This is a genomic window from Okeania sp. KiyG1 (genome assembly GCF_014132355.1).
Taxonomy (GTDB): domain Bacteria; phylum Cyanobacteriota; class Cyanobacteriia; order Cyanobacteriales; family Microcoleaceae; genus Okeania.
The window spans coordinates 57672-115342 of record NZ_BLZO01000091.1 but is presented as its reverse complement, the minus strand read 5'-3'; the positions used below and the strand labels follow the sequence as shown (position 1 = coordinate 115342).

Below are 57671 nucleotides of genomic sequence, written 5' to 3'. Positions count from 1 at the left end.
GCGAAAAATCTTTAATTTGCTCAAATGTAAAGCTGAAGATTTTCCCCACCCAGACCAAATGAAACCAGTACCATTTGATGATGCTATTTTTGAAGTTTTGGAAAAGGCAGTGGATAATTTACTTAAAGATTTTAAACGGCAGCAAACTAACAGTAAGTTGAAGCCTAAATTAAGTACATTATTGAAGAAAATTCACTATGTTTTGACACAACAAAATACTGATGTATTAGACTTAGAATCTCAAACAGTTAAAAAGCGGATTTTGCAAGTAATTACCACAGAAAACCTGCGCAATATTGAACGAGAGATTAAGCCTATTTGGCAGAAATATGTTGATAGTTATGACTTAAATAGGTTAGTCTCTGACTTAGATGAACTTTTTGTTGATTCAGACCTTTATTATCAACTTGAAGAAGAAGAAAAATCAAATCCTCTGGAAATGATAAAAGCAGAAGATATTCAGTTAATTTGTTATGAGTGGTTTAAACCTGGGTAGTTCACTGGGTGACAAGGGATTGGGGGAGTGGGGGAGTGGCTCACACGGATTATGGCACGGATACACGGATAGGTCAGTAGGGACGTTGCATGCAACGTCCGTACAGGGAGTGGGGGAGTGGGGGAGTGGGAATGTTCTCCTCTCAATGTTGAAGAAATATCCCAAATTTCTGTTCAGTTTCCAGTGTTCCCTCTTCAATTTACCGAATAATTAATAATTAATAATTATTAATTAAATAATTCAGCTTACTCTGCTGACCCTTGGCTGCGCCGCGAGCTGTCGCTCTACAAGGGAAAAAAAAGAAATAATATTTCCGGCGTTGCTGAATGGTAATGATTTTTAGATTAAGTATCAACGCAAAACATAAGTTTTTCAATTTTACCTTCAGCTACTTACCATTACATTTCAGCAACGCCATATTTCCTTATATTCAATTCCGTAACGGTTTTAACCAGAAGTAATTATCCATTATCCATTATCCATGATCCATTATCCATTAATGAAACCTACCATCTACTTCGCTAATTAAGCAAACAGGATATTACTATAGAATATCATCAAGAAAATTATGTTTTTTATTCCTGCTGCAATATTTATGAGCGATCGCCGTTACTTTTTAAAATTTCTAGGTCTAAGTTTATTGACAACTCAACTCGCTGCGATAAATAAGCGATCGCTCCGGGTTGCTTCAGCAGTATCCCCCCAACCTATCCTCAAACCACCCCGTCTCAAAGTAGGCGATACCGTAGCAGTAGTTAGTCCTGCCACTATGATTTATAAAAATCAACTCAAATACGTCAATTTGGTTTTAGGGCAACAAAAATTAAAAGTAAAAGTTGGCACCCACGTTCTCGATCGCTATGGATATTTAGCAGGTAAAGATATAGACCGCGCAGCAGATATTAATGCTATGTTTGCGGATGACGAAGTAAAAGCATTAGTAACAACTACAGGTGGTTGGGGTAGTAGTCGCATCTTGCCATTATTAGACTATGACTTAATTCGGAAAAATCCCAAAATTATCATTGGTTACAGTGATATTACTGCTCTGTTATTGGCAATATACGCACGCAGTGGTCTGGTGACATTTCACGGTCCCTTTGGTACATCTTACTGGAATAAATTTTCTGTGGGTTATCTCAAAAGTATACTGTTTGAAGGAAAGGCGATGACCTTGCAACCTCCCACGAATATTGTGGAAACTATTACGAGTGGAAAAGCACAGGGGCAACTTGTGGGGGGAAACTTGTCTGTATTAACAGCGATGGTGGGGTCTAATTTTTTGCCAGACTGGCGAGGGAAAATTTTGTTTGTGGAGGAAATAAGAGAAGATATTTATCGGGTAGACCGGATGTTGACTCATTTGAGTTTAGCTGGCATTTTGCAGCAGTTGGAGGGTTTTGTATTTGCGCAATGTACTAGATGTCTGGATGAGGAGGATAATTTTCCCACGTTAACTTTATGGCAAGTTTTGGTAGACCGTATTCGACCTCTAGGTATTCCTGCTTGGTATGGTACGGCGATCGGTCATATTCGGGATAAATTTACAGTACCATTGGGAGTAGAAGTGGAGATAGATAGCGATCGCGGTACGATTAAAATGTTAGAAACTGCGGTGGTTTAGGGAATGGAGATTGATAAATACAGGACTTATATTATGTCCGGATAATCTGTAGAGGGCAAATGCCATTTCCCCCTACTAGATATGCTAGTTCTGTGTAAGTCCTGTTGAAGTAATTTTAAAAATTCTCAACAGATATTATCATAACTTACTCAGTTACGCTGCCGCTAACACACCCTACTGGCGTGACACGCCTAAAATGGTGCAATAGTAGGGGCGGGTTCCGCGTTAAGTTAATGGTTTTACCCAGGACCTGGTAAACCCGCCCCCGCATCAATAATCTAATGTACAGTAGTAGGGGCGGGTTCCGCGTTAAGTTAATGGTTTTACCCAGGACCTGGTAAACCCGCCCCCGCACCAATAATCTAATGCATAGTTTTAGCTGTGTCAGTCCACTACCAAATCAAAATCAGAACTACCTATGATAAGTTTTATTGTATCTCCATCAGATGGATCGAAATTTTGAATTAACGCAAATCCTTCACCGTACGAACTAAACTGTAGAAAATCGATCTGAGCTTAATATCTTGATATTGGATTAACCAATACTGGCGCTCTCGGCGCAGCTCACTATTCCCTCGGCAGTAAATGCCTCTGGGAATTTCTTTCTAATTATCGCATATACTACCATTAACGTCGTCATTATTGAAGTCAGGACCTGGCAAACTTAAAAAACTGGGTCTGGGAGTTACACCAACGCCATAAATGTCTTTCTCTCCTTCCCCATATCCCAAAATTACATCGCTACCGGGAGTACCAGTAAAACGTGCAGAGCGTTGTTCAAATTGCCCATATTCTCTATAGTGAGCTTGACCTGTGGGAAAAACACCGTTATTAACTGCCTCAGCTACACCAGAATTTTGTCCCAAATAGAATGAATCTACAAAACTGGTAGTCTGCAAATTTTCTATACTACCAACTTGGATAAAATGAGAAAATCCACTTACATAAGTACCTGTTTATATCTGTGATGCTACATCATTATATTTTTGTAGGTAAAAAGTTTCATCATAGTCAGGACTTGTATTGTTGCGTCCCTCTTCATAACCATAATTAATGAAATGTTCTAGTCCTGACGCGAATATGTTTGTTTGTAGAATATTGGCTACATCAGGATTATTTTCTAAGTAGGTTGTTTCGTCATAGTAATGGGAAACTTTTGTGCGTCCTTCTGTTAAACCATAACGTTGAAAATGATCTAATCCTGATGTTACTAAACCTTGAGTAATTGCTGCATTAATACCTGGATATTGTTGTAGATAATATTCCTCCTCAAAAATATCAAAGTTCATTGAATTTATCCTCTGTAATGTATGTAGTGCGGGCATCTTGTCCGCGATGGGTTACCTAAAAATGGAATGTGCTGTATCTTAATTCTTATGTTGATTCACCAAATCCGGAAATGTTTTTACCGAATAATTAATAATTATTAATTAAATAATTCAGCTTTATCAAAATAACATGGGTCTAAAACCCCGCCTTTTAAGGTGTAATATTTTTGGAGCGGGGCTTAAATCCCCGTTACAAAAATAACTTCTGACTTCTGACTTCTAACTTCTGACTTCGTTAATAGCCTCCCCTTTCAAGGGGAAAAAAGCGGTCGAGGGATGGCAAGAAGACCTCGCCATATCCAATCAACCAATCGACCAAGAGAAGAAATAATACTTCCTTATATTCAATTCCGTAACGGTTTTAAGCAGAGGTAATTATCCATTATCCATTAATGAAAACTGTTCCCTATTCCCTAGCGCTACACACTATAAAATTTCATCATCAATTGAAAAATCTACTTCTTTTTTGTCACGACCAGAGGCGATAAAATCATTTTCAAATGAATCTTTTAACCCAGAAACTAAATCAAATTTTGGCTGCCAATTTAATTCTGTCATTGCCTTATTTATACTGGCAAAGAAATGTTGAGTTCGTAATGGAAAGGCTTTCTTTTTTCCAAAGTCAAATTGTTTCGGGTCGTAATGTACTAACTTAATAGAATCAGGAGATTTTCCCGCAGCTTCAGCACAAGCACGAGCTAAACCATCAAAAGTGACATAACGCTCTCCAGAAACATTATAAATTTGTCCAATTGCTTTGTCATTTCCTAATACATTTGCCATTGCCATTGCTAAATCTTTGACATGACCTAATTGAGTAATATGAAGTCCATTTCCCGGAATAGGAATCGGGCGATCGCGTACAATTCTGTCAAAAAACCATGCTTCTAGATCGTTATAGTTTTGTGGTCCATAAATATAAGTAGGGCGAATTGAAGTCCAGGGTAAACCTTGATTTGTTAATTCTGTTTCTGTTTCATATTTACCTAAATGACGACTTTTTGGGTCTATAGCATCTCCTTCAATATGAGGCATTTGGTCAGACTTTAAATAAACCCCCGCAGAACTCATATAAATGAAATGTTGTACCTGGTCTTTGAAGATTTCAGCTAAAGGTTTTGTATCAGTTAATTTTCGTCCGTTATTATCAAAAATAGCATCAAATTTTTCCGATGCTAATTTTTCTTTAAGTTGAGTAGCATCCGTGCGATCGCCATGAATTTCTTTAACTTCTGGCACTGGACTTGGTTTATTACCACGGTTAAATAGTACCACTTCATGTCCTTGTTCTACTAGAATTTTAGTTAAATAGACTCCAATAAATCGAGTCCCACCCATAATCAGTATTCGCATTTTTCCTCTTGTTCGCCAACAACTAAATTATTTCATCATACCCATTTACTAAACCAAAAGTCAAAAATTAAATTCCATGATTAGTTTTAGGGACATAAACAACCTTGATTTTTGATGTTTTAATATCATGTCCGCTGGGGCGCGTTTGTGTAAAATCAAGGGTGAATATCTACAGGAAATTTACGTTTTTTCACACTTTTAAGCCTTCTTCCCTCTTCCCTCTTCTTTCTTCTTTCTTCCTTGCTTCACTATACAATACCGATGCTACCGGACATGATATAACTTGATTAAATCCCTCAAAACGTTTAAGCCAAGAGACATCTCCAATAATAAAAAATCAAATCAATTATCCCACATAAATTATCAATTATTTCCCCTTACCCCCTACCCCCTTTTCCCCTCCTGGGAGTAGGGCTGTTTCATTCTTGATAGACACGGGGACACACCAGACACACCAGACACGGGGATGAAGGCTTTTAAGCGGCGTTGAACCAAATATTCTCTTAGAGCTTAAAGACGCTTATTGGCGCTCAAAATCGGCAAATTTTGGCAAATTTCACTGTTCCACTATCTCCATTACTCCCATTCTCCCGCTCATCCTTAATCTACAATACTTTGAAACAGTCCTGTCTCCTGGGAGGGGAGGGGCGAGGGTGGGTCCCTACTCTCTGTTTTGGAGGAGATGTCTAATAATACTGAAATTCCAGATAAATATAGCAATCAGGAATCAGATATGAGAATTGAGGTATTACTTTCAAGCATAGAATATAGCAGTTATCTTAATTCTTATGTATTCGTTTCTTCCCTGTTCTCTATTCCCTATTCCCTCCATACCTAAAACAACAGTATCCAATATCTCACAACTAAAATCATATTGCTATATTAAATTTTAAGGAATAGGGAGGATGGAAAATGGAAGAACCTATAACTAGAGTTATAAATTCATATTTATCTTTTTCTTTATGGGTTTAATACCCCACCGTCACTTGCGGTGCCTACAATTGGTTGGGGATAGTCAACGACCAGGCACTTCCTGTCTACAAACCCACCCCATCCACTTTTTTATTCTTCCTTCTTACTTGTTACCGAAAAATTCAGGTATAAAGCCTCTCCATTCATGGAGAAAAAGCGGTCGTTAGCGGAGCTTCCCGTAGGGTGGGATGGCGTTTGCTACCGCAAAGCTTTCCGTTCCGGAATGCTACCGCAAACGCTAACAGCGGAGCGGCTCTGATAAGAGCGGGTTTCCTCGCCATATCCAATCGACCAAGAGAAGAAAAAATCCTTTTATCCAATCCTCTTAAGTTTATAAGAAGAGGTAATTCTAAATTCTTAACTTTAAATTCTTAATTCTTGAATTCTTCCTTCTTCAAAATGATTAAAGGCAATTCAATGAAATTATCTATAAACGTATCAAATTAATTTAAAAATTGCTATTCTAAGTATAGCATTTTAATTTTTGTTTCGACAATTTAAAAGTCATAGCAATCTCAGGGTTAATTTACTTATGTCTACTCAATATTTAGATAATTCAAATAAAAATAAATATCGAAAAGCTTCCCTACGCAAAGTTTTTGTATTACCTATTGTGCTGCAAATAATGTTTGCTGTAGGTTTGACCGGATGGCTTTCATTACGCAACGGACAAAAAGCAGTCAATAATGTTGCTAGTCAATTACTAAATGGAGTGACAACTCGTGTTGATGAACATTTAGAAAACTACCTAGCAATTTCTCCTTTGATTAATCAAGTTAATAGAGATGCTATTCGTCTCAAGAATTTAGATGTAGAAAATCTCTGGGATTGGCAACCATATTTAGTCAAACAAATGCAACTATTTCCAAATATTAGTAGTATTAGTTTTGGCTCTACAAAAGGAGAAACAGTATGGTTATTTAGATTAGAAGATCGAAGCTTACAATTAGGAATTAGCGATTATTTAACAGCAGGAAATATAGAACAATATACTATCAATCAACAGGGAAATATTATCCAACCACCAATTAAAAGTTTTCCATACGACCCCAGAAATAGACCTTGGTATCAAGCTGTTATTGAAGCAGGAAATCCTACCTGGAGTAAAATTTATCCTTGGATAGATGGAAATGGTTCCACTGTAAATTTTGGTATTTCTAATGGGTTACCTTATTATGATGAAAAAGGTATTCGTCAAGGTATACTTAATGTACATTTAACTCTTGATAAAATCAGTCAATTTTTAAGCAAGCTAAAAATAGGTAAATCAGGAAAAGTATTTATTGTCGAACGCTCTGGATTAATAGTAGCCACATCCACTTCAGAAGAGCTATTTATGACTACAGATAATGAACAAAATTTACAACGACTGCCAGCATTAGAAAGTAGTGTACCTATAATTCAAGCTTCAGCTCAATACTTACAAAAAACCTTCTTTGGCCTGACTAAAATAAATCAAAGTCAACAGCTAAGTTTTGAATTTAATAATCAACGTCACTTCCTAGAAATCAAACCTGTAACATACGGTTTAGGTATTGACTGGATTATTGTAGTAGTAGTTCCAGAAGCAGATTTTATGGAGGAAATTAATATTCAAAGACGCAATACAATTTTATTATGGTTAGTAGCTTTAGGATTAGCAATACTTGGTGGAATTTTAACCTCTAGATGGGTAATTATACCAATTATTAGTTTAAACAAAGCAGCTAAGAATTTTGCTGAAGGAAATTGGCAACAAAAAGTAGATATTAAACACTCTGACGAACTAGGAGAATTAGCCAATTCATTTAATACAATGGCTGTGCAATTACAAGAATCATTTAGTACCTTAGAAGCTAAAAATTCTGATTTACAAAGATTAGATAAACTTAAAGATGAATTTTTGGCAAATACATCTCACGAACTTCGTACTCCTCTGAATGGAATGATTGGAATTGCTGAATCAATGTTAGATGGAGCAACAGGAAAATTATCAAAAACACAGCAAAAAAACTTATTAATGATTGCTCAAAGTGGTCATAGACTTACAGATTTGGTCAATGATATTCTTGATTTTTCTAAATTAAAACATCAAAATCTGGAGTTGCAGTTAAAACCTGTAGGCATCAGAGAAATAACAGAAGTAGTTGTCACTCTTTGTCAATCTTTAATAGGTTCTAAAAATTTAGAGTTAATTAATTCTATTCCTGTTGATTTACCTGCGGTTTATGCTGATGAAAATCGCCTGCATCAAATTTTATATAACCTGATTGGTAATGGGATTAAATTTACAGATACTGGAAAAGTAGAGATATCGGTAGAGATTATCGACCGACAACAAAATTCGCAGTTCAATAGTCAGCATCCAATCCTCCAAAACCAACAATTAGCAATTACTATTTCTGATACTGGTATTGGTATTGCAGAAGATAAACTAGACAGAATATTTGAATCATTTGAACAAGCTGATGGTTCTACAGCTCGTGAATATGGAGGTACTGGTTTAGGTTTAGCAGTTACTAAAAAACTGGTGGAATTACACGGAGGAAATATTTGGGTTAAATCTCAAATTGACATAGGTTCTCAATTTACTTTTACTCTGCCAATATCTACAGAAATTGCTATTAGTAATAATTCCTATATATCAAAATTTACAGATGCTAATAATCTAGCTATAACTGAAGAAACAGAAGAAGAAATTGTGATTCAAGAAGAGTCAAAAGATGATGCTATCAAATCACTAGAAACCGACAAAAAGTTTAAAATTATGATTGTCGATGATGAACCAGTAAATTTACAGGTACTCGTCAATATTTTATCCCTCGAAAATTATTCCATAGTTCAAGCAATAAATGGTATAGAGGCTTTGAAAATAATTGAACAAGGTTTTCAGCCCGATCTAGTTTTATTAGACGTAATGATGCCAAAAATGACTGGTTATGAAGTTACACAAAAATTACGACAAAATTTCTTGCCTAGTGAGCTACCAATTCTAATGTTAACTGCTAAAAATCAAGTTTACGATTTAGTAGAAGGATTAAATGTTGGTGCTAATGATTATCTGACTAAACCAATTTCTAAAAATGAACTAAATGCTAGACTAAAAACTCATTTGAGACTATCTCAAATCAACAGTTCTTATAGTAGATTTGTGCCTTACGAATTTCTCAAGTTCCTCAAAAAAGACTCTATAATTGACGTGGAATTAGGTAATCATGTCAGTAAAAAAATGGCAGTAATGTTTTCTGATATTCGCTCCTTTACCGCTCTTTCAGAAACAATGACACCCCAAGAAAACTTTAACTTTGTTAATTCATATTTAGGGCGTGTCAGTCCAAAAATTAGAGATAATTCTGGATTTATAGTTAAATATTTAGGAGATGGAATGATGGCTGTATTTCCCAATGGAGCAGATGATGGTGTCAAGGCAGGTATTGCTAAAATCAAAGAAGTTGCAGAATACAATATTATTAGGAAAAATCAAGGTTATAAACCCATTTCCATTGGCATCGGTATTCACTTTGGACAAATGATGGTAGGTATAGTAGGAGAAGAAGCAAGAATGCAAGGTGATGCTTTTTCAGATAGTGTAAACTTAGCTTCTCGTTTAGAAGGATTAACAAAAATTTATGGCGTTTCTATCATTATTAGTGAAGCAGTATTTGATAATTTAGTAGATGCAAATCAATATCAAATTAGATTTTTAGATCTAGTCCAGGTAAAAGGGCGGAATCATCCCATTAAAATTTATGAAGTTATGGATGGAGAAACCGAATATTTGCTAAACTTGAAAAGAAAAGTTCAACTCAATTTTTCCCAAGGAGTTTTACATTATCAACAACAAGAATTTACCATGGCAAAGGAATATTTCCAGAAAGTATTAACAGTAAATCCAAATGATAAAGTGGCGGAAATTTATTTAGAACGAGTTAATAATTTTTTATCAGAGGGTATACCTACAAACTGGCAAGGAGTTACAATCTGGAATCAAAAATAATCGGCGTTGCTCAATAGCGTGTATGATATTAATCGCGCATTACTTAGCAGTCAACCCACCCCTCGCCCCTCCCCCGACCGTGGAGGGGAAGGGAAGTCAACCCACCCCTAACCTCTCCCTGGAGGGAAGAAAGAAGAAAAAAGAGGAATAGTCAGGATAAATTTTTTGTTTAACTGGCGCACAACGCACGTTAACGCTGCGCCACAGGTCAAGCGCAGCATTCCGCACCTAAAACCTGTAAGCGGAACGGAGTTCTATCTCTCTCTAATCCAGACATGATATCATACCTCAAATCACCAACGCCCAATAATCAAAAACTTGAGCAAATTGTATCTGTATAATTGAAGAAATTAGCGATCGCTATCATGCCAAAGTTACCACTAAACCCTTTATTTTGCCAACCCTCACCAAAACTCCCCTTACGATTCATAGTAATTGTCCCATTTGTGCTGCAAATCATAGCAACAGTAGGATTAGTGGGATATCTTTCATTTACAAATGGTAAGCGCGCTATCAAGGACCTAGCTAATCAGTTACAAGACGAAATTACAGCTCGTATTCAGCAGAAACTGAATATTTTTCTAGATACTCCTCACTTGGTTAATCAACTGAATGTAAATGCTATTCGTCTTAATCAACTTAATCTTCAAGAAATTAATGATGTAGAGCGTCATTTATGGCAACAAATTCAATCTTTTGATTCCATTGGTGTCATTGGTATTACATCTACATCAGGATCTATGATCGCAGTCAGTCGCCAAGATAATAATAAATTTAATATCATCATTACAGACGAATCTACAGAAGGAGAACTACAGGAATATGCTACCAACGCTCAAGGGGTGCGGACTAATCTTACAAAAGTAGTTCCAGAATACGACTTTCGTCTGCGACCATGGTATCAAGATGGCATAGCTACAGGTAAAGCAGGTTGGGGTGAGATGTTTAAATCCCTCATTGATGAAAGAGTAGAAATTATGGCAACTCAACCTGTCGTTAATAATGATAATAATGCGATCGCCTTAGTCTCTGCTACTCTCACTCTTTCTCAACTTCATGACTTTCTCAAACAGCTGAAAATTAGTAAATCTGGGGAAGCTTTCATTTTAAATCGTTATGGACAATTAATAGCTAGTTCCGCCACTTCTGAATCTTTTATTAAAAACAATGGGAATCTAGAATTAATTGACGCTTTCAACAGTAACGATCCTTTAGTTAATTCCGCCAGCCAACATCTGAAAGACAGGTTTGAGGACCTCAATCAAATCTAAAGCAATTTATTACTGAACTTTGATATTAATGGTCAACAACAATTTTTACAAGTTGTACCTTTTAGCGATAAATATGGCTTAGATTGGTTGATTTTGGTAGTAATTCCCGAAGCAGATTTTACAGAACGTATTCATGCAAATACTCGAATTACTATTGCTCTATGTTCGATCGCATTAATAATAGCAATTATTTTTGGTTTATTCAGTTGTGAACTGATTATTAAACCAGTAAAAAAATTAAAGCAAGCAGCAACTTCTGTCTCTATTGGAAAATGGGAACAAAGAGTCAAAGAAGTTCCTATTGAAGAACTAGCAATATTAGCTCAGGCATTTAATCAAATGACCGAACAATTACAAAAATCATTTGTTGAATTGGAGAACAAAAATTCTGCTTTACAACAGGCAGATCGGTTTAAGGATGAATTTATGAAAAATATTTCCCATGAACTGAGGACTCCACTCAATAGTATCATTTGTTCTATAAAATTAATTCTTGATGGCTTTTGTGATAGTCAAGAAGAAGAAATAGAATTATTAAATCAAGCAGATAAATCTGCTATTCATTTACTAAATCTAATTAATGAACTTTTAGATTTGGTGCAAATTAAACAAGGCAAATTTCCGGTCAACAAAAAGTCAGTAAATTTGTCTGATTGTTTAAATGAAATCATTGATTCTCAGCAATCTATAATTCAACAAAAAAATCTGCAACTATATACATCCAATATCTCTAAATCCATATCTGTAGAAGCTGACCCCAATAAGCTGAAGCAAGTATTCTTAAATATTCTTGATAATGCAATTAAATTTACAGAAACTGGTAGTATTACTATTGACGCTAAGATTAAACCAAGTCTTAATACTTATGATATAGACCAAGTACCCATTGTAGTAGTAACTATTAAAGATACAGGAATTGGGGTAGAACCAAGCGAACAGTATAAACTATTTCAATCTTTTGTAATGGTAGATGGTTCGACTACTCGTTCCTATAATGGTTGTGGTTTGGGGTTATCAATTTCTCGTAGTTTGATGGAATTGATGGGAGGTAATATTACTTTAGAAAGTGCTGGAAAAAATCAAGGTACTAAAGTTTCTATCTCTGTACCCATGACTCTCAAAACTACGGAATAGGGGATACCGAAAGTGGCGATCGTAGCTAATACCATTTATCAAAAACTTTTCAACCCCTATCTTGAGCTGGGGAGTAGGGGAGCTGGGGAGTAGGGGAGTAGGGGAGTAGGGGAGTAGGGAGTAGGGGAGTAGGGGAGTAGGGAGTAGGGGAGTAGGGGAGTAGGGGAGTAGGGAGTAGGGGAGTAGGGGAGTAGATATGGTTTTTTTTTGGAAAAACTATATTCTTTCCTAATCCCTACTCTGTAGGGACCTTGCATGCAAGGTCCCTGCTTCCTACCGTACTTCATAAACCACCGAATACTCTGCAAGTTGTTGATATGTCCGTACTCTTTTCTTCCACTGCTATATAACTAATTACCAACTTGATATAATCTTATTCTAATTAGGCAAAACTAAAATCTAGAGTGAAAATATGCCATTTAATTCTGATAATTTACCAGAACAAGATTCAGGAGTACCTAATACCTCCGAATTACCTCCTTTAATCAAAAAATTATCAATCGCTGCCTTGGTAGGAATAATAGTTTTTGTTGGAGTAAGTTCTTTGATTATTGCTGCTAGTCAAAACAATGTTAATGATATTCAAACAACAGAAGGAAAAGAGAATGTTCCATACTCAAAAAGTTAAAAACAAAAAATAACATTCTCTCAGTTTTCAAATCCGAACTCAAGCTCCTCAGACCCATTTATCGAATAATCTTGCCAAACTGTAACGGTCGGAAATTGGGAATAAAGAATACTAATTTTTAGCCAAAATTGATTTCAATAGTATAATTAAATATAAAAATGAAGAATTTACTGAAAACTCTCAAGAATATTTTTCTTCCTGAAAAAGAAGAGATTTTTTTGACATTAATTGAAAGTATAGAAGTCATAGTATCTAAAATTTTATCTTTAGCATTGATAGGTGTAATTCTTTTTGCTGTCTTTGACGTAGTAGTTTTTATCTATCAACGACTTGTTTTTACATCTAATCCTTTATTTAAAGATACATTATTTGAAATATTTGGACTATTTTTAAATATTTTAATTGCCCTAGAAATTTTAGAAAATGTTACTGCTTATCTCCGCAAGCATACCTTTCAAGTAGAGTTAGTAATTGCTACTTCTTTAATTGCTGTAGCTAGGAAAATTATTATTTTTGATATTGATAAAAACAGGAGAAGATTTAATCGGATTAGGATTTGCTATTATTTCTCTATCCATTAGTTTCTGGATTATTCGATCGCAAAAAAATAGACCATCTAATCATTAATATAGCGCTACTTAAATCGGGAATAGGGAGCTTTCAACAATTAATAATTAATAATTAGGGTTTGCAGCAAAAAGTCTTATGGGTGAGGGTAGGAGACAACCCACCCCTCGCCCCTCCTCCCAGGAGGGGAAGAAATGGGAATGAGCGAAGAGGTAGGAGTAAGAATTGTAAGAATGATTTTTCTGCCATAATTGTCCCAAAATACTAGCATGCATGAGCTTTTTGAGCTGAAAAGCTGGCACTTTTTTAGACCAAAAAATGCGCTCAACCTTTATCTGCCAATACTTTTAGATTTAATCACCAAGCCCTAATTAGGGTTTGCGCTCAAAAGTCTTTTTGCTCTTCGTAGTAGTCAGTAGTCAGGAGAAATGGTGGATTACAGAAGATGTAGTTGGAACAATTGTCCCCCAATTGTTCCGCTGTTGTCTGCCAAAATCCTGACATGCATGAGCTATTGAGGGTAAAAAACTGGCACTGTTAGAACACATACAATGGCTTGACCTTTTATCAGTCAATACTTTCAGATTTAATCACCAAGCCCTAATTATTAATTATTAATTATTAGTTATTAATTATTGAAAATACCCCCAAGGGAATTCGAATCCCTGTCGCCTCCGTGAAAGGGAGGTGTCCTAGGCCTCTAGACGATGGGGGCTTGCTTGTCTCTTTTCACTCTTACTAACTTAGCGAATTCCTCAATAAATGTCAAGGGGTATGAAAAAAAATTTTCGGGGTTGCACATTATCGAATGATACTGCAAAAAATTGGTTTAGATTTTGACTAAAAAAAAACCTAATATTAATCATTCTAGCAATTCTCAAATCCAAAATCCTGTTCATCAAAAATCTCAAATCATTCGCCACTGTGCAACTTACCAAATTTAAGGTAAAGCCATCTGGGCCGATATCCCTTCTTTGGCATCTCCAAAATACCATAAAACAGCAGCAGCCTCAGCCCGACTCACTGTTTTATCTGGCCTAAATAACCTAGTATAACCAAAAACCCGCCTAATATTAGAAAAATCATTCTCAGCATCTGCCAATATAGCTCTCAAAGCAGCAGGATCAATCCTAGAAGCATCTTGAAAATCCCAAGCTTCTTTAACTTTCTCTACTGTAGCCTCTGGCAATGACTTGCGAAAATCTAGAGGTACTTTCCAAAGAATCAAATCCTCACGGGTTAAAAAATCATTTGGACGAAATTTAACTACATTAATATCTCCAGACAAAGGACTAGGAATTAAACCAGCTTCTGCCAAACCTTGAATTATCGCAAAGTCTGGGTCAGTTTTCGGGACATCTTCAAAAATTGGCACTTCATTGACCCCTGCTAATCGAATTTGTTTGGCAGAATTATTAGTAAAAATCTTATTATTAGTATTCACCAACCACCGAACATATTCCCGCCTAGTGACAATATTCTGAGGATCGACTAAAAGAGTAGTAGCATCTGGATTATCTTGATTTTGGGGCTGTGGCTGCTGAAATACTCCCAGTTTGGACAAATCTGCTATGTATTTGCGTAATCCTGAAGGCACATCTCTGAGAGCTTTTTTCAAGACAGGGGACTCTGGATAAGTTGGGGTGGGCACTGGGGGTATGCCACCGGGGGGGAATTGTGTGGGAGTCGGTAATGCGGCTACTCCGGGAGTGGGCAAAGGTGTCGGTAATGATGCAGTTGGAGATGGCTCAGAAATAGGTAATGCTTGGGGTGATGTTGGGAAATTGGGAGATGGCTGAGTTTCTAGCTGGGTAGTTGATGGATCGACTGGGATAACAGGGGGCGAGGGGACATTAGTCGTTTCTTCATTCTTGGGTTGATAGTCTATCTCATATTCTGTTGCTATTCCTGGTGCTTGGCTTGGTTTAAGGGATATCTCTACTTGCAAATCATTTTTTTCTGCTACCAGAGATCCACTACCCTCTTCGGTAGGTTTGCTAATAATTTCCCAATTCTTGTCTCGAAATTCTTTTTGATAAAAGTTTTGGACTACGTTAGTAGGGTCTGAGCTACTCCAAACTGTTTTTTGCTCTTGTTCGGATTTTTCAATTAATTGGGAGTTGGGATATGGAGATATTTCTGAGGGAAAATTAGCCGGAATTTGTGTTGGTTGTTGGGGTTGTTGGTTGTTTTGAGTGGGGGTTTGAATTAATTGGTTAAAAGGAGGGTTATTTTTTAACTGGGGGTCTGCTGCAAAAACTTTTTCTAGCTCTTTACTTGCGGGATTATTTGCACAAGCACTGACTGACATTAATAAACAAATAGTTAAGCTGGTAAATATAGAAGGTCTATTTAATAACATATTCATTAATATAAATTTAGTTGCTATTTTTCAGGGAGGTTTTTGTTTCCTCCCAAGATTTCTCAAAACTATATTTTTCAGGTATTCTTTAACAAGGATTTTGCCTGTTCAGCAGATAAGTTGTTTTTTTCTTCCTTTTTCTCTTCTTGTTGTGATGATTCCTGTCCTTCTACTTGTTTGAGATGAATAGTATTTACCTTGGTAATAAAATTAGCTATAGAATTTCTAGCTTTTTTGCCACGTTCAGTTGTATCTTCTACATCATAAATTCTATAAGATACATTTGCCCCTAAGATAAATTTCTCCTGTTCTGCTTCTAGGAGTTCCACAACTCGATTAGCAGAAATCCAATTTTCTTGGAAAGGAAATGAAGTTACAACACTAGCAACTATAGAAGCGATCGCTGGACAAATTACAGGTAACCATTTTAACCAAGCCTGACCAGTTTCTAATTTATCAACAAGGACTAAAATTGGGGTAACTCCCGAAAAAATTATTGTGCCTAACTGCAAAATATAGTAGATATTTCTAGCTTTTTGTCTGGTCTTTTTGTAATCGTCTATTAACTCTTGAGTATAACGTAAAGCTTTTTCTACTTCTTGAGTTATCTGAATATTTTCTGGAGAATTTTCTAGTTGTAAAACATTACCGTATAAGGTTGCTTTTTTAAGTAGATTAGAATCCTTTATTTTTTAGTGTAGTTGATTTGTAATTGCTGATTTAGGAGATACAAAAAAATAAACAGAGCAATAGAAACTACTAAAACTATCGGCAATTTTATCTGATCTGAAAATAAAAAAATACCAATTCCTGAGCCAATAGCCGTGGCAAAAGATAGATATTCAAGTATTCTCAAAAATGATAAGATGCCAGGACTGGATGGTGGAGATTTATAATTATCGGCCTTGATGTTTAACTGAGAATCTAGGGTTTCCGAACTTGTCATATTCTGTTTATTCCTTTGATTTGTGATTTGATAAGTGGACTAAAATATTCTCTGGCTAATGAGAAAGTAAGGACAGAATTACCTTAATCTATTCTTAATATATTACTTTACCAAGCAAATTACCGAAAAGCGACGTTGAAAGCATAGGTGTTTTAACCGGGGGATGAAAACAAGGGAGTCGTTTAAACTAGACAACTTTAGTTGTCCTGTGCTATTTTTATCAATAAAAAGTAAGCAGAACCCTAGGTATTGGCCTTAGCCGACTGTGTAGGGGCACCGCGGAAATTGTCCCCGAAGAATATATCTTTGGTCAGCGCTCGAATAAACGAAGCAACACGGATTTATCCTGTTGCGTAGTATCTACTTATAATCCCCGTGACTTGAGTCCGGGGGCAATTAATTATATTTATTTTTATATTTTGACTTGAGATATTTGATGCCAAATTTTTGCCATACCCCAAAAAATTACTTCCGGTGCATCAATGATAGTTGCACCTAACTCAGGAAAAAGTTTTGTGAAATGAGTTAATAATAAGGTGCGATCGCCTCCTGTCAACGCTATTTTTCCTTCAGGAAATTCTTCTTGCCAGGCGACAATATAATTTTGCATTCCTGCCAATACTGTATATATTACCCCACTTTGAATGGCTGTTGTTGTTTCTGTTGCCCACCGTGGAGGTAACTCTACTGGTATCTCAACCAAAGGTAACATAGCTGTTCCTGTTATCAAAGATGATAATTGCAACCTTAACCCTGGTAAAATAGACCCTCCCACTATTTTTTTTTGGACATCAGCACCAGTAAAAGTAATTGCTGTACCAACATCTATTACTAGCACAGGCCAACCAAACTTTGTGCCTGCACCTAAAACTGCTAAAGCTCTATCTATTCCCAAGGTAGGATAAAGTCCTTGCAGTGGCAGTTTTTCTAAAGTAATCATATCAGACCAAGGATAAGTTTGCCAAAGTGTTGTTTGTTGAGGAACTACTGATGCTATTAATAAAGGCATCTGATGATTTAATTTTATATTCTGAGTTTCTAATGTACTTTTGAGTAGTTTTATTACTTCTGTTTCTTCATTAATATTTCCCTGATTTTCCAATTCTTGAATACGGTCTATATCCCAGGTTTTCTGAAGTATTGCACCTACAAAATATCCCCAGTGTAACCGGGTATTTCCAATCATTAAACCGAGCCATTCTTGATTTTCAGACATATAGAAATCTATTCAACAATTAATAATTAAGTAAGCATTCAGCCATCAGCTATCAGCTAGCCTCCTATGGTCGGAACTTCGTTAACAGCTATGAGTTATGAACTTACTATTACACCGAAGGATAAATTAGTCTCCAAAGAGAATTAAAACTTATGTTTGCGTAGCATTCCGCAGGAAATAAAAAGGTCATTAGCTAACTTTAGTAAGTTATTAGGTTCAAAATCTGTTTGCGTAGCATTCCGCAGGAAAAGCTGTTTGCGGAGCATGACTTAGGAAATGCTAATAGCTGAATGCTTACAGAATTAATAATTAATAATTAATAATTAACAATTACCTATCCTTTAAAAGAAGAGGATTGACTAATCATGAAAATTTTTCTTTATTATCTCCTTAAAAGGGGGAGGCTTTAAACCACAATTTTTCGGTTAATTTTTCAGTATTAGACATCTCTAATTAATAAAGAATAAAATCAATTATCCCAAACAAATTATCAATTATTTCCCTGTACGGACGTTGCATGCAACGTCCCTACTCCCTCTTTTGCTGGAGATGTCTATTTGTAAGGAAGTCCTACATCTAAACCAGAAGTATATATGGCAACTGCTCGGTCTTGCATATTAAAGACTACTTTTATACCTGTATCATCAGGATTTTTCCATTCATAAGCACCCTTAATTTGATTTTCTGCTTGTGTCTCATCTGATGTAACTTCTTGTTCTCTACCAAGAGTATTATTAATTTGCATTTCCCTTGCTTCTCTTGATTGTACAAAAGCTTCTGAGTCAAATTCGGGGTCTATTTCTCCCTCTGCTCCAAGAATATTTCTTATTTCTCGGTATGTCATCCCTAACTGCAATCTTTCATATTTTTGTCGGGTAATTGAATAAACTGGTTTAGGTTGATTCCAGAAAGGATTACCAAAATTATAAGTATTCATATTTTTAGTCCGAATAGTAACCACTTTCTGATTAGAATCAAAAATTATATTCATGCTTGTACCATCTGGATTAACCCAATTATATGTAACAGTATTAGCATTAGTTAAAGGATTATCTCTTGTTGGTTGTTTTATTCCTTCATTACCAATAATTTCTCTCACTTCATCGTAAGTCATCCCAACTTTAATATTTTCAAAATCTGTACTGGTAACTACAGGAGGTTTTCGATTAACTCCGAAGTTAGTCGCGTTCAAATTTTGAGCAGATAGTTTAATCAGTTTATTCTCTGAATTAAATATGGCAACTATACCTGTATTATCATTATTTAGCCAGCGATATGCTACACCAAATTCTTCAATTGTCGGACTATTATATTCTGTATAAACTTCACCTCCTCTTCCCAATATTTGCTTAACTTCTTGATAGGTCATACCAATTTTTAAATTGTTATAATCAGCTCTGGTAATTCGATTAGCTAGAGCAGGCTGGAATTGTATATGAAAGACAGAGACAAAACTACTAATAAATACTGCTAAAACAAAGTTTTTCATAGTGATGATCTAAAATATTGGCTATATTAATGATTATTTTTCAGGTAAGCATTTCCTGCGGAATGCTGCGCAAACAGCAGTCAGCTAGCCTCCTATGGTCGGAACTTTCCTAGGTCATGCTACGCAAACGTTAACAGCTATCAGCTTTATTATCTTTATAAAAAATTGAAATGACGCTGCATAGAATAATATTTAAAGCATAATTGACCGCAGAAAGGAGTAGATAGAGATAGATCAATTTAATGAATTTCATAATTCTATGCAACCTCATATAAAACTGGTATTAGTGAACAATTTTAGCTCGTTGTTTTTGTGCTTCAATTCTTTGTTTAAAAATGTAGTATAAGTTAAGCAAATGCTTGCTTCATTCATTAAAAAGCTGTTTGCGCAGCATGACCTAGGAATAGCTGTTTGCGGAGCATGACCTAGGAAATGCTAATAGCTAAATGCTTACTTTTTCAGAATATCAAATTGTTCGGAATTAATCTTGTTAGACTCATATAAAGTTTGAGCAATTTCTGTCAAAGTCAATACTGAATAACTCTTATATCCATTTGCTTGTAACTTATCTTTCACACCCCGTTCATGGTCAATAAAAACAACAATATCTTCTACATTTAATCCCACTGATTTAAGTTTATCTGCTCCCTTCATTACACTATTACCGCTAATCATAATATCATCCACAACAACAATTTTTTCCCCTGGCTGAAAATGTCCCTCAATTAATCGACCAGTGCCATGAGCTTTCACCTCTTTCCGAGGAAATATCATCGGACGTTCTAGACGTAAAGCTAAACCTGTTGCAGTAGGTAATGAACCATAAGGAATACCTGCAATTCTATCAAATTCTAACTCTTTGAGAATCTCTGCATAAGCAGTGACAATTTTATGGAATATTTGAGGAATAGAAATGATTTTTCGTAAGTCTATATAATAAGGAAAAGTCGCCCCCGATGCTTGTACATGGTCGCCAAAAATAATACAGCCAATATCGTAAAGTTGTAAGATTAAATCCCGGTGTGGTTCATGCTTTAAAAAACAAACATCTGGCAACCACAATTCACAGGTCGGACTACCTTCAACTACCTGTAGACGTTGTTCATTAATCCTATCTCTTAAGGATTCAATTTCTTGATTAGGATGTACTGCGCCAAATAATTTTGGTGGGATTGGTAATAATAATCCTTCACCATTAATATTCAAACCAGCAGCTAAAAGTTGAGCTAATTCTTCAGGGTTAGCAATATCATTTTCTTCCGCTATATCTCCCTGAATTAGTATTAGTCTTTCTGGAGCAATTTTTCTGATTATAGCGAGAATATCCGGCATTACTCCTACTTCTAAACCTAGCTGTTCAATAGTTCCCCAACTTTGAGCTTCTTCTACTAATTTGAAATAAAGAGGTTCCTCTTGATTTGGGTATTCTTGTAATACTGCTGCTGAAGAATTTGCTGTAGCACAAAGTAGGAAAACTGTTTTGCCTGGATAAAGTAAAAAAGGTGTAACTAAATCGAGACCAGTGTAAGGTGAAATTGTACAAGCATCTACTTGTAAATCTTGAAAAATAGTCCTCGCAAATACCGTACTTGTATTGAGGTCGCCGTGTTTCGCATCTAAAATAATTGGAATTTCAGAAGGAATAGTTTTTATGGTTTGCTGAAGTAGTTCTAAACCTGGTATCCCTAAAGATTGATAATAGCCTAGAGAAAGTTTATAAGCACATACATATTTTTCTGTTTGAGTTATTAAAAAATAGAGCCATTCCCGCCAATATTGAATTAATTCTTGATTATCTTTTTCTGGAGGGTTAGCAAATAAAGATTTTACTGGAATATTGTGCTGGGCAGCTTCTTTAGGTAAACTTTCTGGGTCTGGGTCTAATTCTAGATAAAGTAAACTTTGATTACGTTCTATACTATTTAGCAGTTTGTCAAAAAAATTCATAATGGTTTCTTCTGATTCCAAGTGCTGTAATTATTTAAAATTATATGATAGTATGATAATTTATTACTTAATTTATACCTAAGCAAACAGCTATTAGCTGTCAGATCTCAGCTCTTATGAGAGGATTTTAATATATAGACTGTTTCAGTCAGCTTTTATAGTAAAATTTAATTCTCACTCAATTAGTAAAGCTTTTATCTAGAACTAAAAAGAAGTAATAGCTGTTAACGCAGTTCCTCCGTAGGAGGCTGACTGATAACTGACGGCTGTTTACGCAGCATGACCTAGGAAATGCTTACATTTATACTACCTATTATTAAAATTTAGGTACTTAGTGGGTAAGTTTCCTACTATTACCGAAAAATTGTGGTATAAAGCCTCCCCTTTCAAGGGGATAAAGCGGTCGTTAGCGCAGCTTCCCGAAGGGTGGGATGGCGAAGTTTCGTCGCTATATCCAATCGACCAAGAGAAAAAAAATTTTTTCCTTTGAGTCAATCCTCTTTTTTTCAAGGAGAGGTAATTATTAATTATTAATTATTAATTATTAATTGTTGAATTATACCTTAACAGTTAATCAATAATAATCTATGGAGGGAATCTCTATTTTGCAAGCTAAGGAGATAAAGGCACAATTAAAATCTTTGATTCAGGAAGCATCTTCAGTAGATTCAGATTTTGCAAAAAGATTAAATGAAGTAAATCAATGGATTAAACATTTAAAACCTGGTACTTTGACAGCTAAAAAGTTTGTGATGCTTTTTTTGAAACAGCTTATTCAAGATTCTAAAATTTTCCTAATTCTTAAATCTATCCCAAAGGAAATTGAGCGAGAATTTTACTATCAGAAAATGACCCCGACAGAACAATATTGGCATAAAGAATTATTCCCAAAATGGCTACAAGAAAAAGACCCTAAATTTTATATTTGGAAACAAAAACTAATGTCAGGAAAGTTTACTCAGGAAGATAGGGAAATAATTCAGGCGATCGCTAATCAAATTGAACTTAATCAAGGCACAGCTTTACAACGCTATATTGTTGATTTGTCAATGGCAACAGATATTATTGTTAGTGGTAGTCAAGAGAAACCCTTATGTATTCAACTTACAAGTTTATCTAAAAAATTTGCTAAAGATAAAGCAGAAGAGTGGCAAGATACTCTAGTATTTTGGGAAATTGACAGAGGACTTTTTTTAAGCTATAATCCAGGTAGAAAATATTTTCAAAATGAATTGGTCAAAACCATATTAGATAACAGCGACAATCTCCAGAAAGGTAATTATTTAAAGTGTAATTTGTAACTGAATGTAGATCGACTGAGGAAAAATATTAATAATATGACGACAAACCAAAAAAATTCTCCCGAAGAAAAATTAGCAGAGTTGACTAATCTATTAGAATCATCTCGAAAATTACAAGCTGATATTTTAAATTATGGCTTAGATGCAGCAGACTTTTATGTGGAAGATATTGATGGAGATTGGTTAGAAAATTGGGATGATAATACTTATGTTGACTCTATAATTATTCTTCTCGAAAGTGATGATTTAGTATCAGTAAGAGTGAGGGAAAGATTAAGAGAAAAATCAACATCAGAAATAGCTTCAGAATTAGAAAAAATGTGGCAAATTTCTGATGAGCATGAACGTATCTTTGCTGTAAAAAATTTATTAGCTGGTGGTTTTAGTGTGGGTAGTAATAACCGAGATATAAGCGATAAAAATGAAGATGATGGAATTGAACTTTTGGAGTTAGCTGAAGAATTGCTAGAGAAATTAGATAATATTTTTGAATAACAGGAATAATTGATAATGAATAATAAAAACTATCTCTAACTATCAATTATCCATTGGAAACTTGACCACATCTTTTATTGGTTCGGGTGCATCTCAATGCGTGAATAAAGCCAAAAATTTATCACTTTTAGGCAACAGGCAACAGGCAACAGAGAATATATAGGAAAAAAGTATTTTTGCAAATAAATATGAGATGCACCTATTGGTTCCTGCTACTCCTGCTATAATCGCAATTATACTTATTAATCAGTCCAGTAGTAGACTGACACAGCTAAAACTGCGCACTCTTATTTTTATTTCTAGTAGACTGACATAGCTAAAACTGTGCACTCTTATTTTTATTTCTAGGTGTCTTGATCTCCCCTACTCCCCCACTCCCCCACTCCCCTACTCCCTACTCCCTAATGCACCATTTAAGGTGTGTCAGTCCACTAGGTGTCTTGATCTCCCACACTTCCCTACTCCCCTACTCCCACACTTCCCTACTCCCCCACTTCTCCACTCCCCACTTCTCCACTCCCTACTCCCCCACTCCCCTACTCCCTAATGCACCATTTAAGGTGTGTCAGTCCAGTAGTGGATTGTTTCATCATGCACCATTAATAACGATAGTCAAACAATATTCTTCTCAAGGAATATTAAGCTTGACATTCCGTTAAAGGAATATTAGGATAGATATATGTTTGTAATTAAGTAGCTAAATGACGTGGAATTGGGAATTGTATCTAGATGAAACAGAAAAAATACCAAAAGATTTATTAGCTTTTTTTGTGAGACTGATACCAGAGGAAGAGAAATCTCCAGATTTACCAAAACCAAAGCTAACAGAAGCAGAAACTAAGCGACTTCAGGTTAATCTTAAATATCTCTGCGATAAAGGTCTAGCATCTTTGAGCAGGGATAATTTTGATAAACTGGAGGATGATTTGTATGAATTTAAGCTCACCAAAAGTAAACATAATCCTAGATTTATACTCACAACGTTAACTCCTCAAAGATTTGTGATTTTACACGCTTTTAAAAATAAAAATAATGGTGCAATTAAAGAAAAAGATAAACTAATTGCCAGACAAAGATTAGAGAATTTAAGAAATAGGTAAAAACAATGAAATATAACTTTCAAGAATGGTTAAAAACAGACATAAGCGATGAGCCAGAAGTAATATTAGCAGGTAAGTTAGAATACCTACGACTATATTTAACTGATGCCATGCGATCGCTACGAGAAAAAGCAGGATTAACTCAAGACCAACTAGCAGAAAAACTAGGAGTACAACAAGCTGCAGTTTCTAAACTAGAGTCATCATTAAAAGACCATAAACTAGAATCAGTGCTAGATTATTTGCATAAACTAAATGCTGATTTATTAGTAGCAGTTAAACAGGAGGATGAACTAATTCAGGTGAGCGATAATGATGGAATGATATTAATAGATTTGCCAGAGGAAATAGAAGATTTAGCAGAAGTGGAAAAAATGAGTTTGCGTGAGTATATCTTGGCAGCTATTCAGAATTTTTCACAAAAGAAAGTTTCCGTTAGAGAATTTATTGAAAGTGATGATGAAGTAGCAGTAAAAGTCAGAATTAAATTAGCCAATAAATCTTTATCTGAAATTGCTTCAGAGTTAGAAAAAATGTGGCAAATTTCTGACGAGGATGACCGTCGTTTTGCTGTAAAAAATTTATTAGCTGGTGGTGTTAGTGTGGCTAGTAGTAACCGAGATATAAGTAATAAGAATAAAGATGATGGAATTGAACTTTTGGAATTAGCTGAAGAATTGCTAGAGAAATTAGATAAGATTTTTGAGGAACAGGAATAACGAAGTCAGAAGTCAGAAGTCAGAAGTTAACCCACCCCTAACCCCTCCAAGGAGGGGAACTAGGGGATTTGAGCAAAGCTCCAAAAATATTTTGCCTATACTAGATATAATACATCTGATGAATATAAGGAGTATTCAATATGACCCAAACAAAACCCAGAAAAGTACCTAGAGGTACACCATTATTCAGCGATCGCCCCCTTCTTTCCCCAGAAGAAAGAGCCAGACGGAAAGCAGAACAGGAAGCCTTTGCCAGTCGGTGTCGGGAGATTTTTTGGCAAGTTTATCCAGACTTGGTGAAAGAACATTACGACTGATTTATTCATATCGAACCTGATAGTAGAGATTATTTTATTGATGTCGATGAAAATGTCAGTTTTCAAAAGGCTCGTCAACAACATCCCACCTCAGATATTATGGCAATGCGTTTGAATGAAACGGGAACTTGCGGTAGGATATGACTCAAGGATTTTTTGGTAGCAAGGGAGAACTGTTTTTTGAAATAGAGCTAATTACTGCTGATGGTTCAATAATAACAGTTGATGTGTTGTTAGATACTGGCTTTACTGACTGGTTAGCAATAGATATTCAAGATGTAGAAAGTTTGGGATAGCGGTATATCAAAAAATGAGAAATGAAAACAGCTAGAGGTGAATTTCAGTTCGATGTTTATGAGGGAAACGTAATTTTTGACGGTCAAGAAATGAATATTCCTGTTGTTGTTGGTGATGGAATACCAGAGATTTTAATTGGTTTGTCTTGGCTGGAAGATAGACGGTTAGTAGTAGATAAAAAGGCTGGTATTCTTACTTTAGAATAGGATAAAAAAAGGGCGAATGCCATTTCCTAAGGTCATGCTCCGCAAACGCCCCTACAGATGGTGCTTCAAAGGTCAATTTGCGTAAGTCCTGATACTAAAAAATTACTTGTAAACTTATGGCCAACCATACTATGATTCTGCCCGAAGAAACTTACAAAGTTCTCTTGGAGGTTGCTAGAGAACAAGGTTTAACTCCTGAAAATTGGATTGCTGCCCAATTATCTAAACAGCGAGTTCAGCCGAATGCTACGCCAACAGCAGAAACACTTTTGTCGGAGCTAACAGCAGATTTAATTGGTGCTATTGATAGTCAAGCGGAACCTCGTTATCAGTCTCAGAAAACTCATTTTGGAGAACAGCTTGCTAAAAAACTCTCTAAACTAAGGAATCCAAAATACAGCAGTTAAACCTAGTTTTCTATAGTCAACAACGAGCGATTTTTGTGCTATAAACTAACAATAATATCGTGCTATAATTCTAATCATACTTATTAGTTATAAGGTAAAGCACAATGGTTTTAACTGCCCAACAATTAGAGGCAATAATGCCTGATGCCACTCAATTAGAAAGCGACGAACCCGAAATGGAAAGTTCTCAACATTATATGCAACTGATGTTGCTAGTTTCTTGTCTGGAATGGTTGTGGCGCGATCAAGATGATTATTTTATTGGTGCTAATTTGACTATTTTTTATAGTCGCCAGTACCTAAAAACTAAGGATTTTCGTGGTCCTGACTTTTTCTTGGTTAAACAAACTGAAAAGCGACCTCGGAAGTCCTGGGTAGTTTGGGAAGAAAACGGTAAATATCCCAACTTAATTATCGAGTTATTATCTGATTCTACTGCTAGAGTCGATCGCAACTTTAAAAAAAATTTATATCAAGATAACTTCCGCACCCCAGAATATTTTTGGTTCGACCCCGAAACCATGGAATTTATGGGATTTCGTTTAGACAAAAATCGCTATCAAGAAATTCAACCGAATAACCAAGGTTGGCGTTGGAGTGAAGAATTAGAATTATACTTAGGAGTAGATGGAGGTCAATTGCGTTACTTCACTGCTAACGGCCAACGAGTGCCAACTCCCCAGGAAGCAGCGATAGAAGAACAATTGCTAGTTCAAGAGGCTCAATCACAAGTCCAAGAAGCTCAATCGCAAGTCCAAGAGGCTCAATCTCAAGCCCAAGAGGCTCAATCACAAGTGCAACAAGAACGAGAACGAGCGGAACGCTTGGCTCAACGTTTGCGAGAACTGGGTATTAACCCCGACGAGTAATATTAAGTCCTTATGTAGGGGCGAATGGCTATTCGCCCTCTATAGGGTTTTGGTTAGGACGTGAGACGATCGCTCTGAAAAGCACTGTTAATATCAATTTCTGTGTTAAAATGCTAAAAATTTACTATTTTATTCAACTATAAGTTTATCAAAAATTATGGCAAAAGGGTTTGGGGTGCCAAAGGGTAAAAAGGTATCTAAACGGCAAAAAGCTTATTTAAAGTTGATTGGAGAATTGCTTAGTTGTCCGAGCGGTAAAGAGCAAAAAGTTTTAATGGATAATCAACATTTAATAGATGCTGGTTTAGTTAAGACAATGACAATAATAGCTATGAAATTTGCTGAAGAAGGAGAGATAAAATCTGCCAATTTTTTAATGGGTATTGCTAAGTATTTATATGAAGAATTAGAATTATCAAAGGATTTTTTCAATTCCAGTAGCGCTACAAAAAATATCTCTGGTATGGCAGAAAAAGAGTATTTTAAGAAGTTTTTAGTTCAGATGTTGTCAATGACTGTAGCAAGCAATGCTGACCCCAAAGCTACACACCCAATTTTACAAACTTATCTAGAGCAAGACCAGGATTTTATTCCCAAGTTTTGCCGTTGGATAATGGAAAAAATGTCAGAGGCAACTCCGGAAGAAGCTATAGGTTATGCTAGTGTTTTTACTTTTTTGGGAAATGGAATCTCTGGATTTCCTTTGGGTAATATTGCCGATAATTTAGAAACAGCGATCGCTTGTTTTGAGGTGGCTTTGTCAATTGCAGAAGAATATGAATCGGCTGACTTCACAGGAGGATTAAAACCTACAACATTACATTTATTAGCCATTGCTTACTGTGAGAGAATTAGAGGAGATGAAGCTGAAAATATAGAGTTAGCAATAGGTAAATTTGAAGAAGCATTGCAGTTAATTACTCGTGAAACTGAAGCCGAACTTTGGGGGCAAATTCACAACAGTTTAGGTATTGCCTACACAGATAGAATTTGGGGAGATAAAACAGAAAATTTAGAGTTAGCAATAGCCTATTATAAAAATGCTTTACAAGTTCGCACTCGTGACGAAGAACCTAAAGAATGGGCACAGACTCAAGTCAATTTAGCAGTTGCTTATCGCCACCGTATAAAGGGCAATAAAGCAGAAAATTTAGAACTAGCAATAACAGCAAATCAAGCAGCTTTACAGATATATAATCCTCAAAAATTTGCTGTTAACTGGGGTGAAGTTCATCTCAATTTAGGTAATGTTTACCTTCACCGAATTGTAGGTGACAAATCAGAGAATTTAAACTTAGCTATTGCCTCCTATAAAAATGCTTTGCAAGTCATTACTAAAAATAGATTTCCCGAGAAGTGGGCAATGGCAAAAATGAATTTGGGTAATGCTTATAGAGAAAGCAAAATAAATGAAGCTTTTGCTTGTTATCGAGCAGCATTTGAAATATTTACCCCTACTAATTTTCCCCAAGACTGTTTTAGAAATGGCTGCAATATGGGTTACGCGGCCTTTGTTGCTGAATTATGGCCAGAGGCAATAGAAGGATTTGTTGCTGCTGTTGAAGCGATCGAACAAACTCTTGATTGGGCAGAGTCAGAAGCTCGCCGTCAGGAGATTCAAGCAGAAGCTATTGATGTATATGAAAAGTTAGTAACTGCTTGTGTTAAAAATGGTGAGCTAGATTTGGCAAAGGAATATGCAGCTCGTTCGGGTTCGGTTCGCCTGGTTAATAAATTTGCCAAGAATGACCAAGATTTAGAGTTGGATATAGAGACTGTAGATTTTTGTATTCAGGCATTAACAACAAGTTGTGAAGGCGATGAAGTATTGTATCCTTTCCTAGAAGCAAACTTAGACAAACTTGATGATAAATTTGCGATGGTTTTGTCAGAGCTAGGAAAGCGTATTAAATCTCAAATCAAACCAGAGCAAGTTGCTCAACTATCTAATTTTGGGAGAGTTTTGCGGGAGCTAGGAGAGCGCAACTGTTTGAAGACACCGGAATCTTTACTAGAAACAGAGCAAAAATTATTAATGGATTCCTCAATAAGGATATTGCTGGGTTTGCAGATTTTTAGTCTACTGATTTTGGAGTTTACCAAGGGTAACAGAAGTACAAACATTGAGATTGCTATTGTTGGTTATGAGGCATTGGAAAATATCTTTACCCGCGAAGTATCTTCCCTGCATTGGGCAGTATTTCAAGGAGACCTAAGTATTGCATACAACAATAGATTTCGTGGCGATCGCGAATATAACTTAGAAAAAGCCATTGCCTATTGTCAAAATGCCTTACAAATCCTGACCCCAGAATCAGACCTCAAAGGTTGGGGATTAGTGCAAACCAATCTAGCGACTTACTACTCCGACCGGATCAAAGGCGATCGCTCCGAAAACCAAGAAAAAGCCATTAGTTATTGCCAAGAAGTATTAAAAGTATGTTCCCGCGACAGATTTCCCCAACAGTGGGGGAATGCAATGAGAAATCTAGGTGTAATTTATCGAGAAAAAGTTAGCGGAAATCCAATCGAGAACATAGAGAAAGCTATTTCTTACTATAAACAAGCAGCTCAAGTCTTAACTTTTGAGGAATTTCCCACAGATTGGGGTGATATTCAAGAAAATTTAGCCATAGCTTACCACAATAGGATTAAAGGAGATAATTTAGATAACCTCAAACAAGCAATGAAATATTGCCAAGCTGCACTAAAAGTTCACACCAGGGAAGACTTTCCCAAAGAGTGGGCGAGAACTTTATCCCACCTTGGCATCGTCTACAAAACTATCAATTCTCCAGAAAGTATAGAGCTAGCTATTCAATGTCATCAAACTGCACTAGAAGTAGCTACTATAGAAGAAATGCCTATGGAATGGGCCATGCTTCATCTTAATTTAGGTGTAGTTTTTAGCGATCGCCGTCAAGGAGACGAAATATCTAACATCAAAAACGAAATCAACCACTATGAAACTGCCTTACAAGTTTATACTCCCAGAGCATATCCTCAACAGTGGGCAAGTTTGCAAAATAACATCGGTCTTTGCTACGCCAAACTATGGGAAACTGAAGCAGAAATTCGACACTTGCAACTATCCCTAGAAGTCTGGACTCGCGAGACATTTCCCCAAGATTGGGCAAAGACCCAATACAATCTCGGTCTTGCCTATATTAGATTGGGAGCTATGACAGAAGCAGTTAACTGTTTTAATTTGTCACTGGAAATTTTTACACCTAACGCCTTTCCAGAAGATTGCTTCTACTCTGGGGGTAATTTAGGAGATTTAGAATTTCACAGGATGCGGTGGGAAGAGGCAATGAAAGCTTATGAGGTTGCCATTGAAGCAGTAGAAATTGGTCGTAGTTGGACAGTTTCCGAATTTCGTCGCCAAAAAATAATGGAAAACGTCATTGATGTTTATTTTCAGATGGTGCAAGCTTGCATTAACACAGGCAACTTAGAAAAAGCCCTCGAATATGCTGAACGTTCTAAGTCAAAACGTCTGGTAGACTTGATGGCAAGTAACGACCTCAGTCAAGGTGGCGAAATTTCTCCAGAAGTTCAGGAGTTACTACAGCAGTATAACGACTTGCAACAACAAATCGACCAAGAATACCATCAAAAGAGTTCTGATAATCACCGAACCATAACAGAAGTGAGAAGTAGAAGTAATCAAAGAGCATCTCTCAACGCCTACAACGAAAAAGTTGCTTACCTAGAATTTAAAAAACAAGAAGTCTGGGAAAAACTCAGACGACCCGACCTAGACCCAGTTTTAGCAGGAGAAATTCAGGTGAGCGCTCCAGATATAACCGCCATGCAGAAACTTATCGACCAACCTACTACTGCCATTCTCAGTTTTTACAACACTGCCGATAATACCTATATATTTGTCTTGCGCCAAAACCAAATTTCTATTCATACCTGTCCCCAACAAGGTATGGAAATATTGCAACGTTGGATTTATGAAAGTTGGTTATTGCCTTACCTACCCGGCGAGAATGAAACTAAACAACAAAAAGAAGAAAGAGAGTCGAAATGGTATGAACAGATGAATTCTATATTGGCAGAACTGGGGGAAAGACTCCAACTCGATCGCCTCATTACCCAACATCTCAACGGTATCCAAGAACTAATTCTCATTCCCCATCTATTTCTACATCTAATTCCCTTTGCAGCTATTCCCATTTCCGCACGGACGTTGCATGCAACGTCCCTACAAACCATGTACATGGATGGCACATCCCCACAAACCCTGGATGGAACGTCTCTACTGGGAGATAAATTTCTCATTCGCTACGCCCCCAGTTGCCAAATTCTAGAATTTTGTCATCAACGAGGAGAAGTGGAAACCGCAACATGGCAATATGGCACCGTTGAAAATGCAGAAGATAATCTCCCCTTTGCAGGTTTTGAGGGAGAGCAAATTTCCCAACTTTTTAATATCCCCGAAACTAACCGCCTCCGAGGCAAAACTCAAGCAACTCGCTCCAATTACCAGCAGTTAGCAAGTACAGTTCAACTTCTCCATTCCTGTCATCATGCGGAATCTCGTCTAGATAACCCTCTGGAGTCAGTATTAAAGTTGAGCGACGGGAATATTACTTTGGGGCAGTTGATGAGTCCGGGGTGGCGTTTGCCAAATTTGTCTGATGTTTTTCTTTCTTGCTGCGAGACTGGTTTAGGTACTCCACAAATAACAGATGATATTCTCACCTTGGCAACTGGGTTTTTATGTGCGGGTGCGAGGAGTGTAATTAATACTTTGTGGTCTGTGGATGACTTGGCGACGGCGTTGGTTTCAATATTTTATTATGAGGAACGGAAACTTGGTAAAAGTCGCCCTCAAGCTTTATGGGAAGCGCAGATGAAGTTACGGGAAATGACAAAACAGGAAGTTAAAGAAAAACGAGAGCAAGCTAAGGTTAAGCGAAAGCAATATCAAGAAGATTCACCGAAGTATCAGGAATGGGATCGCGAGTATTATCGGTATACTTTAATCTATAGCGAAATAGTCGGTATCAAAAATGAACATCCTTTCTCTCATCCTCGTTACTGGGCTGCTTTTACTGTTGCTTGCTAACACCAAAAAATATAGACTATTCAAGACTTATATCTACAAAATATCGCTGGATATGACACAATAGACATCTGGTGAAAAAGATATAGGTTTTTTGCAGGAGTAGGCAACAGGCAACAGGCAACAGCTCATCTGGGAAGATATTTTTACGCGCAAAGGCACAAAAAAAGATTTTTTAGGGTGAATTTTTCGTATCCTTAGCCTGCTCTAATTAAAAGATTTATTTTCTGGAGATGTCTAATGGCAAATAGGTAGAAAAATTAGGAACCAAACACGAAACTTGAGTTCATGTCAAAGCTATAGCAAATATTATTGACACCCTAAAGACTTGCTCTGCTAACCTTGAGTAAAGTAATTCAATCAGGACTTACGCAAAGGCACTATTTATAGATTAAAGTAACTGTTGGACAATAGTTTTGAGCGCTATATATAGCGTATCTGCGTAAGTCCTATCAATGTAAGTAATGGTCAAATCTCACGGTTCCTTAACAGGGATAGAAGCCAAAATTGAATATCATCCTGCATTTGAGGAACTAGGAGCATTGTATGAATCCTGGAAACGCTCTGCTGTTAACTGGATGCAAACTGAGAAATTATCAGAGTCCTCAGTAGAAAAGCGTCTGATGAAAAAGTTTAACATTCAGTGGGCTTATGCTGATTCAATTGCCACTGAAGCAGCTCAATGTTTGAACCAATTAAAAACAGCTAAAAATAACTATATCACTCAATTAGAGTTACAATTAAGCGCCAAAATCACTGCTACAAAAAAAATCATCACTAAACTAGAAAAAACTTTAAAATTAGCAACAAAAAAGGTTTTCCACATATACAAGCTCGAAATAAATTTTGTCATCAATTGCTAGGTTTAAAGAGTAAAGTTCAGAAAATAGCTAGTCTGAAACAAAAATTAAAGCAATTAAAAAATACAGAACGTTTACACATTTGTTTTGGTTCCAGTAAATTATTTAATGCTCAACATAATTTAGCCGAAAATGGATATAAAACCAGACAGGAATGGAGTGTTGATTGGAGAAAAAAACGGTCAGGCAGGTTTTTATGTATAGGAAAATCTCAGCCAGGGGGTGGAACTATGCTCAAAGTTTTCCCATTACAAGAGGATGGTAAATATCAACTACAAATTCAACTACCTAGACCATTACAGGATAAATATGGTCAGAAAATACTGTTAGAATTTAGTGTTTCAGATAGGAATGGCAGATATAGAGCAACAGATTTAGATTATGCCATAAATAGTTTAAAACCAATTACAATTTCTATTTTTCGTAGAGAACATAAACAGGATAATTGGTATATACATCTTTCAACTTATGTACCAGAAATACCAGTAGTTCATACAAGAAAAAATGGCTGTATAGGTATTGATTTTAATGCGGAATTAATTTCAGTTACTTATGTGAAGTGGGATGGAAATATTGAAGATTTAGAAGAAATTCCGTATAAATGGAAAAATCAAACTACAGGACAACGGCTTGCATCCATGAGAAATATTGTTTCTCAAATTGTTTTCTTAGCAGAATTTTTTGAATGTGCTATTGCCATTGAATCTCTAAACTTTAGTAAGAAAAAGTCCAAGATGAGTGAGGAAAGTAAAGTTTACAATGAAATGCTTGTCTTATTGGCTACAGGAATATTTAGAGAAACTTTAGAGTCGCGTTGTAGAAGATTTGGAGTTGAATTAATTAAAGTTAATCCGGCTTTTACAAGCGTGATAGGAATGATTAATTATATGGCTAAATATGGCCTTAATAGTGGTACTGCTGCTGCTTTAGTAATTGGCCGTAGAGCGTTAAAATTATCAGAAAAAATACCACAGTGTTTGTTGAGACCGGAGGATGTCAACAAACATGATTGGAGTCATTGGAGGCGAGTTGCTAGTTTTATTAAACTACATCGTATCCGGAGGACTCAACTTTTTCAAGGTCGGAAAGCCCGCTTAAGGTATCCTCAACAACTTCTGACTTCTGACTTTGTTAAGGGTCGCGCTACCCCACCGGGAAATGCCGATCAGGTTTTTGTAGGCTTGCTCAAAAACCCGTGGCAAAAACAACTTCTGACTTCTGACTTGGGGACTTCTGACTTCGTTCAGGGCGGAACATCAACTTTCACAGCAAGTACACATTGAAACGGGTGAGTAATGAATCATTTGCACTCACCGATGGCAAATGTCTAGCTTTGTCTAGTTTTCAAGAAGGTGTAACGTTATAGTTATTCTGAAAAATTAATCGTGGCGATCGCCTTCCTAGAACTGTATCTAAAATCTCAAAACTATAACGTTGGAGTTTTGTTCGGTAAGTGGAATGAGAGCGATCGAAAAACAGATGTAGTAAAAACAGTAACTTTGCTAAATGCGATAGGAAAAGAAAAAGAGAAAAGCGATCGCAAAAACACAAAAAGCAACAACTTATGATACAATATTAAATTATTCTATAACTATTACTATAGCTTACTATGACCACAACTCCCCGTCGCTATCACATTACCACTTTCGGCTGTCAAATGAACAAAGCTGACTCCGAACGCATGGCAGGTATCCTAGATAATATGGGCCTCATATCCTCAGATGACCCCAACGATGCCAACATCATTCTATACAACACCTGCACCATTCGCGATAATGCGGAACAAAAAGTCTACTCTTATCTCGGTAGACAAGCAAAACGCAAACACCAACAACCAGACCTCACCCTCATTGTTGCTGGATGTGTTGCTCAACAGGAAGGAGAAGCACTCCTGCGACGAGTACCCGAACTAGACTTAGTTATGGGACCTCAACACGCTAACCGTCTCCAAGATTTATTAGAACAAGTATTCAATGGCAACCAAGTAGTCGCTACTGAACCCATTCATATTGTCGAAGATATCACCAAACCCAGACGGGATAGCAAAGTCACTGCTTGGGTAAATATAATTTATGGTTGCAACGAACATTGCACCTATTGTGTTGTTCCTGGTGTCAGAGGTAGAGAACAGTCTCGCTATCCTGAAGCTATTCGTGCTGAAATGGAAGAGTTGGGGCGACAAGGTTATCCAGAAATAACATTGTTAGGGCAAAATATTGATGCTTATGGACGGGACTTACCGGGAGTAACAGCAGAAGGACGCAATAAACACACATTCACAGATTTACTTTACTATGTGCATGATGTACCAGGTGTTGAACGTATTCGCTTTGCCACAAGTCACCCCCGCTATTTCACAGAACGTTTAATTAGAGCCTGTGCAGAGTTGCCCAAGGTTTGCGAACATTTCCACATTCCCTTTCAGTCTGGGGATAATCAATTATTGAAGGCAATGGCAAGAGGTTATACCCATGAGAAATATCGCCGAATTATTGATAAAATTCGAGAACTAATGCCAGATGCTTCTATTAGTGCTGACGCAATAGTAGGTTTTCCCGGAGAAACTGAGGCACAATTTGAGAATACTCTAAAATTGGTGGAGGATATTGGGTTCGACCAGTTGAATACTGCTGCTTATTCTCCCAGACCGGGAACTCCAGCAGCTTTATGGGAAAATCAAGTGAGTGAGGAGGTGAAAGCGGATAGACTGCAACGGTTGAATCATTTAGTGGGTGTGAAAGCTGCAGAGCGATCGCTTCGTTATATGGGTCGTACTGAAGAAATTTTGGTTGAAGATACTAACCACAAAAATGCTGCTCAAGTTATGGGTCGTACCCGTGGCAACCGTCTGACATTTTTTGAGGGGGATATTAATGAGTTGAAGGGTAAGTTAGTCAAGGTGAAAATTACTGAAGTACGTCCTTTTAGTTTGACTGGAGAAGTCAAGCAGTTGTTCAACAATTAATAATTAATAATTAATAATTAATAATTACCTCTTCTTTTCAAGGAGAGGATTGACTAATCATGAAAATTTTTCTTTACTTTTGTTTCGAGAATAGTGGGAGCATCTTGCTCCCGTGCCAAGTATTTCTTGTTCTTGTATACCATTACGCAAGCAGGACTACCCATTTTTCTATACTTTTTCCCCTATTCTCTAACTTAATATCCTGACTCCTGATATACAGTTTATTTCATATTAGTAAGGTACACCAGTAGCGGGCAAGATGCTATAGCGGGCAAGATGCTCGCATTGGAAATACTTTACCATTCTTATGTTTACCTGATTTACCTAAAATCTGCTGTAATATTAAATCCGCTTAAACAGTTATAGATAGGTTAACTGTTTAGGAGTCAACCCACCCCTCGCCCCTCCCCTCCCAACCCACCCCTAACCCCGACCGTGGAGGGGAGGGGAAGTCAGGAGTCAGGAGTCAGGAGAAGAAAGATAAGGCAAGATGAGCGTAGTTATGGCGATTGGAGAATTTTTTTATGTCCAATTAAACGGATTTGATATAATATCTGGAGAGTACAAAGTTCTTCTAAAGAATGATTAGCTTTCAAGACTAAAAGTATTACTGGAAAAGGCTTACAGCACCTACAAGTCTGAATAGAAAGTTTCTAACCTTTAGATAGCTGAAAGCCTTAGCTAGCAATAGTTATTCCTAGAACTTTGCACTGTCTAAATAATATCACAACCTATTTAAGATTACTATATTGGTTCTAAATAGGTTGTGACAATTTTTATAGTAGCTAATTTCAACTGAAAACATAAGTAAATTCTGACTCCTGACTCCTAACTATCACTAAAATCTCACAACTCAAATTAAGATTACTATATGAAAAATTTAAACATTTTCAATTCTGCCTATTTCTGGTATTTCTGCTTTACTGTAATTTTTCTTCTATCCCTAGATTTTTGGTCATGGAAACAAACAATTTCCTTTTCAATTCTCCATCTACCAACTTGGGTTTTCTATTTTATTGCTTTACAAATTATTCTCGCTTGTGCTATTTTTGTTTTCTCTCAAACATTCTGGAAAACTGAGTCTAAAAAGGAGAATAAATCTTGATAGAAAACCTAATTCCCTACTTAATCATTAGTATCTATTTACTCTCAACTCTCGCCATTGGAATAATCAGTTATCGCAGCCAAGAAAATACCCCAGAAGATTACTTTCTCGCAGATAGAAAAATTAACTCCATAGTTCTATTTTTTACTCTCATTGCCACAAATTTTAGTGCTTTTACCTTCTTAGGATTTTCTGGTGCTGGTTATCGCATTGGTATGAGCTATTATCCGATGATGGGATTTGGTACAGCCCTCGTAGGAATAACATTTTATTTTATCGGTTATAAAGTTTGGCTTTTAGGAAAAGAAAAAGGCTTCATCACCCCGTCAGAATTAATTGAAAATCGCCTCCCTAGCCAACCACTAAAATTATTATTTTTAGCCGTAATGATAATTTTTACCATACCTTACTTAACCCTACAACCAATCGGTGGAGGTTATATTATTGAAAATTTAACTAACGGACAAATTCCTTATTTTTGGGGAGCAACTTTTTTAACCTTTATTATTGTACTATATGTATTTTTAGGAGGGATGAGAAGCGTAGCTTTAACCGATGTTTTACAAGGGATTTTAATGTTAGTTTTGATGATAGTTGCAGTAGTAGCGATCGCTCAAAGTCTAGGAGGTTTTTCTGAAGCTAACCGCACTGTCTATCAACTAAAACCAGAAATTTTTTCTCGCTCTGGAATGAATAATTTTTTCACTCCCCATAAATGGTTTAGTTATATGTTGCTTTGGGGTTTAAGTGTGCCGATGTTTCCGCAAATGTTTATGCGATTTTATACTCCTAAAACTGCTAATTCTCTAAAAATTTCTGCTAGTTTATATCCTTTAATTACCGCCTTAATATTTATTTGCCCTGTTTTAATCGGAATGTGGGGTCATATTAACTTTCCCGACCTAGTAGGAAAAGAAGCAGATCGAATTTTTCCCATGATGTTAGGAGAATATACATCTACTGGCATTGCTTCATTAGTAATGGTAGGTGCTTTAGCAGCATTTATGTCAACCCTTGATTCACAACTTTTAGCATTAAGCTCCATGATTACAAGAGATATTTATATTGTTTATATTCGTCCCCAAGCTACTCTTCCAGAACAAACTTTTGTCGGTAAAATATTAATTGTTATTTTAGCAATAATAGGTTTAACTCTTGCAGCAAACCCCCCAGCTACAATTGCAGCGATCGCCACTCAATCTTTTACAGGTTTAGCAGTATTATTTCCCACAGTTATTGCTGCTTTATATGGAAAAAATATTTCACCTATTAGCTGTATAGTTTCGATTATTTTTGGGGAAATAGCAGTTATTGGTTTTCAGATAGGTTTGATTCCTCAAAGTTTTACTTTAGGATTTTTACCCGTGGTGCCAATAGTATTAGTTTGTGGATTAATAATTGTAGTAGGAAGAATAATAGATAAGGGAATAGGAAATAGGGGGAAATAATTTTAGATTACTCTCTGAACTCATATTCACTGGTAAAAATATAAAGGGAGTCGATTTTTTTTGATAACTATTGTGCTTTTTGATGTAGTTGGTCTCGTGGATTAAGTAAGGCTACCCAATACCCAGTATTGGCAAAAACTCGTTAACTCGTTTCTTTTTTCCCCACCTAAACCTTGATAAAAATCAAAGTTTTTTTAGAGGTCTGTTGGTACTTTTTCCCATTCTTTATCGGGGATTTTTTTCCTATTTCTACAGTTATTTCCCATATTGGTTTTGCCTGGTTCTCGTATTCAATATCTACTAATTTTTGTTCCTGTTGGAGATTAGTATATTGAGTAACTTCTTGTACTTGTTGCACAATTTTTTCTAATAACCATAATTTCTCTTCTAAAGATAAATTTTGGATTGAATTTTCGAGTTGTATTAATTTTGATGAGACCATTTTTCCTCCTAGTTATATCCCTATTTCAAATATATTCTACTCTACCTATCATTTCCTCTCGATTATAAACCTCATAAATCAAAATCAGACATCTGATAATTTCACCAATGGAACGAGAGTTAGGTGAACAATAAGCAATTCCAGGGTGTTCGTTTGTTTGACTAGCTATAATCAGAAAGTCCTCATCGTGAGTCACCATCACTCGTTTTTCACTGCGGATAAATTCTAAGTGCGACTCATAACTTTGAGTTCTTAACCCAGTCTCTACAGTAGTTGTTACATCTATACCGTAACGACGTAACCCATTTGCAATGCTATTGTCGATGTGTTCGTCTAAATGAAATTTAATTTTATTGCTCATCTCTAATTGCTTTTAATTTTGCTTGTAGTGGAGATGGAGGACTATTTCGTTTTAATTCTTCTACCTTAGCTCGACTTTCAGCAGTATGTCTGTCTATTTCTTCTCGGCGATCGTAATAATATGCCATTGCTGCATGAACTGCGGCTAAAGGTAGATTGTATTTACCTGCAATTTCTTCTATAGATATTCCCATTTTCAGATACATTTCAGCTACATGAGCAACTGAAATGCGATGACCAGCAATGCGTGGTTTGCCACCTAAAACACCAGGGGTGATGTCAATATATTCTGTAATTACTGATTGTATAGGCATTTTTTTAACTTTTTTGATTTAGCATAATTTTAGCATAATACCATTTATTTAAGATTCATAGCGATCGCGAAAGCGGAACGGAGTTCTATCGCCTGTTTTGTCTATGGCAATATTGACCGAATTTTTGGTGTCGGAATTTCTCGTCTTAATTCTTGAGCAGTTTCAATCTATTCTTGCATAATTATTTCTACATTTTGCAGTGCTTCCTGATAGGTTTTACCATCAGCTTTATCTGATCGTAATCAAAAAATCTGTTAGATTCGTTACACATTTTCTTCATTGGATGACTATACTTGAGAAGTATAAAATTATAATTAGTATTATATAAAAACTATAGTGCTATAGTACAAATGACTACTATTACAACTAGAGAAGCTGCTTTTTTATTAGGTATTTGTTGTCAACGAGTAAGAGTTCTACTTTCTCAAGGTAGAATTAGAGGTGCTTATAAGCATAAAGGATTTTGGAAAATTCCTGTTTATGGTGAGCGGAAAATGCCTGTCGTCGTACCAGGTACAAGAGGTCCGAAAGGTATTTGGTGTCATCAGGAACGAAAGAAACCGACGATAATTCATGTCAATCAACAGAAAATTAAAAAAAATGGCAAGAGAATTAAGCACGATCCTCTAATGACTCCCGATCAATTGAAGCCAGTAGTATCTGTTAAGCAGAGAAATCGTAATGACTTAGGTTATCAAATAGTTCTTGAAGGTCGGTGTCGTATAGTTTATAAGCCCTATCAACCTTTAGATTGTGGCGCTCATTTGTGGATTGAGACTTACGATCCGGTTCAATTTGTGGATACTCAGTTTAACCCAGTGACCGCGAGGCGAGCTTATAAATATGTCTGAGATTAATTGATATTAATAGGTGAAACGTTTCTAATCTACCGCAAAAAGTAATATTGAATTCAAAAGGCGTTGCTGCATTTGCTCATCGTTCAATTTTGTAATTTGATTGTTTTTTGGATGAGGCGATTTTTAGAGGATGCTTGGTGATTCTTAGGTTATGTTCGGCAAACGCTCAAAAATTATTCATAAATTATGCCAATATTGAGCGTGTTTTTGGTGTCGGAATTTCTCGTCCTAATTCTTGAGCAGTTTCTATCCATTCTTGCATAATTATTTCTACATTTTGTAGTGCTGACTGATAGGTTTGTCCATCAGCTATACAACCAGGTAATTCTGGAACTTCTGCTATAAATGCTTGGTCTTCTTGACTCCAGTAGAGGATTATTTCGTAGTGTAGCATTGGCTTAATTTTCTAGATGATATTTGATAATAACTGCACGAATTTGTTTGACTTGATGAGCTTTTGCTTATGGGCTTTTGGCTAGAATATTTAGAATTTTAGGCTAGGTGGCCAATTTAGAGTTAAGGTTTTGGACTAAAGTATAGCTTCTTTAAAGAGCGATCGCTCTTTGATTTTATAAGTTTTTCTGGAAATTCCTTATTAGTTGAGAATATGCTTGTGCTACATTATTAGAAACTATTAATTTTTTTTATTTAAGCCTAGCCATCTCTAAAATGAGGAAAATTCTATGACACGAGACCCGGCAGTTTTAAAAAAAGTATCAGTTAGTCTTCCGTTCTTAGAAACCTACGATAATCTATAGAAATCTATGATTATCTGTTCTATTCCTGCTTCATTCTGGCAACGTCGGCGTTATCCAGTCCACAGGCTGTCACGGTCGTTTGCTTCGCAACGCTGACGCGAAACGCGCTAGCGTTGCGGAGCAAACTGACCGCCATAGCTAAATTTAACGCTGCATTCAAGTCTCGTTCGCGCTAGCGTTGCGGAGCAATCACAACTAAAATTGCAGTGTTCGCACTTAAACACTCTCTCAGATAAAGATAAAGACTCTTTAACAGTTCCACACCTACTGCAAGTCTTAGAGCTAGGAAACCATCTATCAACAACAGTTAGCTCAGAACTATATAACTCACACTTGTACTCTAACTGTCTTCTGAACTCATAAAAACCCATAGACTAGGGCAGCCTTAGCTAGTTTATGGTTCGCCATCATACCTAATACATTTAAGTCTTCTATTACTATCTGGCTGTGGTTTTTAGCTAGATAGGTAGTCAGTTTATGCAATGTATCTTTTCTGATGTTGGCTATCGTGTTGTGTAACTGAGCTATCTTAAGTTGAGATTTTTTCCAGTTCTTAGAGAATTTAGTTTTATGTCTGTTGAGATATTGCAGTCGTGATAATTTAGATTCTAACTTTCTATAAGACTTAGCCCCTTCAAATACTTCACCAGTAGATAAAGTAGCTAGAGATTTTATACCTAAATCTACACCAACTACATCTACTGATTTCTCAGTATTTATGGAAGCTGTTTCTATCTTGAAACTAATAAACCATCTACCTGCCTTTTTGGTAATAGTTACAGACTTTGGACTAACATTGTCTGGCAATATTTCAAAGGTTTTTACCCAACCAATTCGAGGTAACTTTATACGATTAAAACCTACCGATATGGAACCATCCAAAGTGTTTGCGTAGCATTCCGCAGGAAAACTATCATCTCTACCTTTTTTCTTAAATTGAGGTTGTCCTGAGACTTTGCTAAAGCAACGCTTCCAACCATCTGATAAATACCTCAAAGCATATTGAGGCGCACCCGATCGATACTTCATAATACCAATAGTTGTTAGGTTTAACCATTGCTACTAAAAGTTTATGCAGGTCAATTGCAGTAGGAAATTTAAGTTTACCTGAAGGATTATTGAAATTGTGATTAAGGATGTTCTTAGTTAACCATAGTCCCCAATTGTAAGCATGACGAGCTACACCAGCGTGTTTAGCCAGCAAGGTTTTTTGTTTATTATTTGGGTATAACTCGGTTTTGAATCCTAGTAGCATAAAATTCAATATAGATTATACTAGATAATAGTAGATAATCATAGATTATGTCAAGCTGTTAAAAACCCTTTGGTCTAGGTTCGGCAGAATGGGAGGCCGATCTAACAGAGCGTCATGCTGCTTGGTCGCTCTATGTTGAATTAGTGACGCGCATTTCGGTACAACCTTTGGAAGAAGATCGAGGTATTCTAAGAGAGACTTTAAATTCTCTGTATAGCTTGTTTGAAACTACTCGTGAAATTCTTAAAGAAGCTGGTCCTGATGTGGGTGCATCTCATAATTCGGTTGGTGGCATTGCTATTGCTGTTCTCAAACCTTGGTTTGAGACCTTTTATCACAAAGTGGCATTCTAATTTACAGGTTTGGGAAGCTCAGAAACCTGACGATGTTAGTCCTAAAGAATATGAGGTGCGGTGGATAGACGAACCTGAAGCGCGAAAGGAATTGGAGATTTTGCGAGGGGAGTTAAATCAATATGCTCAAGCTTTAGCTGAAATTGCTGGTGTTGAATATTCAAAATAGGAGTTTGTAAATGGTTAAAATCAAAGAATTTGATGTTTTTCTTTGTTACAACAGTAATGATAGGCGTGAAGTAGAAAAGATTGCTAAACAACTTAAAACCAGAGGAATTAATTCTTGGGATAAATCGGAAGTCCCGCCTGGTTCACTTTGGCAACAAGAACTTGAGGGACAAATTGAAAATATTAAGGCAGTGGCTGTTTTTATTGGAAATAATCCTTTAGGACCTTGGGATAACAATGAAATTCAACCTTTTTTACGGCGGTTTGTAAAGCGAGGGTGTCCTGTAATTCCAGTTTTGTTAGCTAATGCTCCTGAAAAACCTAAATTACCATTGTTTTTAGAAGAGAATATCTGGGTAGATTTTCGAGATTCTCAATCTAATCCTCTGGAGATGCTAATTTGGGGAATTAAAGGAAGAAGGCCACTTCAATTAACCCTTGAAGACTCAGAACCAGAAGAATTTGATGTTTTCCTGAGTCATAATAGTCGTGATAAAGATAGTGTGAGAATTATTGCTAACAAACTTAAAAAAGAGGGTATCGTAACATGGCTTGATGAAAGTCAGTTTGTGGGAGGAGATGAATGGCAAGCAAAACTCTACAAAACTCTGGATGAAACTAATCTGGCTTTCTTTTTTATTGGAAAAAATGGCATAGGGAAATGGCAATACGAAGAAGTAGACTATTTATATAATCGTTATGTATCTAGCGGTAGAAAAAACCCTAAAATTGTTCCGATACCTTTACCCGGAAGTAGTATAGATAATCTTCCTAGTGAGTTAAATTATCTAAAAAGGCTTCATTCTATATCTCTTGATAGTTTGGATGATGATAGGGAAATGAGCAGATTATTACAGATATGTCTAGAGATTAGAGCGCAGAGCAAATCAACACAAGCTATTCAAACATCTCCAGTTCAACCAAACCCACAATCTGAAGTTGGTTATGATTACAAGAAATTAGAGACATTACTTAGTCAAGGAAACTGGAAAGAAGCAGATGAAGAAACTGCCCGTTGTATGTTGACAATTACAAAGCGAGAGGAGAAGGGTTGGTTAGATGAACAATCAATTAACAATTTTCCTTGTCAAGAACTCTACAAAATTGACCAACTTTGGCTGAAGTACAGCAGTCATAAATTTGGTTTTTCAGTGCAGAAAGAAATTTATCATAGTTTAGGCGGTGCAGGTAATGCAGCTAGTAATATTGATTTAGAAATATGGAAATTGTTTGGCGACAAAGTAGGTTGGCGTCAAGGAGAAAAATGGTTATCTTACTCTGAGCTTGTGTTTAATCTGGAAACAGCTAATGAAGGACATCTCCCTGGTTGGGGTGGGGAGGGTAGTGGAGGATTATTGGGAGGTGGTAGAAGATTATTTATTGGTGGTGTTTCTTTAGATCATCATTATCTTATGCAGAAGCTTTTCAAATGCAACATAAGTTATAGAAGTCGCGAAAAAAATAGAGTGAGACCTATCCCCAATAAACTAGCTGATGAAGAAACACTTCGTCTAATGAGAAGAGTTGCTAGTCAAGAAGAGGAAAGTACATTAAGCGTACAAGTAAATCCTGAACTTACTAACAAATTTTCTACTCTTGCCGAACAATGGGAAAAAGAAGTAGAGGGAATGTCATCTACCGCAAGAATGTCTCAACATCCTGCCTACCAAGAAATTATCCAGATGGGAACTCAAATAGTACCTTTGTTACTTCAAGAATTGAAGCAAAATCCTCTATACTGGTTATCAGCATTAGAGGACATAACAGGAGAAAATCCCATCAAACCAGAACAACGAGGGCGAGTTAAACGGATGGCAGAAGCTTGGTTAGAGTGGGGAAAAGAGCGGGGTTACACAGTTTAAATGTACAGAAGACCAGAACTAGAGTTTAAGTGGCCTAATTTGTCTGGTACTGACTACAGGGTGACAAGCTCTAAATCTCAAGAGTATAATTGTTTTGCTTATGCAGCAGGAGAGACAGACCGCTGGTGGCAAGCAACGCCTGGCGATCGTTTTTATTGGCCGGATGGTGTACCTCAAGAGGAAACTTTAGAAGCATATATTCAAGCTTATCAAACTCTGGGATACGAAGTTTGCGATGGCGATGAGCTAGAAGCAGGGTTTGAAAAAATTGCGCTTTATGTTGATTCGGAAAATATACCAACTCATGCTGCCAGACAGTTAGCTAATGGGAAGTGGGTAAGTAAACTGGGATGGTTGGAGGATATCGAACATGAACTTGATGCTTTGACTGGCGATCGCTATGGAGTTGTAGGGCAAATTCTGAAACGAGCTATTGATTATTGAGAGGAGCGATCGCTCTTGTTATGAGGAAGGCGATCGCCTGTTTGATCTATGACAATATTGACCGAATTTTTGGTGTAGGAATTTCTCGTCCTAATTCTTGAGCAGTTTCTATCCATTCTTGCATAATTAATTTCTACCTGAATTGCAGTGCTGACTGATAGAGAAACCTCTCAGATAGACAAGCTGGTAATTCTGTAAATTATGCAACTTGCTATATTCTCCTACTAGGGTTATAATTTTAATAATTTGACAATTATTTAGGTCGTTTTTATGAACATATCTTTAAGTCTAGAAGCGCAAAAATTTATTGAGGAACAAGTTAATAGTGGTAGGTATTCCTCCGCTACAGAAGTAGTGGGAGAAGCATTGCGACTTTTATCGGACAAAGAGAGTATTCGCTCCAAACATTTTGTTGAGTTGAAAGAAAAAATAAGAATGGGAATAGAAAAGTTAGATCGCGGTGAAGGAATTGATGGAGAAGAGGTATTTGCAGAGTTGGAGGCAGATATTAAGTGCATTGAAACTGAAATGAAACAAGGGATAATTAAGTAATGAGTCGATTTATTATTTCTCCTCTGGCAAAACAGGAATTAAAGGAAATTAACCGCTATATTGCTAGGTTTAATTCTAATGCTGCTAGGAGACTTATTAATAGAATTAAACAGCAGTGTAAACTGTTAGCTGATTTTCCCGAAATGGGGCAAAAATGTGATGAGTTAGAACCCGGTCTCAGAAGTTTTCCAGTAGAAAATTACATCATCTTCTATCGTCAAATGGATGATGGGGTGCAAATAGTGCGAGTAATTAGCGGTTATCGAGATTTGGAGATGATTTTCTCTCAGGATATTGATGGATAATTGGTAGATTAGCGATCGCTCTTTTTCTTAGGAGGGCGATCGCCTGTTTTATCTATGTCAATATTGACCGTATTTTTGGTGTAGGAATTTCTCGTCCTAATTTTTGAGCAGTTTCTATCTATTCTTGCATAATTATTTCTACATTTTGCCAAGCTTGACAATATATGCTATTAATAAAGTAAATTTTAGTGGTAAAAATGCCAACTGTTCTCAGGTTTGAAGCATATCGCTTTTACTTCTATAGTCACGAACCAAATGAATCACCACATATTCATGTTGATAGAGATAATTTTTCTGCCAAATTTTGGTTATCTTCTGTATCTCTAGCGATCAAATATTGGGTTTAGTTCTGAGAGAGTGAAGAAAAATTCAATCAATTGTGGAATTTAATCAACAAAATTTTTTGGAGAAATGGAATGAGTATTTCAACACATCAAGCTGATGAGCGAGTTAAAAATGTAAAAATACAAAAGGATACTTTCAGTGTTGAACTGATGAATGGACGTACCATCACTGTTCCTTTAGTTTGGTATCCTCGTCTATTAAAAGCAACTTCAAAACAACGACAAGCATGGAAAATATCTGGTGATCGTTATGGTATTTATTGGGAGGAAATATATGTATATATTAGGACTAAGGGATTATTAAAAGCTAGCCCTGCTCATCAAAAATCAACAAACAAAAAATTTAAACAATTAGATATTAGCTCTAAATTTATACTTATTTATTTATCTCTTAAGCTAATAATTTTTCCTGTTATTCAAATAGTAATAAATATTATTTCAGATTTGAAATATCAAGAAAAAATTGCAGATAATATCATAAAAATTCCTGATACTAATTTCCCTGATCTTATTTTACTGATTATTATCTTATTGCTTCAACCAGAAGCATCAAAAATATTTAAAACTTTGGACTTATCACCTAAAGGATTTAAGGCAGAATTCAAAGACCTAAAAAATAAAGTGAATAAAAACCAAGAAGAAATAGACAATTTTCAACAAAAGCAAATTGATGATATCAAAAAACTGCAAAATTTTATGTTTATGTACCCACGACTTCTTGAAGAAAAAATGACAGAAAAACTACAGAAGCTTAAAGAACATACTGAAAAGAATACTGACTTTAAATTTAAAGTTCCTAAGCAGGTAGCATCAGAATTGAGAAGTTTAAGAGATTCAGGATTAATCAAAATTAAGCGACCATATAAGTATGTATCTGATTTACAAAGAGACAGTAAAGATGGACAAGATGATATTGACTTGACTAAATATTGTGAACTAACTAAATTAGGTGAAGATTTTTTAGAAAAGTTAGCATTAGCAAAAACTTCTACTGAAACTAATAATCTAAAATAGGGCGGGCAAATAAATATTCACCCACCCTAAAAACTCTCTTACCAATAGATAATTAATAATTAGAGATAACTTTCATTATCAATTATCCATTATCAATTATCCATTAATTACTCTATCCCCTCAATTCTATCCTCCACTTGCTGATACAACTCTCTCAACTTATCCAAATTACTCTCACTGGTCTCCCAATAACCGCGACCGTTCACTTCTAACAATGTAGTCACCATCTTCCGGAACGAATGGGGATTCAAATTCAACAACCGCTGCTGCATCTGCTCATCTTTAATAAAGGTCTCGTTCACATCCTCATAAACCCAATTATCCACGGCACCAGCAGTGGCACTCCATCCCATAGTATTCACGAGACGCTTTGACAATTCCCGCACCCCTTCATAACCATGAGACAACATTCCCTCATACCATTTTGGATTCAACATTTTTGTCCGAGCATCTAAACGTACCGTCTCAGACAAAGACCGCACCTGAGCATTGGCAGTTGTTGTATCCGCAATATAAGAAGATGGTTTTTTACCATCATCCCGGAGAGTGGCTACAATTTTTGTCGGGTCAGAATCAAAATAGTGACTCACATCGGTCAAACTAATTTCCGAGGAATCTAAATTCTGGAATGTAGCATCGGCAGTTTTCAATGCTGACTCAAATACTTTCCGGTTATCTTCCATCATTCCTGGGTTATCAGAATTAAAAGCAAACGACTTACGCTTCAAATACATTTCCTGTAATTCCGACTCATCTTCCCAGGTACTATTCTCCACTGCCAAATTAACATTCGCAGCATAAGAACCGGAAGCATTAGAAAATACCCGCGTTGCAGCTTGACGTAAATTTACCCCTAATTCTTCTGCTTGCTTGAGAGCGTGCTTCCGAACAAAATTCATTTCTGTAGGTTCGTCCGCTTCTGCCGCCATTTTCACAGCTTTATCCAAAAGATTCATTTGATTGATAAATAAATCTCGGAATACACCGGAACAGTTAATCACTACGTCAACACGAGGACGACCTAATTCCTCCAATGGAATTAATTCCAATTTATTCACCCGACCCAAAGCATCAGGTACAGGTTTTACACCTACCATCCACATTACTTGAGCGAGAGATTCACCGTAAGTCTTGATATTGTCAGTTCCCCACAACACAACAGCAATAGTTTCTGGATATTGCCCACCATTTTCCTGCATTTGTCGTGCCAATAAACGGTCAACTACAATTTTTGCCGACTTCACCGCAGCAGCAGTAGGAATAGACTGGGGGTCTAGAGCGTGCATATTTTTACCAGTAGGCAAAACATCGGGGTTCCGAATAGGGTCGCCACCAGGTCCGGGTAAAATATATTCCCCTTCCAACGCTCGTAACAGAGAACCTAATTCATTATCAGCACAAACCTGTTCTAGGCAAAATTCCAAATATTCAAACAGAGGTTTAATAACTTCCGTATCAACATCAGGAAAACCAGCTTCATCCAAAGCTTCTATCCAAGGTGCTTTTTTCCTCATATTGAAGAAATTGAGTTTGCTCACCATAGAAACTCGACCATCAGCGTCAGTTTGTTGGTGAACTAATGCAGCTACAGCACTGCGAGTCGCTTCAACAATTTTTTGCAGTAACTCAACATCGGCAAGAATACCTTTATTATTATTTTGATAAAGTTCCTCAATATCGCGGTTGAGACTATTAGCAATAATTCGAGGTAAACCAGTTATCCCTTCCTCTTCTCTGTCTAGACTAGCAATATTTACCAAAGTAGCGATCGCCTCTTCAGAACTAGGAGGTTTACCAATAATGTGTAAACCACAAGGCAACAACCGGGACTCAATTTCCATCAGTCTGCGGTAAACATCACCCACAATGTTATCTCGTTCTTCAGCGGTCAACTCTTGAGCATCTTTTTCTGGCAGGATAATATCTTGGTCTAAGTTAACCATCCGACACTTATCCATGATGGTGTTGACAATAGGAATACCCCGTCCGCTATCCTTCAAAGTTTGATAAGAACCGATTAATTCGTTCAATTCCTGCAAACCTTTATATAAACCAGCATTTTCCGCAGGGGGAGTCAAGTAAGAAATAGTCTCAGCATAACTCCGACGTTTAGCAATAGTCGCCTCACTAGGATTATTCGCTGCATAATAATAGATGTTGGGAGTACTACCAATGAGATTATCTGGATAACAATCTCCAGACATTCCAATTTGTTTACCAGGCATAAATTCTAGAGAACCATGAGTACCGAAATGCAGCACCGCATCAGCTTTCCAAATTTGTTCTAAATAGGTATAGTAAGCAGCAAAACCATGATGGGGACTTGCGGAACGGGAGAACAACAACCGCATGGGGTCCCCTTCATAACCGAATGTTGGTTGTACTCCGATAAAAAGGTTTCCGAAACTTTTACCGTAGATTAATAAATTTTCGCCGTCGCTATTCAAATTTCCTGGAGGTGGTCCCCAATTTTCATGCAACCTTTCCGAGTATGGAGTCAAACGTTCGTATTGTTCGACCGACATCCGGTGAGCAATATTCAATTCCGGACTTTGATATTGAGCAGTAGCATCGTGAATAACTTGCTTCATCAATTCTTCTGCGGAGTCTGGCAAGTCTTGGATATCGTAACCGTTACCTTTGAGTGCTTTTACTACTTCATAGATAGAACCAAATACATCTAAATATGCAGCAGTACCAACATTTCCTTTATCTGGTGGGAAACTGAAAATGGTAATAGCAACTTTTTTGTCGAGTTTAGGTTTACGTCTGAGACTTGCCCATTTCATAGCGCGTTGAGCAACAGCTTCGATGCGGTCTTGGAGAGCTATTGCTTTTCCGGTTGCCCCATCACGACCAGACATAATAATAGGTTCGATCGCTCCATCCAATTCTGGAATAGCTATTTGCAAAGCTACTTGTATGGGATGCAGACCAAGTTCGCTTTCTTCCCATTCTTCGGTAGTTTGGAAAACCAGAGGCAAAGCTACCATATATGGTCTGTTCAACCGTTTCAACGATTCAATAGCTTTCGGATGGTCTTGTCTAGCAGGTCCACCAACCAGTGCAAAACCCGTTAGAGAAATTACCGTATCTACTAATGGTGTGGGTTCAACTCCTTTAGCTGCAACTTCCCAGAAATAAGCATCGACTGGTTTGGAAAAATCTAACCCTCCAGCAAATACAGGAATAACTCTAGCTCCCATTGCTTCCAATTCTTGCAACATGGCAACATAGTGAGCATCGTCTCCCGTAACTAAGTGGGTACGCTGCAATACCAACCCAACACAGGGAGCGAGGGGGTCTTTCAAATCTTCAGAAATATCTTTGCGACTGTTGTACCAGGTGAGATATTCTTTAACATCCTCAAACATTTTTGGTGCGAGGGGATGCCAGATACCCATGTCTGGATAAACAACTGGATCGACATATTGGAGAGAGCTGTTTTTCTTATCTTTGAAAACATATTTATCTGCCAACATCAGCAGGAAATTTTCCAGATTTTCCGACGAACCCCCTAACCAATATTGGAAACTAAGCATAAAGTTCCTAGCATCCTGCGCCTTATCAATAGGCATATATTTCAACACCTTCGGCAGAGTTTGCAGCAACTTCAACATTCCGTCTTGGAAAGAAGAACCAGATTTTTCCTTCCGCTTCCGCATAAACTGAGCGATCGCGCTTTTACTCTGGCCTAGTTGTGCCATTGAGAAACTGCCCATTTTATTCAGGCGCATTACTTGTGGCATGGAAGGGAAAACAACAGCAGCGTCCAGCTTATCTCGGTGGGGGGTGACAGCCTCCACTACTTTTTCGGCCAAGTCTTCAATGAAAATTAGGGAAGCGATAAAGATGTTAGCTTCAGAAACTTCTTTTTTAAAGTTCTCGTAATTTTGTGGGTCTCGTAATTCTTCTATTAAATAGCCACTTATTTCTATGGCCAAATTAGGATTTTTTTCGTTAATAGAACGCACCGCTGTTGAGAGAGAACTCTGATATTGTGCTTCTAAAACGATATATACGACTTTTAAGAGCGATCGCCCTTTGAGGTCTTCTGGGACAATGTGGCGAACGGTGGGTTTAACAGATGTGAACATTAAGTATTGCTCCTTGAGGATAATTGCTGATACTTAATGAGTATATTTACCAGAAAACGTTAATAAAAGGTAGGGTAAAGTCTTGATTTGATACAATTCGATAAGAAATTTGAAATTTTCGTTACAATTTTTGACAAAATGGCGAGTATATATTATTTTATGTTAAAAATAACTTGACATTTTGCTATAAATATGCATCATAATTTTTGTACCTTTAGATAGAATGGGAATAAAAGAAAATTCTGAAAAAGTCTTTGGATTAATATCATGTCCGGATAATTAGCGATAGAACTCCGTTCCACTTACGCGACCAAAAAAACTTCCTCCTTTTCCTTCTGTTATTTCTTGCTTCTTTCTTCTCTCCTGATTCGGTCCTCCTGACTTCCCCTCCTAGGAGCAGGGTCTATTTATTGTCACGGCTAGAAAAAAGGAGGAGGGGGTGGGGAGGGTGGGAAGTGTGAGAAGCACAGGATATCAAAAAAATATAGGGTTGTAAATATTCGGGCGACGACAATGAATTAGCCCTGCCTCCTAGGACTATGCTTTATAAACATCTTTCTTAACATAAAATTTGACATGCGTAGACAAGTTATGGATAAGCATTTGAGAGGCTTTTTCCTGAGAAAAGTGTATTGAAAACTACATTTTTTAATAAATTCAGACAAGATTCTTACTTCCCTTTTCCCTCTCTTCCCTCTCTCCCCCTCTCCCCACCCTCCCACAAGGTTTTCAGGAGTTCCTTATAAGGGATAGGTCCTAGGAGGGGTTAGGGGTGGGTTGACTCCTCCCTCATTTTATTTATAAGTAATCAACCGGACATAATATAACTGGCCATGAACTTAACTATAACATCCTTAACCGATTACGAAATCGGCGACTTAATACATGAGAGCGATCGCACTGTTGTTTATCGCGGAATGTCTAAAGTAGATGGTCAACCAGTAGCGATTAAACTGATGCGCAATCAATTTCCTTCCTTTCATGAATTAGTTCAATTTCGCAACCAATACACTGTTGCTAGAAATTTGTGTCTTGAAGGTATAGTCAAACCATTAGCTCTCCAACATTATCAGAATGGCTATGCCTTAATTATGCCAGATTTTGGTGGCATTTCTTTAGGTGAATATTATCAAGGTTCCTCTCCTAGTACAAAAGACATATCCCAATTTCTAGATATTGCCATTCAAATAGCGGAAATTGTCTATCAATTACACCGAAACCGAATTATTCATAAAGATATTAAACCAGCAAATATACTAATTAATCCTCAAACTAAACAAGTAAAAATCATTGACTTTAGTATTTCTACCCTATTGCCAAGAGAAACTCAAACCATTCAAAACTACAGTGTATTAGAAGGAACTTTAGCCTATATTTCTCCGGAACAAACCGGAAGGATGAACCGAGCAATAGACTATCGCAGCGACTTTTATTCCTTAGGAGTAACGTTGTTTGAAATGTTAAATGGAAGATTACCATTTGAAACTACTGACCCCATGGAATTGGTGCATTGTCATATTACAAAAACTCCTCCGACGCAAGACTCTCAACTACCGAGAGTCCTGGTAGATATTGTCCTAAAGTTGATGGCTAAAAATGCGGAAGATAGGTATCAGAGTGCTTTGGGTTTAAAATCAGATTTGGAAAAATGTCGGACCGAATGGCAGTTTAAGGGAAAAATAGGGTATTTTGAGTTAGGAAGTAAGGATATAAGCGATCGCTTTCTGATTCCAGAAAAACTCTACGGGAGAGAAGCAGAAGTACAACAGTTATTAGAAGCATTTGAGAGAGTAGCATCAGGCCAGAGTGAGCTAATGTTGGTAGCAGGTTTCTCTGGGATTGGAAAAACAGTAGTTGTTAATGAAGTTCACAAACCTATAGTTAGGCAAAGGGGTTATTTCATTAAAGGGAAATTCGACCAGTTTAATCGGAATATTCCTTTCTCAGCATTAGTGCAATCTCTGCGAGATTTAATGGGGCAATTATTGAGTGAAAGTGATGCTCAACTGCAACAGTGGAAAAGTCAAATCCTGGATGCAGTGGGAGAAAATGGACAAGTAATTGTTGATGTAATTCCAGAATTAGAAAAAATTATTGGCAAACAACCTGCTGTAGCAGAATTATCAGGAAGTGCTGCCCAAAATCGTTTTAATTTGCTGTTTGGCAAGTTTATTCAAGTTTTTACAACAAAAGAACATCCTTTAGTAATTTTCCTGGATGATTTACAATGGGCAGATTCTGCTTCTCTAAATTTAATGAAACTTTTGATGGGTGGAGTTTCTAATTCTTATTTGCTAATGATAGGAGCATATCGGGATAATGAGGTATTTCCTGCCCATCCGTTAATGTTAACCCTAGATGAGATGGGGAAAGCAGAGGCAACAATTAACACTATTACTTTAGCACCTTTATCTGAAAGAAATATTAATCATTTGGTAGCGGATACCCTGAGTTGTGATGGGGAGGTGGCGAAACCGTTAACGGAGTTGGTGTATCAGAAGACCAAGGGAAATCCGTTTTTTACGACTCAGTTTTTGTTGGGTTTGTATGGAGATGAATTGATTAGTTTTAATCGGGAAGTGGGGTATTGGGAGTGTGATATTACTAAGGTGAGGCAAAAAGCGCTTACTGATGATGTGGTGAAGTTTATGGCACAAAGGTTGCAGAAATTACCGAGGGAAACTCAGGATGTGCTGAAACTAGCTGCTTATATTGGTAATCAGTTTGATTTGGAGACTTTGGCAGTAGTAAGCGAACAGTCTCAGATAGAAGTTGCAAGTAGTTTGTGGCTAGCATTGCAAGAGGGATTAGTATTACCGAAAAGCGAAATCTATAAATTCTTCCAAGGAGAGGATCTCAAAGTCAAAAACGAGATTGAAAACTTAGAAAACCTCACTGTAGGTTATCGCTTCCTGCACGATCGCGTCCAACAGGCAGCATATACTTTGATTCCCGAAGAGATACGAGGAGTGAAACACCTCCACATCGGTCGTTCCTTACTTGGTGGTTTATCCCCAGAAAAAGTCCGAGAGCAAGTATTAGATATCGTCCGACATTTCAATGTCGAACCTTCTTTGTTAACCACCCCAGAAGAGAAAATGCAAGTCGTACAATTAAACCAAATGGCCGGGGAAAAAGCCAAGCGATCGACAGCTTATTCTGGCGTTATCGATTACTTCAATAGAGGAATGGCGTTACTAGGGAACGACCCTTGGCAGCAACAACGAGAATTGGCATTTTATTTCTCGGAAAATATTGCCGAAGCCGCTTTTCTCTCAGGGGATTTTGCTATGGCGAGGGCGATCGTATCAAGTATCAAACAAGAAGCAGAAAATTTCTTAGAGGAAATTAAGGCTTGGGAAATCGAAATTCAAATCGCTCAAGCCCGAGGAGAACAACTCCAATGCTTGAAGATTGCCCTATCGGTATTGCAACAATTGGGAGTAGAATTGCCCGAATATCCCACAGAAGAGGATATTCAACAAGGATTGCGCGATACTGACACCGCCCTGAACGGGACCGAAGTGGCTGACATTGCCAAGTTACCTCCCATGGAGAACCGAGAAATTAAGGCAGCCACGGAAATTTTAGCGAGTATGATTTCGCCAGCCTTTCAAGTCCGAATTCTCCTCTTTCAGATGGTGGCCATCCGACAATTACAACTGACGCTCCAGTGGGGCTTGACGACCCAAACCCCGGTTGCATGCGTTCTCTACGGGATGTTTTTAGCAGGGGCTTGGTTGGATGTAGAGCGGGGCTACCAATTCGGACGGTTAGCCATAGATCTACTAGAGCAACCAGGAATGGAGTCGGTAAAAAGCACGACACGACATCTATTCCACAATCACCTTCAGAGTATCAAAGATCCGGCTCGGGCATCTTTGCAGCCAGCTCTAAAGGGAGGATTGGCAGGCATAGAAACTGGAGAATATCAGTATTCTGGCAACAGTATCTTGGTTCAATTTCTGACATCCTATTTTGCTGGAGTCGAGCTAGATGTTTTAGAACAGGATTTAGGAATTTATCGGGAACTTCTCAAACAAACTAAACAAGAAATTACGCTGGAATACTATAGCATCCTCCAACAAACAGTTGCCAATTTGAGAAGCTCGAATGCCAGTATTGATTTAATGGGAGAGTTTTATAACGAGCAAGAGAGTGTGCCTGAATTATACGAAAAAGAAGATAACACCGGACTTGCATCTTTTTTCGGCTACAAGTTGAGTTTATGCTGTCTGTTTCAAGAAGTGCTTCGGGGTGTAGAAGTTGCAGAGGAAGCAGAGAAATTTATCGCCAACCTAGGAGGTACGATCTGTCCTCCTGCTTTCCACTTCTATAACTGCTTGTTGCGACTGAAGGCGACAGAATTGCCAAAAGGGCAAAACCAAGAAATTATTGGGGAGTCATTTCAGAATAGTTTGGAGTTGTTGGGCAAGTTTGCGACTTCCGCACCAGTCAATTACGAACACAAACTACAACTTATTGAAGCTGAACGGTATCGTCTTCTCGGACAAAACATGGAAGCAATAGATTTATACGACCGCTCTATTGCCGGAGCAAAAGAAAACGAATATATCCAAGAAGAAGCCCTTGCTAACGAACTCGCAGCTAAATTCTACCTTGACTGTGGCAAAGAGAAAATTGCCTGTGTCTATATGCAAGAAGCCTACTATTGCTACGCTCGTTGGGGTGCGAAAGCCAAAACTGGCGACTTAGAAAAACGCTACCCTTATCTCCTCACACCCATTATCGAAAGCCAAAAAATTAGCTCGCTTTCCAGTGCGACTCTCACCCATTTAACTCAAGGAACAATTTCCCGAACTGCAACAGGAGCAAGAGAAATATTAGACTTAGCTACTCTAATGAAAGCATCGCGGACTCTCTCAGAAGATATATCCTTAGAAGGAGCAGTAGCTAATTTAATGCAAGTAGTCAGAGAAAATGCCGGAGCTGAAACTGTGGCATTGATGCTGTTTACTGACCAAGTATTAATGCTGACAGCTATTGTTACTAACCAAGAAACTCTTACTTGTTACCCTGTTCCTGTAGCAACCAGTCATGCAATACCCTTGAGTATAGTCAACCAAGTCAAGCGCAACCAAAAGTCTTTAGTTCTTGATAACGCTATTAACAATAATGCTTATGCTGGGGATGCTTATATCCAAAAACATCAACCCAAGTCTGTGTTATGTCTACCCTTAATAGACCGCGGTAACATGATTGGCATTCTTTACCTAGAAAACAATCAATTAGCAGGAGCATTTACCAGCGAACGAGTAGAAGTATTAAGTTTACTTTGTTCCCAAGCAGCAATTTCCCTGGAAAATGCCAGACTCTATCAAGAATCTCAGAATTATGCTCAAAAATTAGAACAAACACAACTACAACTTGTTCAAAGCGAAAAAATGGCTTCAATTGGTCAGTTAGTTTCTGGTGTCGCTCACGAAATCAATAATCCTATAGGCTTTATTTCTGGTAACTTAGGTTGCGCCACCAAATACATCCAAAATTTAATTGATTTATTGCAGCTTTATCAAGAAGGATTCGATTGGAATAGTGAAACAACTCAAGATAAAATTGAGGAGATAGAATTAGATTATCTGATAGAAGATTTGCCAGAAATGCTCCGATCAATGAGACAAGGAACTAATCGCATTACCGAGATTAGCAAATCCATGAGAACCTTTTCTCGTAGCGATACAATAGCGAAAGTTCCATTTAACATTCATCAAGGAATAGATAGCACTTTATTAATTCTCAGACACCGACTCAAAGCTAATGAACTTCGCCCAGAAATAAAAGTAGTAAAAAACTATGGAAATTTGCCAGAAATCAACTGTTATCCCGGACAACTAAATCAAGTATTTATGAACTTAATTGCTAATGCTATTGATGCTTTAGAAGAAAGTAATTCCGGGAAAAATTTTGATGAGATAAAAGCAGCACCAAATCAGATTACTATTACTACAGAAATTGAGGATGAAAAACAACAGGCAATTATCCGCATTAGAGATAATGGTTTGGGTATAAATGAGGAGATGAAAAATAAAATATTCGAGCATTTATTTACG

General features: G+C 37.0%; 51 protein-coding genes and 1 tRNA gene (2 of these 52 cut by a window edge). 32 read left to right on the top strand and 20 right to left on the bottom strand.

What is annotated here, in order from left to right; all coding sequences use genetic code 11:
- On the top strand, window positions 1-496 hold the 3' end of the coding sequence (locus SAGCYANO_RS21225) for a DEAD/DEAH box helicase (protein WP_237396464.1). The gene continues 2294 nt to the left of window position 1, outside the view; only the last 496 of its 2790 coding nucleotides appear in the window; its start codon lies beyond the left edge, outside the window; it ends in the stop codon at window positions 494-496.
- A gap of 568 nt (window positions 497-1064) precedes the next feature.
- Window positions 1065-2120, top strand: a complete 1056-nt coding sequence (locus tag SAGCYANO_RS21220; protein ID WP_237396462.1) for an LD-carboxypeptidase — start codon at window positions 1065-1067, stop codon at window positions 2118-2120.
- A 605-nt stretch (window positions 2121-2725) separates the two neighbouring features.
- Here SAGCYANO_RS21220 and SAGCYANO_RS21215 read toward each other — a convergent pair.
- The 3 genes from SAGCYANO_RS21215 to SAGCYANO_RS21205 form a co-directional block, all read right to left on the bottom strand.
- On the bottom strand, window positions 2726-2986 hold the full coding sequence (locus tag SAGCYANO_RS21215) for a hypothetical protein (protein WP_237396460.1): 261 nt from the start codon (window positions 2984-2986) through the stop codon (window positions 2726-2728).
- Window positions 2987-3076: 90 nt separating this feature from the next.
- Window positions 3077-3409, bottom strand: a complete 333-nt coding sequence (locus SAGCYANO_RS21210) for a hypothetical protein (protein ID WP_202221876.1) — start codon at window positions 3407-3409, stop codon at window positions 3077-3079.
- A gap of 465 nt (window positions 3410-3874) precedes the next feature.
- A complete protein-coding gene (locus SAGCYANO_RS21205) occupies window positions 3875-4801 on the bottom strand; it encodes an NAD-dependent epimerase/dehydratase family protein (RefSeq protein WP_202221875.1) in 927 nt (308 codons plus the stop codon).
- 1504 nt (window positions 4802-6305) lie between these two features.
- On the opposite strand from SAGCYANO_RS21205, the gene SAGCYANO_RS21200 reads away from it, so the two are divergent.
- The 5 genes from SAGCYANO_RS21200 to SAGCYANO_RS21180 all read left to right on the top strand — a co-directional run bounded on the left by SAGCYANO_RS21200 (window position 6306) and on the right by SAGCYANO_RS21180 (window position 13363).
- The gene (locus tag SAGCYANO_RS21200) at window positions 6306-9749 is read left to right on the top strand and encodes an ATP-binding protein (RefSeq protein WP_202221874.1); all 3444 of its coding nucleotides are present in this window, start codon (window positions 6306-6308) and stop codon (window positions 9747-9749) included.
- A gap of 446 nt (window positions 9750-10195) precedes the next feature.
- On the top strand, window positions 10196-11020 hold the full coding sequence (locus tag SAGCYANO_RS21195; protein WP_202221873.1) for a cache domain-containing protein: 825 nt from the start codon (window positions 10196-10198) through the stop codon (window positions 11018-11020).
- 93 nt (window positions 11021-11113) lie between these two features.
- Entirely contained in the window at window positions 11114-12154 is a 1041-nt protein-coding gene (locus SAGCYANO_RS21190) for a HAMP domain-containing sensor histidine kinase (protein WP_237396458.1), read from the top strand.
- A gap of 412 nt (window positions 12155-12566) precedes the next feature.
- Complete coding sequence (locus tag SAGCYANO_RS21185; protein ID WP_202221871.1) at window positions 12567-12782, top strand: hypothetical protein; 216 nt, start codon at window positions 12567-12569, stop codon at window positions 12780-12782.
- Between the two features lie 158 nt (window positions 12783-12940).
- Window positions 12941-13363, top strand: a complete 423-nt coding sequence (locus tag SAGCYANO_RS21180; RefSeq protein ID WP_307785947.1) for a phosphate-starvation-inducible PsiE family protein — start codon at window positions 12941-12943, stop codon at window positions 13361-13363.
- Between the two features lie 628 nt (window positions 13364-13991).
- Here SAGCYANO_RS21180 and SAGCYANO_RS21175 read toward each other — a convergent pair.
- The 7 genes from SAGCYANO_RS21175 to SAGCYANO_RS21150 all read right to left on the bottom strand — a co-directional run bounded on the left by SAGCYANO_RS21175 (window position 13992) and on the right by SAGCYANO_RS21150 (window position 21309).
- A tRNA-Glu gene (locus SAGCYANO_RS21175) sits at window positions 13992-14064 on the bottom strand.
- Between the two features lie 225 nt (window positions 14065-14289).
- Window positions 14290-15717, bottom strand: a complete 1428-nt coding sequence (locus tag SAGCYANO_RS21170; protein ID WP_202221870.1) for an S-layer homology domain-containing protein — start codon at window positions 15715-15717, stop codon at window positions 14290-14292.
- Window positions 15718-15788: 71 nt separating this feature from the next.
- On the bottom strand, window positions 15789-16235 hold the full coding sequence (locus SAGCYANO_RS45180; RefSeq protein ID WP_237396488.1) for a DUF4231 domain-containing protein: 447 nt from the start codon (window positions 16233-16235) through the stop codon (window positions 15789-15791).
- Between the two features lie 161 nt (window positions 16236-16396).
- Window positions 16397-16657, bottom strand: a complete 261-nt coding sequence (locus SAGCYANO_RS45175) for a hypothetical protein (protein ID WP_237396457.1) — start codon at window positions 16655-16657, stop codon at window positions 16397-16399.
- 412 nt (window positions 16658-17069) lie between these two features.
- On the bottom strand, window positions 17070-17873 hold the full coding sequence (locus tag SAGCYANO_RS21160; protein ID WP_202221869.1) for a pantothenate kinase: 804 nt from the start codon (window positions 17871-17873) through the stop codon (window positions 17070-17072).
- A 553-nt stretch (window positions 17874-18426) separates the two neighbouring features.
- On the bottom strand, window positions 18427-19362 hold the full coding sequence (locus SAGCYANO_RS21155) for a hypothetical protein (RefSeq protein WP_202221868.1): 936 nt from the start codon (window positions 19360-19362) through the stop codon (window positions 18427-18429).
- A gap of 450 nt (window positions 19363-19812) precedes the next feature.
- On the bottom strand, window positions 19813-21309 hold the full coding sequence (locus SAGCYANO_RS21150) for a bifunctional orotidine-5'-phosphate decarboxylase/orotate phosphoribosyltransferase (RefSeq protein WP_202221867.1): 1497 nt from the start codon (window positions 21307-21309) through the stop codon (window positions 19813-19815).
- Window positions 21310-21896: 587 nt separating this feature from the next.
- Here SAGCYANO_RS21150 and SAGCYANO_RS21145 point away from each other — a divergent pair.
- The 15 genes from SAGCYANO_RS21145 (at window position 21897) to SAGCYANO_RS21080 (ending at window position 38475) form a co-directional block, all read left to right on the top strand.
- Window positions 21897-22610 (top strand): hypothetical protein, encoded by a 714-nt coding sequence (locus SAGCYANO_RS21145; protein ID WP_237396455.1) that lies wholly within the window; start codon window positions 21897-21899, stop codon window positions 22608-22610.
- Window positions 22611-22646: 36 nt separating this feature from the next.
- Window positions 22647-23105, top strand: a complete 459-nt coding sequence (locus tag SAGCYANO_RS21140) for a hypothetical protein (protein WP_202221866.1) — start codon at window positions 22647-22649, stop codon at window positions 23103-23105.
- Between the two features lie 701 nt (window positions 23106-23806).
- Window positions 23807-24205 carry a type II toxin-antitoxin system RelE/ParE family toxin gene (locus SAGCYANO_RS21135; protein ID WP_202221865.1) on the top strand — a complete coding sequence of 133 codons (399 nt, stop codon included), beginning with the start codon at window positions 23807-23809 and terminating at the stop codon, window positions 24203-24205.
- 5 nt (window positions 24206-24210) lie between these two features.
- Window positions 24211-24924, top strand: a complete 714-nt coding sequence (locus SAGCYANO_RS21130) for a helix-turn-helix domain-containing protein (protein ID WP_202221864.1) — start codon at window positions 24211-24213, stop codon at window positions 24922-24924.
- A 140-nt stretch (window positions 24925-25064) separates the two neighbouring features.
- The gene (locus SAGCYANO_RS45170) at window positions 25065-25241 is read left to right on the top strand and encodes a hypothetical protein (protein WP_237396454.1); all 177 of its coding nucleotides are present in this window, start codon (window positions 25065-25067) and stop codon (window positions 25239-25241) included.
- Window positions 25242-25381: 140 nt separating this feature from the next.
- Window positions 25382-25537 (top strand): hypothetical protein, encoded by a 156-nt coding sequence (locus SAGCYANO_RS49390; RefSeq protein WP_307785946.1) that lies wholly within the window; start codon window positions 25382-25384, stop codon window positions 25535-25537.
- Window positions 25538-25558: 21 nt separating this feature from the next.
- Window positions 25559-25744 (top strand): hypothetical protein, encoded by a 186-nt coding sequence (locus SAGCYANO_RS49385; RefSeq protein ID WP_307785945.1) that lies wholly within the window; start codon window positions 25559-25561, stop codon window positions 25742-25744.
- Window positions 25745-25860: 116 nt separating this feature from the next.
- Window positions 25861-26151, top strand: coding sequence for a hypothetical protein (locus SAGCYANO_RS21115; protein ID WP_202221863.1), 291 nt, complete (start codon window positions 25861-25863; stop codon window positions 26149-26151).
- A 104-nt stretch (window positions 26152-26255) separates the two neighbouring features.
- A complete protein-coding gene (locus tag SAGCYANO_RS21110; RefSeq protein ID WP_202221862.1) occupies window positions 26256-27020 on the top strand; it encodes a Uma2 family endonuclease in 765 nt (254 codons plus the stop codon).
- A 157-nt stretch (window positions 27021-27177) separates the two neighbouring features.
- A complete protein-coding gene (locus SAGCYANO_RS21105; protein ID WP_202221861.1) occupies window positions 27178-32100 on the top strand; it encodes a CHAT domain-containing protein in 4923 nt (1640 codons plus the stop codon).
- A 461-nt stretch (window positions 32101-32561) separates the two neighbouring features.
- Window positions 32562-32960 (top strand): hypothetical protein, encoded by a 399-nt coding sequence (locus SAGCYANO_RS21100; protein WP_202221860.1) that lies wholly within the window; start codon window positions 32562-32564, stop codon window positions 32958-32960.
- The gene (locus tag SAGCYANO_RS21095; RefSeq protein WP_202221859.1) at window positions 32954-34240 is read left to right on the top strand and encodes an IS200/IS605 family accessory protein TnpB-related protein; all 1287 of its coding nucleotides are present in this window, start codon (window positions 32954-32956) and stop codon (window positions 34238-34240) included. Before SAGCYANO_RS21100 ends, SAGCYANO_RS21095 begins: the two co-directional genes overlap by 7 nt.
- Window positions 34241-34342: 102 nt before the next feature.
- Window positions 34343-34525: a hypothetical protein gene (locus SAGCYANO_RS21090; protein WP_202221858.1), complete on the top strand. Its 183-nt coding sequence runs from the start codon at window positions 34343-34345 to the stop codon at window positions 34523-34525.
- Between the two features lie 41 nt (window positions 34526-34566).
- Window positions 34567-35922 carry a tRNA (N6-isopentenyl adenosine(37)-C2)-methylthiotransferase MiaB gene (gene miaB / locus SAGCYANO_RS21085; RefSeq protein WP_202221857.1) on the top strand — a complete coding sequence of 452 codons (1356 nt, stop codon included), beginning with the start codon at window positions 34567-34569 and terminating at the stop codon, window positions 35920-35922.
- Between the two features lie 1101 nt (window positions 35923-37023).
- Complete coding sequence (locus SAGCYANO_RS21080) at window positions 37024-38475, top strand: sodium:solute symporter family protein (protein ID WP_202221856.1); 1452 nt, start codon at window positions 37024-37026, stop codon at window positions 38473-38475.
- 166 nt (window positions 38476-38641) lie between these two features.
- Here the strand turns inward: SAGCYANO_RS21080 and SAGCYANO_RS21075 are convergent, their stop codons facing one another.
- The 3 genes from SAGCYANO_RS21075 to SAGCYANO_RS21065 are packed head-to-tail and all read right to left on the bottom strand — an operon-like array spanning window position 38642 to window position 39591.
- A complete protein-coding gene (locus SAGCYANO_RS21075; protein ID WP_202221855.1) occupies window positions 38642-38917 on the bottom strand; it encodes a hypothetical protein in 276 nt (91 codons plus the stop codon).
- Window positions 38918-38942: 25 nt separating this feature from the next.
- Window positions 38943-39278 (bottom strand): DUF5615 family PIN-like protein, encoded by a 336-nt coding sequence (locus SAGCYANO_RS21070; RefSeq protein WP_202221854.1) that lies wholly within the window; start codon window positions 39276-39278, stop codon window positions 38943-38945.
- On the bottom strand, window positions 39268-39591 hold the full coding sequence (locus SAGCYANO_RS21065; protein WP_202221853.1) for a DUF433 domain-containing protein: 324 nt from the start codon (window positions 39589-39591) through the stop codon (window positions 39268-39270). Before SAGCYANO_RS21065 ends, SAGCYANO_RS21070 begins: the two co-directional genes overlap by 11 nt.
- A gap of 350 nt (window positions 39592-39941) precedes the next feature.
- Here SAGCYANO_RS21065 and SAGCYANO_RS21060 point away from each other — a divergent pair, with 350 nt between their 5' ends.
- Window positions 39942-40442 (top strand): helix-turn-helix domain-containing protein, encoded by a 501-nt coding sequence (locus SAGCYANO_RS21060; RefSeq protein ID WP_237396452.1) that lies wholly within the window; start codon window positions 39942-39944, stop codon window positions 40440-40442.
- 190 nt (window positions 40443-40632) lie between these two features.
- Here SAGCYANO_RS21060 and SAGCYANO_RS21055 read toward each other — a convergent pair whose 3' ends face one another.
- The 4 genes from SAGCYANO_RS21055 to SAGCYANO_RS45155 all read right to left on the bottom strand — a co-directional run bounded on the left by SAGCYANO_RS21055 (window position 40633) and on the right by SAGCYANO_RS45155 (window position 42461).
- Complete coding sequence (locus tag SAGCYANO_RS21055) at window positions 40633-40842, bottom strand: type II toxin-antitoxin system HicB family antitoxin (protein WP_202221852.1); 210 nt, start codon at window positions 40840-40842, stop codon at window positions 40633-40635.
- Window positions 40843-41313: 471 nt separating this feature from the next.
- Window positions 41314-41577 carry a transposase gene (locus SAGCYANO_RS45165; RefSeq protein WP_237396450.1) on the bottom strand — a complete coding sequence of 88 codons (264 nt, stop codon included), beginning with the start codon at window positions 41575-41577 and terminating at the stop codon, window positions 41314-41316.
- Window positions 41564-42235 carry a transposase gene (locus tag SAGCYANO_RS45160; RefSeq protein ID WP_237396448.1) on the bottom strand — a complete coding sequence of 224 codons (672 nt, stop codon included), beginning with the start codon at window positions 42233-42235 and terminating at the stop codon, window positions 41564-41566. The genes SAGCYANO_RS45165 and SAGCYANO_RS45160 overlap by 14 nt, the downstream gene beginning before the upstream one ends.
- On the bottom strand, window positions 42165-42461 hold the full coding sequence (locus SAGCYANO_RS45155; protein WP_237396446.1) for a helix-turn-helix domain-containing protein: 297 nt from the start codon (window positions 42459-42461) through the stop codon (window positions 42165-42167). The genes SAGCYANO_RS45160 and SAGCYANO_RS45155 overlap by 71 nt, the downstream gene beginning before the upstream one ends.
- A 167-nt stretch (window positions 42462-42628) precedes the next feature.
- Between SAGCYANO_RS45155 and SAGCYANO_RS21045 the strand changes: the two genes are divergently transcribed.
- From SAGCYANO_RS21045 to SAGCYANO_RS21015, 4 genes are read left to right on the top strand one after another with little or no spacing between them, the layout of a single operon-like run.
- Window positions 42629-42814: a hypothetical protein gene (locus tag SAGCYANO_RS21045; protein WP_202221851.1), complete on the top strand. Its 186-nt coding sequence runs from the start codon at window positions 42629-42631 to the stop codon at window positions 42812-42814.
- Window positions 42762-42983: a hypothetical protein gene (locus tag SAGCYANO_RS21040; RefSeq protein ID WP_202221850.1), complete on the top strand. Its 222-nt coding sequence runs from the start codon at window positions 42762-42764 to the stop codon at window positions 42981-42983. The genes SAGCYANO_RS21045 and SAGCYANO_RS21040 overlap by 53 nt, the downstream gene beginning before the upstream one ends.
- 10 nt (window positions 42984-42993) lie before the next feature.
- Window positions 42994-44844, top strand: coding sequence for a GUN4 domain-containing protein (locus SAGCYANO_RS45150; protein ID WP_237396444.1), 1851 nt, complete (start codon window positions 42994-42996; stop codon window positions 44842-44844).
- The gene (locus SAGCYANO_RS21015) at window positions 44845-45288 is read left to right on the top strand and encodes a hypothetical protein (protein WP_202221849.1); all 444 of its coding nucleotides are present in this window, start codon (window positions 44845-44847) and stop codon (window positions 45286-45288) included.
- Here the strand turns inward: SAGCYANO_RS21015 and SAGCYANO_RS47870 are convergent.
- A complete protein-coding gene (locus SAGCYANO_RS47870) occupies window positions 45282-45404 on the bottom strand; it encodes a hypothetical protein (protein WP_255502635.1) in 123 nt (40 codons plus the stop codon). The two genes, SAGCYANO_RS21015 and SAGCYANO_RS47870, sit on opposite strands and share 7 nt — an antisense overlap.
- Window positions 45405-45558: 154 nt before the next feature.
- Here SAGCYANO_RS47870 and SAGCYANO_RS21010 point away from each other — a divergent pair, with 154 nt between their 5' ends.
- Window positions 45559-45840: a type II toxin-antitoxin system ParD family antitoxin gene (locus tag SAGCYANO_RS21010; RefSeq protein WP_202221848.1), complete on the top strand. Its 282-nt coding sequence runs from the start codon at window positions 45559-45561 to the stop codon at window positions 45838-45840.
- Window positions 45840-46145 carry a type II toxin-antitoxin system RelE/ParE family toxin gene (locus tag SAGCYANO_RS21005; protein ID WP_202221847.1) on the top strand — a complete coding sequence of 102 codons (306 nt, stop codon included), beginning with the start codon at window positions 45840-45842 and terminating at the stop codon, window positions 46143-46145. Before SAGCYANO_RS21010 ends, SAGCYANO_RS21005 begins: the two co-directional genes overlap by 1 nt.
- 8 nt (window positions 46146-46153) lie before the next feature.
- Here the strand turns inward: SAGCYANO_RS21005 and SAGCYANO_RS21000 are convergent, their stop codons facing one another.
- On the bottom strand, window positions 46154-46297 hold the full coding sequence (locus SAGCYANO_RS21000) for a hypothetical protein (protein ID WP_202221846.1): 144 nt from the start codon (window positions 46295-46297) through the stop codon (window positions 46154-46156).
- A gap of 45 nt (window positions 46298-46342) precedes the next feature.
- On the opposite strand from SAGCYANO_RS21000, the gene SAGCYANO_RS45145 reads away from it, so the two are divergent.
- Both SAGCYANO_RS45145 and SAGCYANO_RS49380 read left to right on the top strand, forming a co-directional pair.
- The gene (locus SAGCYANO_RS45145) at window positions 46343-46492 is read left to right on the top strand and encodes a DUF4160 domain-containing protein (protein ID WP_237396442.1); all 150 of its coding nucleotides are present in this window, start codon (window positions 46343-46345) and stop codon (window positions 46490-46492) included.
- A 69-nt stretch (window positions 46493-46561) separates the two neighbouring features.
- Window positions 46562-47503: a DUF2442 domain-containing protein gene (locus SAGCYANO_RS49380; RefSeq protein ID WP_202221845.1), complete on the top strand. Its 942-nt coding sequence runs from the start codon at window positions 46562-46564 to the stop codon at window positions 47501-47503.
- Between the two features lie 107 nt (window positions 47504-47610).
- Here the strand turns inward: SAGCYANO_RS49380 and SAGCYANO_RS20985 are convergent, their stop codons facing one another.
- Complete coding sequence (locus tag SAGCYANO_RS20985; protein ID WP_202221844.1) at window positions 47611-51600, bottom strand: magnesium chelatase subunit H; 3990 nt, start codon at window positions 51598-51600, stop codon at window positions 47611-47613.
- 833 nt (window positions 51601-52433) lie between these two features.
- On the opposite strand from SAGCYANO_RS20985, the gene SAGCYANO_RS20980 reads away from it, so the two are divergent.
- Window positions 52434-57671, top strand: partial view of an ATP-binding sensor histidine kinase gene (locus tag SAGCYANO_RS20980; RefSeq protein WP_202221843.1) — the 5' portion only. 141 nt of this gene lie beyond the right edge of the window; the window shows 5238 of its 5379 coding nt (coding positions 1-5238); the start codon lies at window positions 52434-52436; the stop codon falls past the right edge of the window.

Coding starts and splice junctions, on each gene's coding strand:
- SAGCYANO_RS21060 (WP_237396452.1), top strand. CDS start 39,942: ATGACTACTATTACAACTAGAGAAGCTGCTTTTTTATTAGGTATTTGT.
- miaB (WP_202221857.1), top strand. CDS start 34,567: ATGACCACAACTCCCCGTCGCTATCACATTACCACTTTCGGCTGTCAA.
- SAGCYANO_RS45155 (WP_237396446.1), bottom strand. CDS start 42,461: ATGCTACTAGGATTCAAAACCGAGTTATACCCAAATAATAAACAAAAA.
- SAGCYANO_RS45150 (WP_237396444.1), top strand. CDS start 42,994: ATGGTTAAAATCAAAGAATTTGATGTTTTTCTTTGTTACAACAGTAAT.
- SAGCYANO_RS20985 (WP_202221844.1), bottom strand. CDS start 51,600: ATGTTCACATCTGTTAAACCCACCGTTCGCCACATTGTCCCAGAAGAC.
- SAGCYANO_RS21180 (WP_307785947.1), top strand. CDS start 12,941: ATGAAGAATTTACTGAAAACTCTCAAGAATATTTTTCTTCCTGAAAAA.
- SAGCYANO_RS21055 (WP_202221852.1), bottom strand. CDS start 40,842: ATGCTACACTACGAAATAATCCTCTACTGGAGTCAAGAAGACCAAGCA.
- SAGCYANO_RS21100 (WP_202221860.1), top strand. CDS start 32,562: ATGGTCAAATCTCACGGTTCCTTAACAGGGATAGAAGCCAAAATTGAA.
- SAGCYANO_RS21200 (WP_202221874.1), top strand. CDS start 6,306: ATGTCTACTCAATATTTAGATAATTCAAATAAAAATAAATATCGAAAA.
- SAGCYANO_RS21145 (WP_237396455.1), top strand. CDS start 21,897: ATGGAGGGAATCTCTATTTTGCAAGCTAAGGAGATAAAGGCACAATTA.
- SAGCYANO_RS21065 (WP_202221853.1), bottom strand. CDS start 39,591: ATGCCTATACAATCAGTAATTACAGAATATATTGACATCACCCCTGGT.
- SAGCYANO_RS21110 (WP_202221862.1), top strand. CDS start 26,256: ATGGTTTTAACTGCCCAACAATTAGAGGCAATAATGCCTGATGCCACT.
- SAGCYANO_RS21105 (WP_202221861.1), top strand. CDS start 27,178: ATGGCAAAAGGGTTTGGGGTGCCAAAGGGTAAAAAGGTATCTAAACGG.
- SAGCYANO_RS21075 (WP_202221855.1), bottom strand. CDS start 38,917: ATGGTCTCATCAAAATTAATACAACTCGAAAATTCAATCCAAAATTTA.
- SAGCYANO_RS21115 (WP_202221863.1), top strand. CDS start 25,861: ATGGCCAACCATACTATGATTCTGCCCGAAGAAACTTACAAAGTTCTC.
- SAGCYANO_RS21205 (WP_202221875.1), bottom strand. CDS start 4,801: ATGCGAATACTGATTATGGGTGGGACTCGATTTATTGGAGTCTATTTA.
- SAGCYANO_RS21150 (WP_202221867.1), bottom strand. CDS start 21,309: ATGAATTTTTTTGACAAACTGCTAAATAGTATAGAACGTAATCAAAGT.
- SAGCYANO_RS47870 (WP_255502635.1), bottom strand. CDS start 45,404: ATGGATAGAAACTGCTCAAGAATTAGGACGAGAAATTCCTACACCAAA.
- SAGCYANO_RS45160 (WP_237396448.1), bottom strand. CDS start 42,235: ATGAAGTATCGATCGGGTGCGCCTCAATATGCTTTGAGGTATTTATCA.
- SAGCYANO_RS21220 (WP_237396462.1), top strand. CDS start 1,065: ATGTTTTTTATTCCTGCTGCAATATTTATGAGCGATCGCCGTTACTTT.
- SAGCYANO_RS21130 (WP_202221864.1), top strand. CDS start 24,211: ATGAAATATAACTTTCAAGAATGGTTAAAAACAGACATAAGCGATGAG.
- SAGCYANO_RS21160 (WP_202221869.1), bottom strand. CDS start 17,873: ATGTCTGAAAATCAAGAATGGCTCGGTTTAATGATTGGAAATACCCGG.
- SAGCYANO_RS49390 (WP_307785946.1), top strand. CDS start 25,382: ATGACTCAAGGATTTTTTGGTAGCAAGGGAGAACTGTTTTTTGAAATA.
- SAGCYANO_RS21015 (WP_202221849.1), top strand. CDS start 44,845: ATGTACAGAAGACCAGAACTAGAGTTTAAGTGGCCTAATTTGTCTGGT.
- SAGCYANO_RS45175 (WP_237396457.1), bottom strand. CDS start 16,657: ATGACAAGTTCGGAAACCCTAGATTCTCAGTTAAACATCAAGGCCGAT.
- SAGCYANO_RS21140 (WP_202221866.1), top strand. CDS start 22,647: ATGACGACAAACCAAAAAAATTCTCCCGAAGAAAAATTAGCAGAGTTG.
- SAGCYANO_RS45165 (WP_237396450.1), bottom strand. CDS start 41,577: ATGGGTTTTTATGAGTTCAGAAGACAGTTAGAGTACAAGTGTGAGTTA.
- SAGCYANO_RS21155 (WP_202221868.1), bottom strand. CDS start 19,362: ATGAAAAACTTTGTTTTAGCAGTATTTATTAGTAGTTTTGTCTCTGTC.
- SAGCYANO_RS45145 (WP_237396442.1), top strand. CDS start 46,343: ATGCCAACTGTTCTCAGGTTTGAAGCATATCGCTTTTACTTCTATAGT.
- SAGCYANO_RS21135 (WP_202221865.1), top strand. CDS start 23,807: ATGACGTGGAATTGGGAATTGTATCTAGATGAAACAGAAAAAATACCA.
- SAGCYANO_RS21005 (WP_202221847.1), top strand. CDS start 45,840: ATGAGTCGATTTATTATTTCTCCTCTGGCAAAACAGGAATTAAAGGAA.
- SAGCYANO_RS45170 (WP_237396454.1), top strand. CDS start 25,065: ATGACCCAAACAAAACCCAGAAAAGTACCTAGAGGTACACCATTATTC.
- SAGCYANO_RS49385 (WP_307785945.1), top strand. CDS start 25,559: ATGAAAACAGCTAGAGGTGAATTTCAGTTCGATGTTTATGAGGGAAAC.
- SAGCYANO_RS21210 (WP_202221876.1), bottom strand. CDS start 3,409: ATGAACTTTGATATTTTTGAGGAGGAATATTATCTACAACAATATCCA.
- SAGCYANO_RS21185 (WP_202221871.1), top strand. CDS start 12,567: ATGCCATTTAATTCTGATAATTTACCAGAACAAGATTCAGGAGTACCT.
- SAGCYANO_RS21010 (WP_202221848.1), top strand. CDS start 45,559: ATGAACATATCTTTAAGTCTAGAAGCGCAAAAATTTATTGAGGAACAA.
- SAGCYANO_RS21170 (WP_202221870.1), bottom strand. CDS start 15,717: ATGAATATGTTATTAAATAGACCTTCTATATTTACCAGCTTAACTATT.
- SAGCYANO_RS21070 (WP_202221854.1), bottom strand. CDS start 39,278: ATGAGCAATAAAATTAAATTTCATTTAGACGAACACATCGACAATAGC.
- SAGCYANO_RS49380 (WP_202221845.1), top strand. CDS start 46,562: ATGAGTATTTCAACACATCAAGCTGATGAGCGAGTTAAAAATGTAAAA.